The 46,741-nt window shown below is 47.5% G+C and carries 48 protein-coding genes, 1 tRNA gene and 1 pseudogene (1 of these 50 running past the window's edge); 32 read left to right on the top strand and 18 right to left on the bottom strand.

Annotation, left to right across the window (positions count from 1 at the left end):
• From J07HQW2_RS12390 to J07HQW2_RS20080, 5 genes and pseudogenes are all read left to right on the top strand, one after another.
• The coding region (locus J07HQW2_RS12390; RefSeq protein WP_021055881.1) for a TetR/AcrR family transcriptional regulator at positions 1-771 on the top strand (771 nt) is incomplete at its 5' end.
• Between the two features lie 139 nt (positions 772-910).
• Entirely contained in the window at positions 911-2,539 is a 1,629-nt protein-coding gene (locus J07HQW2_RS12385) for a COG1361 S-layer family protein (RefSeq protein ID WP_048075288.1), read from the top strand.
• A 4-nt stretch (positions 2,540-2,543) separates the two neighbouring features.
• A pseudogene (locus tag J07HQW2_RS20085) lies at positions 2,544-4,896 on the top strand (RND family transporter).
• A complete protein-coding gene (locus J07HQW2_RS18720; protein ID WP_021055877.1) occupies positions 4,889-5,167 on the top strand; it encodes a universal stress protein in 279 nt (92 codons plus the stop codon). The pseudogene J07HQW2_RS20085 and the gene J07HQW2_RS18720 overlap by 8 nt, the downstream one beginning before the upstream one ends.
• 28 nt (positions 5,168-5,195) lie before the next feature.
• Entirely contained in the window at positions 5,196-5,378 is a 183-nt protein-coding gene (locus J07HQW2_RS20080) for a universal stress protein (protein WP_021055876.1), read from the top strand.
• Positions 5,379-5,592: 214 nt separating this feature from the next.
• On the opposite strand, the gene J07HQW2_RS12370 is transcribed toward J07HQW2_RS20080, so the two are convergent.
• Complete coding sequence (locus J07HQW2_RS12370; RefSeq protein ID WP_021055875.1) at positions 5,593-6,942, bottom strand: alkaline phosphatase family protein; 1,350 nt, start codon at positions 6,940-6,942, stop codon at positions 5,593-5,595.
• 786 nt (positions 6,943-7,728) lie between these two features.
• On the opposite strand from J07HQW2_RS12370, the gene J07HQW2_RS12365 reads away from it, so the two are divergent.
• The 4 genes from J07HQW2_RS12365 to J07HQW2_RS12350 all read left to right on the top strand — a co-directional run bounded on the left by J07HQW2_RS12365 (position 7,729) and on the right by J07HQW2_RS12350 (position 11,406).
• On the top strand, positions 7,729-8,256 hold the full coding sequence (locus J07HQW2_RS12365; protein ID WP_021055873.1) for an SHOCT domain-containing protein: 528 nt from the start codon (positions 7,729-7,731) through the stop codon (positions 8,254-8,256).
• A 227-nt stretch (positions 8,257-8,483) separates the two neighbouring features.
• Positions 8,484-8,966, top strand: a complete 483-nt coding sequence (locus tag J07HQW2_RS12360; RefSeq protein ID WP_021055872.1) for a DUF5788 family protein — start codon at positions 8,484-8,486, stop codon at positions 8,964-8,966.
• Positions 8,966-10,735: a DNA polymerase/3'-5' exonuclease PolX gene (gene polX, locus J07HQW2_RS12355; protein ID WP_021055871.1), complete on the top strand. Its 1,770-nt coding sequence runs from the start codon at positions 8,966-8,968 to the stop codon at positions 10,733-10,735. The genes J07HQW2_RS12360 and polX overlap by 1 nt, the downstream gene beginning before the upstream one ends.
• A gap of 128 nt (positions 10,736-10,863) precedes the next feature.
• Entirely contained in the window at positions 10,864-11,406 is a 543-nt protein-coding gene (locus J07HQW2_RS12350) for a Mut7-C RNAse domain-containing protein (protein ID WP_021055870.1), read from the top strand.
• Between the two features lie 17 nt (positions 11,407-11,423).
• On the opposite strand, the gene J07HQW2_RS12345 is transcribed toward J07HQW2_RS12350, so the two are convergent.
• Positions 11,424-12,365, bottom strand: a complete 942-nt coding sequence (locus tag J07HQW2_RS12345) for a cell division protein CdpA domain-containing protein (protein ID WP_021055869.1) — start codon at positions 12,363-12,365, stop codon at positions 11,424-11,426.
• Positions 12,366-12,567: 202 nt separating this feature from the next.
• On the opposite strand from J07HQW2_RS12345, the gene J07HQW2_RS12340 reads away from it, so the two are divergent.
• Positions 12,568-12,945 carry a DUF5789 family protein gene (locus tag J07HQW2_RS12340; RefSeq protein ID WP_021055868.1) on the top strand — a complete coding sequence of 126 codons (378 nt, stop codon included), beginning with the start codon at positions 12,568-12,570 and terminating at the stop codon, positions 12,943-12,945.
• A 246-nt stretch (positions 12,946-13,191) separates the two neighbouring features.
• Entirely contained in the window at positions 13,192-13,854 is a 663-nt protein-coding gene (locus tag J07HQW2_RS12335) for a CPBP family glutamic-type intramembrane protease (protein WP_394324647.1), read from the top strand.
• A gap of 205 nt (positions 13,855-14,059) precedes the next feature.
• On the opposite strand, the gene J07HQW2_RS19625 is transcribed toward J07HQW2_RS12335, so the two are convergent.
• The 3 genes from J07HQW2_RS19625 to J07HQW2_RS12325 form a co-directional block, all read right to left on the bottom strand.
• The gene (locus J07HQW2_RS19625) at positions 14,060-14,239 is read right to left on the bottom strand and encodes a zinc ribbon domain-containing protein (protein WP_343122483.1); all 180 of its coding nucleotides are present in this window, start codon (positions 14,237-14,239) and stop codon (positions 14,060-14,062) included.
• A gap of 242 nt (positions 14,240-14,481) precedes the next feature.
• Positions 14,482-15,750 (bottom strand): Nre family DNA repair protein, encoded by a 1,269-nt coding sequence (locus J07HQW2_RS12330; RefSeq protein ID WP_021055866.1) that lies wholly within the window; start codon positions 15,748-15,750, stop codon positions 14,482-14,484.
• Between the two features lie 196 nt (positions 15,751-15,946).
• Positions 15,947-16,936 carry a transcription initiation factor IIB gene (locus J07HQW2_RS12325; protein ID WP_021055865.1) on the bottom strand — a complete coding sequence of 330 codons (990 nt, stop codon included), beginning with the start codon at positions 16,934-16,936 and terminating at the stop codon, positions 15,947-15,949.
• A 215-nt stretch (positions 16,937-17,151) separates the two neighbouring features.
• On the opposite strand from J07HQW2_RS12325, the gene rnhA reads away from it, so the two are divergent.
• Positions 17,152-17,748 (top strand): ribonuclease HI, encoded by a 597-nt coding sequence (rnhA, locus tag J07HQW2_RS12320; RefSeq protein WP_021055864.1) that lies wholly within the window; start codon positions 17,152-17,154, stop codon positions 17,746-17,748.
• On the top strand, positions 17,741-18,352 hold the full coding sequence (locus J07HQW2_RS12315) for a DUF7108 domain-containing protein (RefSeq protein ID WP_303704119.1): 612 nt from the start codon (positions 17,741-17,743) through the stop codon (positions 18,350-18,352). Before rnhA ends, J07HQW2_RS12315 begins: the two co-directional genes overlap by 8 nt.
• A gap of 44 nt (positions 18,353-18,396) precedes the next feature.
• Here J07HQW2_RS12315 and J07HQW2_RS12310 read toward each other — a convergent pair whose 3' ends face one another.
• Complete coding sequence (locus tag J07HQW2_RS12310) at positions 18,397-18,756, bottom strand: PadR family transcriptional regulator (protein WP_021055862.1); 360 nt, start codon at positions 18,754-18,756, stop codon at positions 18,397-18,399.
• Positions 18,757-18,899: 143 nt separating this feature from the next.
• Between J07HQW2_RS12310 and J07HQW2_RS12305 the strand changes: the two genes are divergently transcribed.
• The 4 genes from J07HQW2_RS12305 (at position 18,900) to J07HQW2_RS12290 (ending at position 22,632) form a co-directional block, all read left to right on the top strand.
• Positions 18,900-19,433 carry an inorganic diphosphatase gene (locus J07HQW2_RS12305; protein WP_021055861.1) on the top strand — a complete coding sequence of 178 codons (534 nt, stop codon included), beginning with the start codon at positions 18,900-18,902 and terminating at the stop codon, positions 19,431-19,433.
• Positions 19,434-19,880: 447 nt separating this feature from the next.
• Positions 19,881-20,822, top strand: a complete 942-nt coding sequence (locus J07HQW2_RS12300; protein WP_021055859.1) for a rhomboid family intramembrane serine protease — start codon at positions 19,881-19,883, stop codon at positions 20,820-20,822.
• Positions 20,823-20,845: 23 nt separating this feature from the next.
• Complete coding sequence (locus tag J07HQW2_RS12295; protein ID WP_021055858.1) at positions 20,846-21,700, top strand: endonuclease V; 855 nt, start codon at positions 20,846-20,848, stop codon at positions 21,698-21,700.
• A gap of 74 nt (positions 21,701-21,774) precedes the next feature.
• A complete protein-coding gene (locus J07HQW2_RS12290) occupies positions 21,775-22,632 on the top strand; it encodes an SDR family oxidoreductase (protein WP_021055857.1) in 858 nt (285 codons plus the stop codon).
• 171 nt (positions 22,633-22,803) lie between these two features.
• Here J07HQW2_RS12290 and J07HQW2_RS12285 read toward each other — a convergent pair whose 3' ends face one another.
• Together J07HQW2_RS12285 and J07HQW2_RS12280 are read right to left on the bottom strand one after the other, a co-directional pair.
• Positions 22,804-24,048, bottom strand: coding sequence for an ArsA family ATPase (locus J07HQW2_RS12285; RefSeq protein WP_048075287.1), 1,245 nt, complete (start codon positions 24,046-24,048; stop codon positions 22,804-22,806).
• A gap of 82 nt (positions 24,049-24,130) precedes the next feature.
• On the bottom strand, positions 24,131-25,252 hold the full coding sequence (locus tag J07HQW2_RS12280; RefSeq protein WP_048075669.1) for a pyridoxal phosphate-dependent aminotransferase: 1,122 nt from the start codon (positions 25,250-25,252) through the stop codon (positions 24,131-24,133).
• Between the two features lie 232 nt (positions 25,253-25,484).
• Between J07HQW2_RS12280 and J07HQW2_RS12275 the strand changes: the two genes are divergently transcribed.
• Both J07HQW2_RS12275 and J07HQW2_RS12270 read left to right on the top strand, forming a co-directional pair.
• The gene (locus tag J07HQW2_RS12275) at positions 25,485-26,003 is read left to right on the top strand and encodes a CinA family protein (RefSeq protein WP_048075286.1); all 519 of its coding nucleotides are present in this window, start codon (positions 25,485-25,487) and stop codon (positions 26,001-26,003) included.
• 671 nt (positions 26,004-26,674) lie between these two features.
• Positions 26,675-27,295, top strand: coding sequence for a metal-dependent hydrolase (locus J07HQW2_RS12270; protein WP_021055853.1), 621 nt, complete (start codon positions 26,675-26,677; stop codon positions 27,293-27,295).
• 219 nt (positions 27,296-27,514) lie between these two features.
• Here J07HQW2_RS12270 and J07HQW2_RS12265 read toward each other — a convergent pair whose 3' ends face one another.
• From J07HQW2_RS12265 to J07HQW2_RS12245, 5 genes are all read right to left on the bottom strand, one after another.
• A complete protein-coding gene (locus J07HQW2_RS12265; protein ID WP_021055852.1) occupies positions 27,515-28,321 on the bottom strand; it encodes a PHP-associated domain-containing protein in 807 nt (268 codons plus the stop codon).
• Between the two features lie 316 nt (positions 28,322-28,637).
• Positions 28,638-29,090, bottom strand: a complete 453-nt coding sequence (locus J07HQW2_RS12260) for a transcription elongation factor Spt5 (protein ID WP_021055851.1) — start codon at positions 29,088-29,090, stop codon at positions 28,638-28,640.
• A 1-nt stretch (position 29,091) separates the two neighbouring features.
• On the bottom strand, positions 29,092-29,265 hold the full coding sequence (locus J07HQW2_RS12255; RefSeq protein ID WP_021055850.1) for a protein translocase SEC61 complex subunit gamma: 174 nt from the start codon (positions 29,263-29,265) through the stop codon (positions 29,092-29,094).
• A gap of 192 nt (positions 29,266-29,457) precedes the next feature.
• On the bottom strand, positions 29,458-30,789 hold the full coding sequence (ftsZ, locus tag J07HQW2_RS12250) for a cell division protein FtsZ (protein ID WP_021055849.1): 1,332 nt from the start codon (positions 30,787-30,789) through the stop codon (positions 29,458-29,460).
• A gap of 255 nt (positions 30,790-31,044) precedes the next feature.
• Positions 31,045-32,562 carry a D-aminoacyl-tRNA deacylase gene (locus J07HQW2_RS12245; protein ID WP_021055848.1) on the bottom strand — a complete coding sequence of 506 codons (1,518 nt, stop codon included), beginning with the start codon at positions 32,560-32,562 and terminating at the stop codon, positions 31,045-31,047.
• Positions 32,563-32,788: 226 nt separating this feature from the next.
• Here J07HQW2_RS12245 and J07HQW2_RS12240 point away from each other — a divergent pair, with 226 nt between their 5' ends.
• From J07HQW2_RS12240 to J07HQW2_RS12225, 4 genes are all read left to right on the top strand, one after another.
• Positions 32,789-33,607 carry a shikimate dehydrogenase gene (locus tag J07HQW2_RS12240; RefSeq protein ID WP_021055847.1) on the top strand — a complete coding sequence of 273 codons (819 nt, stop codon included), beginning with the start codon at positions 32,789-32,791 and terminating at the stop codon, positions 33,605-33,607.
• A 341-nt stretch (positions 33,608-33,948) separates the two neighbouring features.
• Complete coding sequence (locus tag J07HQW2_RS12235) at positions 33,949-34,803, top strand: helix-hairpin-helix domain-containing protein (protein ID WP_021055846.1); 855 nt, start codon at positions 33,949-33,951, stop codon at positions 34,801-34,803.
• Positions 34,764-35,723: an aminotransferase class IV gene (locus J07HQW2_RS12230; protein WP_021055845.1), complete on the top strand. Its 960-nt coding sequence runs from the start codon at positions 34,764-34,766 to the stop codon at positions 35,721-35,723. Before J07HQW2_RS12235 ends, J07HQW2_RS12230 begins: the two co-directional genes overlap by 40 nt.
• Positions 35,724-35,794: 71 nt before the next feature.
• Complete coding sequence (locus tag J07HQW2_RS12225; RefSeq protein ID WP_021055844.1) at positions 35,795-36,205, top strand: Rieske (2Fe-2S) protein; 411 nt, start codon at positions 35,795-35,797, stop codon at positions 36,203-36,205.
• 88 nt (positions 36,206-36,293) lie between these two features.
• Here J07HQW2_RS12225 and J07HQW2_RS12220 read toward each other — a convergent pair.
• From J07HQW2_RS12220 to J07HQW2_RS12210, 3 genes are all read right to left on the bottom strand, one after another.
• Positions 36,294-36,368: transfer RNA gene (locus J07HQW2_RS12220), tRNA-Met, on the bottom strand.
• A gap of 69 nt (positions 36,369-36,437) precedes the next feature.
• Positions 36,438-36,893 carry a GtrA family protein gene (locus J07HQW2_RS12215; protein WP_021055843.1) on the bottom strand — a complete coding sequence of 152 codons (456 nt, stop codon included), beginning with the start codon at positions 36,891-36,893 and terminating at the stop codon, positions 36,438-36,440.
• A 2-nt stretch (positions 36,894-36,895) separates the two neighbouring features.
• Positions 36,896-37,951, bottom strand: coding sequence for a glycosyltransferase family protein (locus J07HQW2_RS12210; RefSeq protein ID WP_048075284.1), 1,056 nt, complete (start codon positions 37,949-37,951; stop codon positions 36,896-36,898).
• 351 nt (positions 37,952-38,302) lie between these two features.
• Between J07HQW2_RS12210 and J07HQW2_RS12205 the strand changes: the two genes are divergently transcribed.
• Positions 38,303-40,792, top strand: a complete 2,490-nt coding sequence (locus tag J07HQW2_RS12205; RefSeq protein WP_021055841.1) for a DUF2298 domain-containing protein — start codon at positions 38,303-38,305, stop codon at positions 40,790-40,792.
• A 4-nt stretch (positions 40,793-40,796) separates the two neighbouring features.
• On the opposite strand, the gene J07HQW2_RS12200 is transcribed toward J07HQW2_RS12205, so the two are convergent.
• Positions 40,797-41,054, bottom strand: a complete 258-nt coding sequence (locus tag J07HQW2_RS12200; RefSeq protein WP_021055840.1) for an HAH_0734 family protein — start codon at positions 41,052-41,054, stop codon at positions 40,797-40,799.
• A gap of 119 nt (positions 41,055-41,173) precedes the next feature.
• Between J07HQW2_RS12200 and J07HQW2_RS12195 the strand changes: the two genes are divergently transcribed.
• The 6 genes from J07HQW2_RS12195 (at position 41,174) to J07HQW2_RS12170 (ending at position 44,283) form a co-directional block, all read left to right on the top strand.
• Complete coding sequence (locus J07HQW2_RS12195; protein ID WP_021049973.1) at positions 41,174-41,455, top strand: 50S ribosomal protein L44e; 282 nt, start codon at positions 41,174-41,176, stop codon at positions 41,453-41,455.
• Positions 41,456-41,458: 3 nt separating this feature from the next.
• Positions 41,459-41,686 carry a 30S ribosomal protein S27e gene (locus J07HQW2_RS12190; RefSeq protein ID WP_021055839.1) on the top strand — a complete coding sequence of 76 codons (228 nt, stop codon included), beginning with the start codon at positions 41,459-41,461 and terminating at the stop codon, positions 41,684-41,686.
• Positions 41,687-41,781: 95 nt separating this feature from the next.
• Complete coding sequence (locus tag J07HQW2_RS12185; RefSeq protein WP_021055838.1) at positions 41,782-42,582, top strand: translation initiation factor IF-2 subunit alpha; 801 nt, start codon at positions 41,782-41,784, stop codon at positions 42,580-42,582.
• Between the two features lie 126 nt (positions 42,583-42,708).
• A complete protein-coding gene (locus J07HQW2_RS12180) occupies positions 42,709-42,891 on the top strand; it encodes an RNA-protein complex protein Nop10 (protein ID WP_021055837.1) in 183 nt (60 codons plus the stop codon).
• Between the two features lie 4 nt (positions 42,892-42,895).
• Positions 42,896-43,654, top strand: a complete 759-nt coding sequence (locus tag J07HQW2_RS12175; protein ID WP_048075283.1) for a proteasome assembly chaperone family protein — start codon at positions 42,896-42,898, stop codon at positions 43,652-43,654.
• A gap of 152 nt (positions 43,655-43,806) precedes the next feature.
• Positions 43,807-44,283, top strand: coding sequence for a hypothetical protein (locus tag J07HQW2_RS12170; protein WP_021055835.1), 477 nt, complete (start codon positions 43,807-43,809; stop codon positions 44,281-44,283).
• Between the two features lie 229 nt (positions 44,284-44,512).
• On the opposite strand, the gene J07HQW2_RS12165 is transcribed toward J07HQW2_RS12170, so the two are convergent.
• Entirely contained in the window at positions 44,513-45,457 is a 945-nt protein-coding gene (locus tag J07HQW2_RS12165) for a PhzF family phenazine biosynthesis protein (protein WP_021055834.1), read from the bottom strand.
• A 196-nt stretch (positions 45,458-45,653) separates the two neighbouring features.
• On the opposite strand from J07HQW2_RS12165, the gene J07HQW2_RS12160 reads away from it, so the two are divergent.
• On the top strand, positions 45,654-46,418 hold the full coding sequence (locus tag J07HQW2_RS12160; protein WP_021055833.1) for a phosphoribosyltransferase: 765 nt from the start codon (positions 45,654-45,656) through the stop codon (positions 46,416-46,418).
• Between the two features lie 12 nt (positions 46,419-46,430).
• Positions 46,431-46,741: the 5' portion of an AEC family transporter gene (locus J07HQW2_RS12155; RefSeq protein ID WP_021055832.1), read on the top strand. Its footprint extends 646 nt past the window's final position; 311 of the gene's 957 nt are visible here — the first part of the coding sequence; its start codon is at positions 46,431-46,433; the stop codon falls past the right edge of the window.

Here is a 46,741-nt window from a genome sequence, read left to right as displayed (position 1 = left end):
ATCACAATTCTGCCGAACGCGCCCGATGATACACGTACTGAAATCCTTCGGGCTGCTTTTAGCGTTCTTTGTGAGCGTGGGTACACCGGTGTGACAATCTCACGGATTGCTTCTCGGACAGATGTCGCCAAATCAGTCGTCTACTATCACTATGAGGACAAGGATGATGTTGTCCAAACACTACTTGATCAAGTGCTCGTCGAATTAATTTCAGAGTACTTTCATGATTCTGACGATGACCCCGCCCGTCGACTTGAGAAATTCTTTGGGTTTGTCTTCACAGTCGCCGGTGGAGATATCGACCCTAGTAGAACCGATATCAACAATACTACCACTGGCGGGCATACTGAGACTCACCGCGAAATAGAGAACAAAAACATCGATACAGATGTAGAGAACAGTGCAAGTGCGGACGAACGTACAAAATCAGATCCCTTGAGCACTGCTGAGAAAGGATTCAAACATTGTGTTGGAGCACACAGTCAGGCATACGTCGAACTGCGGGCACAGGCTACTCATGATCAGGTATTTCGAGAGACAATCAAGGCAAATGAGATACGATTCCGCAAAGAATTGCATGCATGCATTGACGCCGGTGTCGCAGCTGGGACGTTCGATATCGACAATATAAGCGATACCACAGAATTATTATTGACACTGATTGAGGGGGCTATTTTCCGGGGGGCAACGACCAGCGAGATCAATACCGATGCACTCGCAAACATCTTAGAACGGGAACTCGGGATTGTGGTGTATCAGAACAATTTATGAATAAAATCCTATATAACGACCGTTCGATAGGAACCTTCATACTCGCAGAGTTAATAAATAATCTGAATTCACAGAATAAACTAGTAGACATGGGTGGATGTCTACCACAACGCGACACTCATTATATTTGTAAAAACGAATGCGACAGAAGATACTGACATCGATTCTTGTACTGTTTATGATTACCGCTGGGTTTGCTGGACCAGTCGCCGCTGCAGAAGAGCTTGTTGTTGGGTCGCCGAATATAACCGTCAGTTCTGCTGATGTGCAATTTCGAGCGAGTGAATCAGCCACACTGAGCGTGACAGTGAATAATGACGGACAACTGACCGACGGTGGTCGGGTTGAATTCGAAAATGAGGTACAGACTGCACAAAGTGTCCGCATTGACATTGCTGAGGATCAAATTACTGCACCGATTGAGATTAATACAGGGACACAGACACTCGGCAGTCTCAATGATGGACAGAGCGAAACGGTTGATTTCGCATTAGACATTGGGCGGGCAACACCAGGAACATATCAGATTCCTGTTGAAGTTACATATAGCCATACCCGTGCAATTGCCTTTGGTCAGTTTGAGGATACCGACAGACAGAATCGCGAACGGACCATCACAGAAGAAATTACAATCCGAATTGAGGATCGTCCGGAATTCGATATGAGTGCGGATGAGACGAACGCTATCACCGCCGGTGACAACGGTCAAATCGGATTTAATCTGCAGAATATTGGAACGGAAACCGCAGGTGATGCGACGGTCCGACTGCAGACACAAACACCGGGTGTCTTTTTCGGTAAGCAAGCAAGTCAGTCAGTCGATACGTCAGTATTTGTCTCCGCGATTGAACCAGATGCAAATGAGCAGATAACCGTGCAGATGGGTGCTGGTCCTGATGTCGCTGCCGGGACATACACCGTAACCGCGATTGTAGAATTTGAGGATGAAAACGGGATTACAAAACAATCAGATCCACTGCAAGCTGGTATTACAGTACGTGAAGAGCGAACATTCGATCTTGAAGATGTCGAGTTGAGTGATTTCCGTGTTGATGAGCCAGAAGCCCAAATCGAGGCAACGATTGTCAATCGTGGACCAACAGCCGCAGAGAATGTTGTTGTTTCAGTCAGTGGGACAGAAACAATTGCTGTCACAAGTGCTGAATCCGCGGTTGGCGATCTGGGTGTCGGTGACACCGCTCCAGTTTCATTTACCCTGAACATTCCAGGTGAAGCAGAGCCTGGGTCAATCTCACTTCCATTTGCTGTTGAGTATGAAAATGAGGATGGCGATGTATTGCAGACATCGACACCAATTCGACAGTCAGTGACAATTCAATCAGAACAAGATCGATTTGAGGTCGTTGGAACCGAAACCGGTGTTACGCCAGGTGGCAGTGCAACGCTCGATGTCACGTTACGATACACGGGTAGTGAAACAGTCTCAGATGCGAACGCAAAGTTGTTCACTAATGATCCGCTCTCATCAGCCGATGATGGGGCGTTTCTTGGAACCGTCGAGCCAGGGACAACAACAACGGCGACATTTCGAGTGAGTTCATCAAGTGATGCTATTGCGAAAGAGTACGCATCAAGTGTCGAAGTTCGATACGACGAAGCCGATGGTGACACACGCTTTACAGGATCACTCCCGATTGGCGTGTCAGTCTCCGCGGGTGACTCCGGTGGGCTTCCATTGATGCCGATTGGTGCCGTTGCAGTGCTCGCTGTGCTTGGTGGCGGTGTCGTATTATATAGACGAGTATAAACAGATGAAACAATCACGTCGTTTCTTCTCTCGGATTGGACAGTTTGTACAGGCACATCCGGTTATTACACTACTACTTGCAGTTGCACTCATTGGTGTTGCGTTCGTTGGAGCGGGTCAAATTGAGAGTGTTACTGGTGACCGCGCATTTGTCGGATCGAATCCAACGCTTGATACGTACGACGACGAGTTTGATTATGGAAGCGTTGCGACACTTGTCCGCGGGGAGGTGACAGATCCAGCGACGATGCGGGCAATCGACCGGTATGATCAACGGATGAGTTCGGTCGAAGATGTCCAAACAGTCAATAGTCCTGCTGATCGGGTACGTGAAGAGTATGGGCGGATCCCTGACTCACAGGCAAAAATTGAGCGAGTTGTCGGGAGCCCTGATACTGCTGTAATCGGGATTGTTACTGATGCAGGAATGACTCAACAACAGTCACGACCAATCTATACAAAGGCAGTTGACCGCAAGCAGTTCGTGCAGTTCCCTGCTGGTGCGTCTGTGACTGTAACCGGATCCGCTGCATTTTCAACGCAGTTATCAGCACTCATCCAACAAAGCACACAACAATTGCTCGGACTTGCAGTTGGTCTGATGACCGTCGCGTTGTTCTTCCTCTTCCGTGGTGTTCGACTTCGATTACTGCCGATTGTTGCTGTATTTGTCGGTGTGATCTATACGTTTGGAGCAATCGGGTACGCAGGAGTTCCGAATTCGACGCTGACGAGTGCTGTATTCCCAATTCTGATTGGACTTGGGATTGATTACTCAGTGCAGTTCCATGAGCGATATGAGGAAGAATTAGAAACGCATTCTCCAAAGGAGGCACTCCCACTTGCACTCGGTGGTATTGGACCACCAGTATCGATCGCTGCGATTGCAGCAACGCTCGGATTTGGAGCGACGTGGATCTCCTCGGTCGGAACTCCTGCGTTTGTCTGGTTTGCACAGACGTCGATGTTCGGAATTGGGCTAACATTCCTATCGGGCATCATCGTCTTGCTTCCAATCTTAACGCTGTATGCCCGCTGGCGTGGTGACGGGGAGACATCAGATGAAGACGAAGACAGATGCAGATGTAGAGACGGAGGCAGAGATAGATACAGATACTACCGAAGGTGTAGACATCACGACATCAGCAGAGTCAAACACTGATGTAGATCTCGGTGACGTTGGGAGGTTGGGGCGCACATTAGGACAGACAACTCGCTTTGTAGCCTCACACCCGATTGCAGTCTTATTAATTGCTGTTGTGCTCCTTGGGGGTGGGTTAGCCGTTGGTGACGATCTGGAAACGCTTGCAGACTCTGAAGAGTTTATTCCACAGGACTTACCCGCATATGTCGATCTACAGCAGTTCCGGACAGTAACTGATGGTGGAAGTGCAGTGCAGTATGACATGCTTGTTACTGGGAGTGATATCCGTGATCCAGCGACGTTGCAATGGATGGAACGATATCGGCAAGTTGCCAGTGATAAACCGCTCATAGATGGCATGCAAACGCCGGCAACGCTGATCAAACAACACAATGGTGGTGAGATACCTGCAACGGAAGCGGGTGTTAAACGAGTATTAGATGATGTTCCAGCATCTGAACGAGCGAATTTCTATAGTGATGGATATGCTCATATCACCATCTTCGGTGAACGGAATATGAACACCGATGAGTTACTTGACTTCCTTGCGATTGCAGAATCCTCATCAGAGTTGACTCGACCACCGGCTGGATTGACTGCTGAACTCACTGGACAAGCAGCAGTGTCAACACCATCGATCGTTACCCAGATTGAAACCCGGAATGTTACAACAGGTCTTGGTGTTCTGTTTGTCTTTGGAGCCCTGCTGTTGTACTACCGGAATCTAATCCGTGCAATTGCGCCATTAGTGCCAATGTTATTCGTCATCGGATGGCAGAATCTCTACATGTCGGCACTGTCAATCCCAGTGTCTCCGCTTGGTGCATCGCTTGGTGCGATGAGTGTTGGAATCGGCGCGGAATACACTATCATTGTCATGGAGCGGTACTTCGAGGAACTTGGACAGTCAGGTGTGTCACGTCTTGATGCTATTGAAACGGCTGGAGCGCGCGTTGGAAAGGCAATCACTGTGTCTGGATTAACGACCGTCTTTGGCTTCTCAGCGCTTACATTGTCACCATTCCCGATTCTCGGAGACTTCGGATACCTCACTGTCGGCGTGATATTCCTAACACTCGTCGCAGCAATCTTGACGCTTCCACCGACACTCATCCTTCTGGGTCGAGTGTCTGACTTCGTCGAAAATACCGTTGCAAATCGTCGTGGGATTGCTATTCAGGGTGACCCAGATGAGGTGAAGGCTGATGACTGAATCTGACGCTGCCCTTTCAGTTGAGCACATACTCGTTCCAGTCGATGGGTCACCGCAATCAGAGAATGCTGTCGAATATGTCACGAGCATCTTTCCAACAACTGATGTGACTCTTTTGACTGTCATCGACCCTGTCAATGGGTTCGCGGCATATGATGGAACTACCGAAGGCAGTTGGAAGACGCAAGCAAAACAAGCAGCAGAATCACTGTTGGATACAAAGAAGACGATGCTTCAAGACGACACGAGCAAAATATCTGATACTGACTGATGAGGACTCAGAATCAAACACACAAACAGTGAGGACGATTACTGAATTTGGACAGCCAGTTGAGACAATTCAGGAAGCGGCGGACACATATGGCGTGGATCAGATTGTAATCGGAAGTCACGGGCGGGCAGGTCTTCAGCGAATTATCGTGGGTAGTGTTGCCGAAAACGTGATGCGCGGCGTTTCAATTCCGGTTACAATCGTTCGATAAAGCGGTCTATCCTGCCTTGTTTTCTAATTAATAGAAAGTCAGTATTTGTACTTACGTCCACGCTAACGTCTGTATTTTCGTCTACGCTTGTGTTTTTAATACTATTAAGCATCGAACCAGATCAGGTCACATCGGAGATCAGACATCACTGACTGATTGTCTGAATCGAGCAAATAAGATATCCGCAGTCAACTCAGTTAGACTTGCAATATAATTATTGTCGAAGGAGACTTGCGCCGTCAAATTCAGTACGTGAGTATTCGATATCCATCAACTCGAGAATCGTTGGGGCGATATCATAGATATCCGCATCCTGAATCTCAACCGCAGGGTCATCAACCAATAGTGTTGCATTGTCGAAGCTATGCATCCCATTCCGTGGGCCAGTATCAAAGACAGAGTCATGACCTGAGAACCCAGATTTCAGGTCAAATCCGTGATTGGGGACAACAACAAGATCAGGTGCAATATCGTCGTGATTCCCGCGGAATGCTTCCTCACGTTCGACAACGCGGTCAGCAACAGGATTACCGTCAGGTCCCTCAAGCGATTCTAGCATTGTCTTTAGTTCATCACGGGTATCCTCATATTCAGCTTCCGGAACACTACCATGTGCCTCTCTCTCTTCGAGGTTGATATAGAATCGACCGGGAATAAGTGAATATGCACGTGACTCAGAGGAAATATCCCCGAGTTCACTATGATCATCACCATCATATGAGAGCCACCCTTGCTCTTCCAGGAACGCATTACAATGGAGTTCATACTCAAGTGATGTGAATCCATGATCAGAGGCAACAACAAGTGTCACGTCATCCGGAAGTTGCTCACGGATCTGACCAACGTAATCATCAACAGCGCGATAAAACTCCATGAACAGTTCGCGATCCTCACGCTCCTCTTCGTAATCTTTGAATAAGAAGTGATTAACTCGGTCAGTCGTCATAAAGACGCCAAAGAAGAGATCCCAGTCATCTTGATCGATAATGTCAGTAAATGATTCAAATCGACGATCAATTGTCTCGTGAGCGTTCTCAATAAACGCAGTCTTGTCCTCGTCATGACCAAGTTTGGCGTCAACATCAATCCGATAATCCGCTGCAGCAAGATCATCGGCGAAGGACTCAGGATGGCTTGCTTTCTCAACACTTGGTGAGAGGAACCCAGAAACCATTCGTTGGATATTTCGTTGTGGTGGGAACGTGACGGGGACGTTCATGACGGTCGCCATCCGGTCAGCGTCGGTTACGCGGTCCCAGAGACGAGTCGCCTGTACATCTCGTCCCATTGGTACATACGTGTCGTCAGATCCAATCTCACGGTCTTGAAAGCCATAGACTCCTGTTTCACCAGGATTGACGCCAGTGGTCAATGACGGCCAACATGCCGAGGATTCTGGGGGAACGATACTATCGATTGCACCACCAGCTCCCTCTTCAGTGAGTGCAGCGAAAGTTGGAAACTCCTCTGGATTATCAGCGAGTAGACTAAATGGCACGCCGTCGATCCCGACGAACGCAACACGAGGATGATCTTCGCCTCGTAATCGGTCGAACAAGCCCATTATACTTTATATTTCCAGACTGGCGCATAAGAGCTTTTATCTTCGGGGGTGATACCGCCGTTGTCTCAGACAAGTCATCGTATCATTATTGTGATAGCACGGTCAAGATATCGAATCCTAATACTGTCGAAACCGGGATACTCTTGACACACATATTGAATCATTCAGATCGATATCAGAGAGTCGTATTTGTCTGTGTTTGAGACATGCCACGCTATTATCCATCGAATAGCGATCCACTCGCGGTATGAAAGGACTCATCATCTTTCACCAAGCAGGAAATCCCGCCGTTCACGGCGGGAGGAATGCGACATGCGACTTATATAACCGCCTGCGATAGCTGAGCTGACACGAACCCCCTGACCGTGGTATTTTTACTGTTTCAGTCTGTGTTAACTAGTAACGTGGGCTGTGCCTGCGTTAGCGAACCATGCTCGTCCGGCTCCCCGCCGGACGATCGCCGGGGTGAGAGCCGACCGCTGAAACCGGACGGCAATGACATGCTGGCGGATGGGAGTGCCGGTGACAGCACCACAGGGCACTCAGGGTCAAGGCAGGGAACCTGTCGTCCGAGACTCTGAGCGCAGTGCAGTGCAGTGCCCTGAAACCTCACCTCACGACAACGGGTTGGGGTTCCCGCAGTGCGGGAAGCCCCGCCGTTTACGGCGGGCGAGGATGTCACGTGCACGTGAATGCTGATAATGAATTCATGAACCACCCGTAGTATAAACATTGATTATCTATCATATCCTGACATTTTAGAAGTATCCATCAGATAAATCTACTATGAACAGCTCAGTCATCCAACGGCTTGGCTCCCTATCAGGTCAGCAGACGATTGCCCTGACAGTCGTTGGGGGAATCGTCAGTGGAACGCTACTGTTCATGACGGCCACATTATTTATTGAGCCACTAGTAGAGTTATTTCAAACCGGAGGTTCTCCTGTCGGTGCTGGACCACCACCAGAGGCAGATGCACCAGCAAACGCTGGTCCACACAGAGCGGCGGCTCATCGGGGACCGCATAGCAGTTTGTTACTTGCTATATCAGGGCTTATTGGCACTGTTGTTGTCGCCTCTTTGATGATGATATATCAGACGATGACATTCGCTACTGATGTAAACGCAGATGAAACGCAATCAGATGATGACCCCCTGATGACGCTTCGTAGGCGATATGCCTCCGGTGAAATTGATGATGATGAATTTAAACAACGCGTCAGTCAGATCAGTGGTATGGAGTTTTCATCTGTAGAGAGACACTCAGATGCAGATACAGATGCGAACGAACTATCAGATGAACTCAATACATAGACGTTGGATCAAAATACTAATTATTGACCGACTGCCGGAGAAATGATATTACGTCTGCGGGGGGATCCGTGGCATGCACACGAAAATAATCATGCAAACATCAGATACTGTCATCACCACACATACGAGGTGTTGGTGGTCACATATCGGTCAGTGATAAAATTACTTTTGTCGTTATTTTTGCAGGCGAAGGAGCGAAGTAGTCCCTCAACAGTATATTAAATAACGTGAGGGAGTTCGAACGAAAGCGGTTATTGGAGCGGGTCAACCGCGAGGCAGCGACCGTCGGCGTCGATATTCCTGATGCCGTCGAGGTACAAGGCGAGGAGGTCGAACTCCGTGATTTCGTCTTTGAAATTAATCGACGAGATACAATCCCATCCGGTGAACGCGACCGCGTCAACCGTGCAAAAAAGAATCTTCGTCGTGAGCGCCGTGAACGGCTTGATAAAATCGAGCAGGGTGAGGTTTCATACGAGCGGGGTGAAGAGCTTGCAGATAGTATTGTTGGCATTGATCGAGCATTGAATGCACTTGAACAACTTCGTACAGTTGATCTTGAATCAGAGACAGCAAAACAGACTGCCGCTGATCGGAAACGGTGGATGAATTTCCTTCAACAGGCACTCGGACACGAGGATAGTGGCGTCGGAGCGGGTCGTGGTCGCGGTCGAGGAAGTAGTAGTGGGACATATGGAGGGAGATCATAATGCGTCGAAATGATGAAATTGCACGTCGATTCGAAGAGTTCGCAGACCGACTTGAGGCTGATGGGGTTGAGTATAAACCAAGCGTGTACCGTCGTGCAGCGGAAAACATTCGCGAGTGCTCTGACCCGATTGAGGAACTTGCAGCGGAAGGGCAAGATGCAGTTGAATCAATCAATCGTGTCGGCGATGCAATCGCATCGAAAATAATCGAATACGTTGAAACGGGATCGATTGACGAACTTGATGAACTTCGTGATCGCCTTCCGGTCGAAATTGATGCACTTACTCGTGTCGATGGAGTTGGTCCAAAAACTGTTGGAACCCTGTATGAAGAGCTAGGGATTACAACACTTGATGAACTTGCTGCGGCAGCTAAGGCTGAGGAGATTCGTGATGTTAGCGGATTTGGTGCGAAAACAGAGACGAATATTCGCGAAAATGTTGCGTTTGCCCGACAGGCTGGCGAGCGTGAACGACTTGGAGATGTGCGTCCACTTGCTGATGAGGTTTTGACCTTTCTTCGTCGCCGGGAAACGGTAGATAACACCGAGGTCGCTGGGTCAATTCGACGATGGCGTGATACGATTGGGGATGTCGATGTGCTCGCTGCATCAACCGAGAGTGAGCGAGTTATTGAAACATTCACTGACTGGTCGGCGGCAACAGACGTGATTGAAGCCGGCGAGAATAAAGCAAGTCTCCGTGCTGAGGGTGTTCGGATTGATCTTCGGGTTGTTGACCCAGGGGAGTTCGGTGCTGCATTACAATATTTCACCGGAAGTCAAGACCACAATGTCGCGTTACGAAATCGGGCAATCGAACGCGATCTGAAAATGAACGAGTATGGAGTATTTGACGTGAGCGATGTTGATACCGATGCCGATGCAAACGAAACGAATAGTCAACGAATCGGCGATCGTGTCGCCGGCGAAACAGAGGAATCGATGTATGAGGCGCTTGGATTACCATGGATTCCCCCAGAGCTACGAGAAAACCGCGGTGAGATCGAAGCAGCAGCCGAGGGAACACTCTCGAAGCTATTTACAGTCGAAGACATGCGTGGCGACCTTCATACACATACAACCCGTTCTGACGGTCGTGCAAGCCGTGAGCAGATGGTCGATGCCGCCGTTGGTCAGGAATATGATTACTATGCTGTCACAGATCATGCAAGCGGTCCCGGGATGGTTGGTGGAATTGGACTTAGCGATGATGATCTACGCGAGCAACTAGGAACGGTTGAGACTGCAAATGAGACACGTGGAAATGAGATTGAGGTTCTTGCAGGGGTTGAGACGAATATTGATTCAGAAGGCGACCTATCAACAGGAGATGATATTCTTGCAGAACTCGATGTGGTTGTTGCATCCCCACACACCGCACTTGGACAAGAACGTGAAACGGCAACAGAACGTCTCATCCGAGCAGTGAATCATCAAAGCGTCGATGTGCTTGGACACCCAACTGGTCGACGCATCAATGAGCGTCCTGGATTAGATATCGATATTGAGCAGGTTGCAACGGCTGCTGCTGCGGCTGAGACCGCATTAGAGGTCAATGCAAATCCGACACGGCTTGACCTCCATGGAACGTTCATACAGGCGGCTCGTGATGCAGGTGCGACGATTGTGGTTAATACTGATGCGCATGCACCGGAGTCACTGGCATACGCTCGCTATGGTGTGCACACTGCCCGGCGTGGATGGTGTACACCGACAGATGTACTGAATAGCGTTGACCTCACGGAGCTTCGTTCATTCTTACATTGAAGATAATGATAGAAACTATCACTAAGCCGAGTTCCTGATACACTCGCCTCCACTATCCATTGAGTTGGTACACGGAATATGACAGGTTGTAAAAACTGTTAGAAGTCAAAAAGATCTATAATCGATTAATGACAGATACTGACTCATCAGTTACGATCGATCGATTCCTTCTCGACGCAATGCTTGGTTCTCTGTCCACATATCTTCGAATGTGTGGATATGACGCTGCATATGTCCGTGATGAACAAAATGAACAAAATGACTCAGACGAATCGGATCTAGATACGAGTAGTAATTCAGCTCATCCAACCGATGATGAAATTCTCGCACGGGCGACTGATGAGGAGCGTACTATTATTACTCGTGATACTGAACTTGCGAAGCGAGCAGATGACGCCATTTTATTAACTACTCGAGATGTCGAAGATCAACTAGGTGAATTTGCTGCTAGTGGGTATGATTTGGATTTGACTCTCAGGTCACGATCCGGTCGCTGTGGTGCATGTAATGGACGTGTCGAGGCTGTCTCATCAGATGCAGTAGTCCCCGAGTATGCACCCGACCCGGACAAAAGAGACTGCTGGCAGTGTCTGAGATGTGAACAGATATTCTGGAAGGGAAGCCACTGGGAGGATGTCGCAGCGACGCTTGAGCACGTGCGGACAGAATAAGAATAAAGAGCAATCTATTAATCGATGCGAGAGACCCATTCCTCGCAGGGTACCATATCGTCCATCAATTCATCATGGGCAGCACAGTATGGCTCGATGCCAGAATCAGTCTTGACATATTCAAAATGGGCACAGTTTCCACAATATTGATCACCAAGACTTGCATCGACATCCGTTGATTGCCATGTATTCTTTTCATTTTCTGGGTGTGTTCGTGTCGATGAATTTCGTGGTGTTGGTGATGGACGCTTTGTCCGAGGAGGTGATGACTCTGATTTACGCTCTGTGTCCGGGGACTGTGGAGAGGGTGATGATGCGCTTGCAGTTGTCGGATCAAACGGTGACGTAATCGATTCAGCCTCAGTTCCCCCATCAGAGGTTGGAGTTGCGTCTGTCTCATCACGAGAATTATTAAATAATCCAAACCCACCCGAAGCCGCGTCAGGGTGATTTCCAGCGGGCGGACCAGAGGTGCCTCCAAATGGGTCTGATTCAGCGTCTGCTGCACGGAGATTCGTCACACCAATGAAGAGACACCAAAAGGTAACCATCACACCGAATGAAAAGGTGACAACAGTAAGAAGTGTCAAATCCGGCTTGCCGGCTCCACAAACAGCACCGGACCATTGACACGGATATGCATGATCAAATAAGAAAACACCCATAAGTGAAATTCCTGTCCCAACAGCAGCAGCAGCTTTTGTAAGTCGTGCAGAGGGCAAAATAGAAAAAATACCGATTAATACAGCCGGAACACCAACGCCTGCAAGCACGCCGCCGAGTTGCCGCTTTGCTGTGAGCGCTGCTGGGTCGGTCCCATACAGAAGTTGCGTTGTCGTGACGCCAATTCCAGAGACGATGAGCATCGACCCCATAAGAAATAATGTAAGGCCGAATGTCAGTCGCCGGAGACTCGGACCCCCCGTACCGCTATTGTAGGCCTCCGCGAGACTGGTCATATGTGACATTGGAACAACGAACACAAAACCCTATGTCAGACAGCTGTCTGACAGGCGAATCTATAATCAACTCTTTATCATCATAAATACCAATTAAATTAGATTCACGATGGATAGATACATTACTAGTCTAACATTATCGAGCGTGTTCTGTTGATGATGTGTCGAAGAGATTATTGCATCGGATAGCAAACCGGCGTATATGGCAGACGAAGCGGAAGGCAACGGTGATGACGAACCCATCGTCGAGTTGGGAGAGAAAACACCAGTCGCAGGGCAACCGCTTGCGCGTGTTGCTGCCCGACTTACGTGGCCACATGAAGTAAGTCGGATTATTGATCAAGAGGGCGAAAGTATGATTCGAACTCCAACGGGTCCACGACAACTTGAGTCAGTCCTTATGGACGTTGATGATACATATATTGACTCACGACAGACGTTTGTCTCTGCCGTTGAGGATGTTATTGGCAACGGTCCTGTCGAGACTGAAAGTCATGATGCAAACGATAATCATGACGGCGAAAGCACAACCGACGCCGACACCGATGGCGATGCAGATCCGGAAGCTGAAGCTGTTTGATGATGTGAAACTGTTAAACTCGTGATATTGGAATAGCGTCCTATAAAAACATACTCTGTATTGTTGAATCTGAATAAGACGATATATTGAATTAATCTTGATTCAAATGTACTGTCGATATCGTATTGTATCGTATCATGTTATACCGCATCATGGCATCTATGATTTATGTGCAAACTAGACTAAATCAACCGCGTAAGAGTATGTACTGAGCGCGCTGTGTCGGTTCGCACTCAATTCTTCGACATCATCGATCAAGCTAGTTGGCTTCAGCGAACACTTCTCATCGGAGCAGCCTGTTCTATACTGTGGACAGTATGGACCGTGCCATCAACAGCGCTGACACAGCGCGTGTTTCGGGACGCTCTGTTATTCATATGTATTCCAGTCGCGCTTGCGATTACCCATGGTCGGAAACTTGGATATCGTATTGATCGCACGGCGATTCGCGATACAATCGTGCTCGCAGCGTTTGTCCTTCCATTTTATCTCGTTGGGTCATCACTCCCCAGTATTCGAGAATATTACCCAATGTGGTCGACCACACTCGCATTCGGGGCGTTTCTGCCACACGCAATCCAGCAACTTATTATCGTTATTGCCGCAGAGACATATTACCGCGGACTACTCTGTGTTGGTATCAGTGATGAAATTGGTCGGATAAGTATTTTTATTAGTCCTATTATTTATGCGTTTCATCACGTCGGGAAACCACCGATTGAGCTACTGCTATCCGGACCAACTGACGTTCTTTTTGGCGCTGTTGATTATCATGCACAGTCGCTACTTCCCTCAATCGTTGCTCACGGACTTGGGCTAGTACTACTCGATTGGCTTGTATTGCATGAACCGGTATTTCCGCCCGAGTTAGTAATGAAATCGCTTCGATGGATTCCCGTACCGCTGTGACTGCTGTGGAGAAAACAGATGGATATACATACACTGGTTGTCACAATAGCCCACGTCACATCAGATTGAGCTACCCAGCCGTGATCGGGTGAGATTCAGCGTGGACTCCCGTTCTGACCGAGACCTCGGCAGGTGAGTCAAGTCATACTCACCACTCACGCTCAGCGTCCCGCTGTGTAAGCGAACGCCCAAGGGTTCGCCTTCGTCACCCCCCGGGTTGGTTGCGACGAAGATACCGTAATCTGATGTTCTTGGCGGCGTTGGAGTCAGCGTGATTCTGGTAGCCGCACTTTTCACAGTTGAAGGCTTCATTCTCACGGTTGTCCGGGTGGGTGTGGGTGAACCCACACGTTGAACACCGCCGGAACGTGTTTTCTGGGTATATTATATACTATCTTGAGTTAATCTCGAAGTAAATGATTTGAGAGAGCAAGATTGTAGCAGCATAATCGCTGAGATAGGATATAGAGTCGAATGGGAACTGTACACTATTTCAGTTACATGTGCGTATTTTCGTTTTCCTGGTTAGATATTGATAAACTCAGGGGGAGGATTGCGATTTACACTTTTGTTACTTTCAGGCTATTTTGTCATATCTGTCGCATGCAGTAGCAGCGAGAACACATCTCAGTTAAATTTATCAAACGTTGCTTGTCGTCCAGCAGCAATTGTCGACGCGCGATGGAGACGCGTTGATGATATCGGTAAGTGTTCACAGATACCGTCGATTGCTTTATGCATCGTCTCTGATACTGCTGGGGTGTCATCAAATGTATCACGAACAGTTTCACGGACTTGCCAGACGCCGACTGGCGCCCAATAATCTGCTGAGATGTGTCGAAGAATGAGTGCTTTTGCCTGACGTCCTCGCGTGGCGAGATGTTCGAGCACACCAAGACGAGCAGCATGATATGCACCTGCGGTCTCTGAAACATACGTTGTCCGTCCATCACGACCCTCCCAGTCAGCCGTTATTGCGGTCCCCGCCTCTGGTTTTGGATTCCAGATGCTACCAGGAGCTTTCATTTCAACGAGTTCATACTCCCACTCACCAGGTGCGAGGACAATCCAGAATGCATTACCAAGAAATGACTCACGGTGTATTTCAACGCTGTTGATACTTTGATTCGTTTGGATCTGACCGCGTAGATAGCGTCCGACGACATCATCAACAGCAGTAATTGACCACCGGGTCGGGACAAGTCGACGCTGGTCAGTCTGTCCAAGTGCTCCAGCTGAGAGGATGGTATTGATATCATAAATATCAAAATCTCGACGGTAAAGATACGTAATTGCTCCTTCTGCGTTCCAGTCATCATCAGATAATGTTTTTTCGACCGCCCGCGGAACGTGGGGATTCTCAGCAAGCGTCGCGGACTCCGCTCGCGCTCTCGGTCCAACAGGCGTGGAAACGTCTGCCGGGTTCACATTAAAATCAATATCTGGACGATCGGTAAGCCCAATCTCGACATTGACAGGATGATCAGCGATTGCGATTTCACGTTGCGTCCCAAGAAATCCGTCTCCATCCCACGTGTCTGAAACGTTCGTAACCGAACGGGTGGTTGTTGAATTTAATAGTGATGCCCGCCGTTCGAAGACATCTGAAATTGAGATATCCTCGCTATACCATGCTTCTGATGTAATGAACTGGTTTACATCGGTATCATGACCAACTGGCGAAAGCACCCCTGTTGAGACATGCGGATAATTCGATGTTCCAACGAAAATAGATGGAGAAACCCCACCATACAGTGAATCGCCTTGGACGGTCGACTCAAATCGTTCCTGAAAGTCATCGAGGTGTTCAACAATATCATATGATTTATTTTTCGCGAGTCGGCGTCGCTCTGCTCGCTTACTTTCCTCAATGTTCATGTACTCGTCCAGTCGCATCAGTATTTAAACTATAATAGACAGCAGACAATATGAACGGTCCGGCTACGATCTTAGATCTGACTACAAATCGGAGTATGAGATCACTGAAATGCTGACTTATCGAAGTGAACTATCCTGACCTACTCACTCACGGCTCGTTGTCGTTCGTTCCTTGAAATAAAATACAGTATAAATAGCTGCTGAAGTACGAATGTTAGGTTGGAATTCCCATTGCTTCGATCTGCTCTTGATATCGATTACGAATTGTTACTTCAGTTACCTGAGCAACGTCAGCAACTTCTCGCTGTGTTTTTTTCTCATTGCAGAGTAACGAAGCCGAATAAATAGCCGCTGCGGCATAGCCTGTTGGTGACTTGCCTGAAAGAAGACCCTGCTCGGCTGTTGTTTCAATGATTTCATCTGCCTTCGATTGAACCTCCTTTGAGAGGTCGAGTTCCGAGCAGAATCGCGGAACATACTTTTTTGGATCAACTGGTCTCATCTCAAGACCAAGCTCTTGAGAAATATACCGGTATGTCCGTCCAATTTCTTTGCGCTCAACACGCGATACCTCTGAGATTTCTTCAAGTGATCGCGGAATCCCTTCTTTTCGACAAGCAGCATACAGCGCGGAGGTGGAAACGCCCTCGATTGAACGTCCTCGGATTAAATCCTCACTGAGTGCTCGCCGATAAATCACAGATGCAACCTCACGAACCGACCGTGGAACACCAAGTGCAGATGCCATTCGGTCGACCTCCGAAAGGGCAAACTGAAGATTACGTTCACCCGCATCTTTTGTCCGAATACGTTCTTGCCACTTACGTAATCGGTGCATCTGTGAGCGCTTTTCAGATGAGAGTGATCGACCATATGCGTCTTTATCTTTCCAGTCGATTGTTGTTGTCAATCCCTTATCATGCATTGTCTTTGTCGTCGGTGCACCGACGCGAGACTTTGACTGTCGTTCAGAGTGATTGAATGCCCGCCACTCGGGACCCCGATCAATCTGTTCTTCTTCAACTACAATACCCGTTGGTTCATGTATAATTTCCCCATCCCCTGTACGGACGAGATCTTTATCATCAACGTCATCAAGATCAATATCGTCAACGGCTGCGTCCGTCTCAGTATCCTCTTTTTGTTCGCCCTGCCATCGCGTTCGTTCACTATCTCGTTCCCGCTGGCGGGTGGACCGTGTCATCGCATTTTTATATTCGCTATCTTGAATTACTTAAATCCTCGGCAGGAACGGACGCATGCATATATGCTGATGTGTATCAATCGACTTACACTCAACACTGAGAGGATGAACAAGGGCACGTAGAGATAGTTGATGCATCAGATACTCACAGCTGTATGATGATTATGAGATGCTTAGACCGAACGGTTCTTTTCTGCGGTCAAAATAATATAGTTATGCCGAGTGTGGACTGTGATCCGGATGTAGCTCGTGAACGACTTATCGAGGCAGACATCACAATCACGGCTGGGAATACTGAATATGAACGCTGGCGCGCTGAGCGTGGTGCGGCGACAGCTGTTGCCTACGATGAAACGGTTGTCGTGCAGGGATCGCGTCCTGATGATCTACTTGGGTTGCTTCGAGCTGACAGTGGTGGTCGAGCACATGTTTATTTTGATGGAGCATGTCGGGGGAATCCAGGACCTGCAGCAATTGGGTGGGTTCTTGTGACGAGTGAAGGTATTATTGCTGACGGGAATGAGCAGATTGATGAAGCGACCAACAACCAAGCGGAGTATGCTGCACTAGAACATGCAGTTGAGATGGCTCGTGAGTATGGACTCGACGAAATTGATATCCGCGGAGATTCGCAGTTAATCATTCGTCAGGTGACTGGTGAATACGACACAAACGAGCCGACGCTACGCGAGTGCCGCGTGCGTGTTCGTGAATTATTACAAACATTCGACCGCTGGAGTATCGAACACGTTCCGCGAGACGTGAACAGTCGTGCTGATAAACTCGCAAATGAGGCGTTTGACCATGGATAATCACGAGCATAAGAGTGAAACTAAGCAGAAAGACGATGTAGAAACTGTAGATGAAGGTATGAGCGATGGAGCCGAAAAATCACTCCCACAGTCCGTTATTGACGAGGCCGAAAGGCTCACACGCCTCTGTGTTAATGCAACAGTCGATGCTGAGATAACCGTATATCGTGATCAGCGACAGTCGCTGCTTGATGAATACGGATACACCGCGCGAATCCGCGATGCGGATGATACACTGGTATTATACCCGCAGTCCTGGCTCACAGATGGCATTGCACAATTTAATCAAATTGATGACACCAATCGAGCGGTTGAGGTATCACTATCAGGACCAGCTGTCGAAGCAGATTGGGAGGACGTAGAAACGACTAATAAAACAATCATCGATACGATTCGGCAAGAACACGGGGAAGCACATGCAAAGAATATCAGAGCATTTGCTGATTTCATGGGAAATTACTATCTGAAGACTGTCACTGAGGCAACCAAGGATGAACGCAAAGAGTTTATCAACGAGTACTACACCCGAAATGCGTGGCCCTCAGAACAAGAAGAAGCAATTGTGTCTAAAAGTATCAAACTGCTCGACACTATTGAGGGGTAGGTGCCCGAAGCCTACCAGTGATTATTTTAGCCTGTTGTACAGACTTACAGTTCTTCTTCGACGAGATCGAGAAGTCGATTTGCCCGAGATTCATCCGTAACGAACTTCGAGAAGATCCATCCAAGACGGTCAAGAACAGCGTCATATCCGTCATCTGTGAGTTCATACTGATTTGTCCGTTTGTCAAGTTCGCTCTTTGTGACGAGACCAGACTCAACAAGATCATCAAGATTAGGATATAGTCGTCCATGATTTACTTCAGTCCCATAATATGACTCAAGATCTCGTTTTATTGCAAGCCCATACATTGGTTCTTCTGAAAGAATAACCAAGATGTTTTGTTGAAAAGCCGTAAGCTCACGTACAGATGAAGAGATATCTGTGATTGATTGTGCCTCTGACATACAAATAGATGAAGTAGTGTAAGTATTTAATCTTTTATACATTCGTACTATCAGAAAACATATCCATTAATTGCGGAGTATGTCAAAACAGTCTTCAGAGCGGATGCGAAAGGATTTTTTGTCTAATCAATAAGGTCACTTGTATGTCGAATCTTTGGACAGATCTGGAAACAGGACCGGATGCTCCCAACGTTGTTCATGCTGTTGTTGAATGTTTGAAAGGTGAACGAAATAAGTACGAATATGATAAAGATGTCCCAGGCGTTGTGCTCGATCGTGTATTACATTCAAATGTGCACTACCCCTCGGACTATGGGTTCCTTCCACAAACATACTATGATGATAATGATCCCTTCGACATTATGGTGCTCGTTGAGGATCAAACATTCCCTGGATGTGTTATTGAAGCACGCCCAGTGGCGCTGATGCGGATGGATGACGATGGTGAGAAGGATGATAAAGTCATTGCAGTCCCAACTGAGGATCCTCGATATGATCATGTTGAGGATCTTGACGACCTTACCGATCAGACAACGGCTGAAATTGCTGAATTCTTTGAGACATATAAGAATCTTGAATCGAATAAGCAGACTGAGACACTTGGGTGGGAAGATGCTGATGCAGCGAAGAATGCGATTGAACACGCAATGGAGCTGTATGAGGAGCAAGTCATTTAATTGATAATAGGCGACAGATACGTACACAACGTCGGATAGACATGTGAGTAATATGTGGTGGAGTCAATATGCAATATGCGCATGGGTAATCTTTTGACTACTGAGTAAGTAATGTATGATAATGAATGTTGAGAAGCCCGAATTCGGCGTTGCGCATCCCACCGTTATTCCTGGAGACTACCAAAATTCAAAGCTAATAGATACTGATTCAGATGCCAGCAAAGATACAGATAATCATACATCTGGGTTAGAAACGTCAACTCAATAATTGTATTACTCAATCAGATCAATCACATAGTCGCTTGAGTGGATCAGGTATTATTTGATGCAGTGACACGACGAATGTGCACCTGAGCATAGCCGTCAGATCATGAGATACCCGTCTAATATCTGGTCGCAATAGATCCAAGGGAACTGCTTTTAATTCCGCCGCAAGTAGTATTGATAATGGCTACCTGCGATGATTGCGGGAAGCACGAGAACCTCCCGTATCAGTGCCAACGATGCGGGAGCACGTTTTGTGCGGAACATCGGCTACCTGAAAATCATGACTGTCCAGGGCTCGGCGGCTGGGATGATCCTGCTGGCGTCTTCGATAGCGGATTCGATGATTCAGTAAACAATCCCGGTGGACAATCAGCCTCAAACAAAGTACTCAGCAAACTCGATGATATTGGTGGTCCGCTCGGGTACTTCCGTAAGAATATGAGCTATGTGTTCCTTGGATTGATGTGGATCACATTTGGACTTCAGTTCTTCATTTTTCCATTACTGGGAGCAGTTGTTGGCGGAAATATTGCCCCTGGTAGTTCACTGTGGGAGGCTATCTTTGTGCTCTCCCCGGACCATGTTGGATACGTTTGGACATGGTTCACCTCAATCTTCGCCCATGGCGGGTTTGGACATATCGTGTTCAACAGTATTGCATTATACTTCTTCGGTCCAGTTGTTGAGCGATATATTGATACGAAACGATTCACTGCACTGTTTATTGGTGCTGGGATTATCGCAGGACTTGCACAGATTGGGTCAACACTTCTCACGATAGGTCCAACAGGTGCCGGTGTGGTTGGTGCCTCAGGAGCGATTATGGGCGTTCTCGGAGTGTTGACAGTATTAAATCCGAAACTAAAGGTATATTTGTATTTCATCATTCCAATGCCACTGTGGGTTCTAACCTTCGGGTTTGCAGCGTTCAGTATTGTGGCTGGATTCGGTGCTGCAGGTGGCGGGATTGTTGGTGGAAATGTTGCTCACCTGGCACACCTTGCTGGGCTCCTGATTGGACTGGCATATGGGGTTCATATTCGTGACCGCGTTGGTGTTCCAAATTCATTACAACTTGGCGGTCGCGGCGGTCGTGGTGGCGGTCCTGGTCGGCGATTCTGATCGTGTAATTACTGTGATTTAGTATGAGGCCAACAGATTCAACACTCATTCCCGACCCACAAATGGGTAATGACGAGATGAAAGAGCTGCAGCGACGAATTGCTGACATCGCATGTTGGCAGGATGCATTGTCTATCGATACCAAGATGATCCGGTGGGAATCACCGGAGATCTCAGAAGATACAACACAGAAAACTACCGAATCCGAATCACCAGCTGATGAGGTATCCACTCAACAAACAGATGAGACATTACCACTTGTCGCTGGGATTGATCAGGCACTTCGCACAGACCATTCAGAAGTCATCAGTGCGATCGTTCTTACTCGAGGAGCAACGGTTGTTGACCGCGTTGCAGCGGTAACCGATCTCTCAATTCCATACATTCCTGGATTGCTATCCTTTCGTGAAGGAGGACCAATTCTTGCTGCATTTGAAGAACTATCAAAAAAGCCTGATATTGCCATGTTTGATGGAAGCGGTCGAATGCATTACCGACAGGCAGGACTTGCAACACATATTGGAGTAATGCTTGATATGCCGAGCATTGGCGTTGCTAAAAGCCTCCTTTGTGGCACACCAGCATCAGATACAGAACAACGGTCTGCAGGATGGCAGACACCTATCTATGCTGATGAAAGCGTTGAAGATGCCGATACAGAGACTGTAATCGGACATGCAATTCAAACACGACAATATGACTCGCGAAAAATAATCAATCCAGTTTATGTTAGTCCTGGTCACCGTGTTTCAGCTGCGACAGCAGCCAAGATTACTGAAGCACTCTGTGATGGATATAAACTCCCTGAACCAACGCGTCGAGCGGATGCATACGCTGATGAAATTAAGCGTGATTACGCTGAGTTCACTGAGACATAGAAGCAGAATATCGTTGGGGTATCTGCAGGCAAATCGCGTACAATTAACACTGCCTAGAATAGTTATATAACTACATGCAGCAGACAGTTCTTATTACTGGGTGTTCGTCTGGAATCGGACGAGCCGCAGCGAATATGTTTCTTGAAGCGGACTGGCGTGTCTATGCAACAGCTCGGAATCCTACTGATATTGAGACACTCGGCGACCGTGGCTGTCAGATTGCAACGCTTGATGTCACTGATGATGATGATATCGACCGTGTGGTTGATCGAATTGAAGAAGAGGCTGGGTCTATCTCATGTCTCGTGAATAACGCTGGATTTGGACAGTTTGGTCCGATCGAAGATATTCCTACATCACAGGTACATCGGCAATTTGATGTCAACGTGTATGGACCACATCGACTCATGAGGGCAGTACTCCCACAAATGCGTGAAAGTGAATCAGGCACTATTGTTAATGTCTCCAGTGTTGCTGGACAGATTTCATTCCCAACCGGTGGTGTTTATGCTGGATCAAAAGCCGCCTTAGAGGCGATGAGCGATGCGCTTCGGAATGAGATTGCACCGTATGATATTGATGTTGTAATTATTGAACCTGGACCGGTTGAAACGGAATTCGCTGATCGAGCCGCTCGTGAGATTCAAAATGAAACAGCAGAAGACGCGACAGATGATGATACTGCAGGAATCAATCGATCTGGCGCATATGAGTCATTATATGAATTACTTACCGATACTAAGATTGTTGGCGGTGGAGGAGTCGGTGCTGTATCAGCCGAACGTGTTGCTGAAGATATTCTTGATGCTGCATCATCAACCAGTCCGCAGGCACGCTATCAACCAGGAACTACAGCCCGAATTGGTGTGCTTGCACGATTTGTCCCGTCAGCATGGCGGGATGCACTGTACCAGAAGCTTCGCTCGCTATGAGTGCACATCTATGATATACAATCGATTCGTATCGTATCACTGCCCATTATAGTGAGCATGAGACTCACGCTCAATCCCAATCTAAAAAACACAGACCGTGGGACAATTTGGAGTACATTTGAATTTTTATTTGTATGATCGATAGAGCAACGTCAAAGTCATCATAAAAAATTAATTGAGACAAGCAGCGACAACACGGAGGGCATTCCATCCACGAACTTCCTCGGTAAGTAATGGGACCCGTTTTACATCCCGTCCACGAAACAGATCAGTCGCGCGTTGAATTGCTGTCTGTTGAACATCCCACCGTCGTTGACAGAACGCGCAGTCTGTTGGATTCGGTGAGACAACCCACTCTGAGTCAACATCTGCATTCACCTCAGTGACATCAACGAGGTCTTCCATCACTCGATTGATAATAAGGGTTTGAACAGGAATCTCATACCCCTCCAATCGACCAATAAGTCGTTCGGACTCAACAACGCTCATTTCTTCGGGAATCATTACAACACGAAAGTCAGTGCGTGTTGGGTCTCGCAGGACTGATCGAAGTCGCTCAATACGCTCACGGAGTTCATCTAAATCCATTTCTGTTTGCGCATCAGGTTCATCACCAAATCCAAACATCCCTTTGACGCTCCCCATCATCCCTGAAAATTGCTGTCGAAGCGACGCAATGCGACCGAGCATTGTATCCATCAATTCCGGGAGTTCAAGTAATCGAAGTGTGTGTCCAGTTGGTGCGGTATCGACAATAACTCGATCAAAGCGAGGGTCATCGAGATATGCAAGTAACTGCTGCATCGCTGCGGCTTCATCTGCACCAGGCATTGCCCCTGCACCGCTACCCGGACCCATAAGTCCACCTAGTATATCATCCATATCATCAAGATCACCAAACGGCGCTCCAGCCGCAGCGCCCATATCATCACCAAGACCAGTATCAAATCCGGATTCTGGTGAAGCGCTTCCACCACCACCGATATTGCCAGTGCCAGATACATCGGTACCGACGTCACCGGCGAATGGACCAGCAGCGACCGCATCTGGGTCGATTTCAGCCGCATACAGTGGGATGTCATCTCGAATCCGAGCAGGTTCGGGTGGGACGTCGGTGTCAAATGTATCAGATAATGAGTGTGCCGGGTCCGTTGAGACAACAAGCGTATCGGTTCCAGCGGTTGCAGAGGCTACTGCAGTTGCTGCAGCCATCGTTGTTTTGCCGACACCACCCTTGCCCCCATAGAGAACATACTCAGGGTCGTCGACACTGTCCGGAAGTGTTGTTGCATCATCAACAGTCTCAACATCGACTGTGTGGTCATGATCCGACCCACCTGTATCGCTATCGCTATCAGCCTCGGTCCTGTCGTCGTCGTCGACTACATCAACTGCGTCAACGTCGATACTCGACATATAAGACGCGACGAGACCCATGTTTGTGTACTTCTCGGTCGACGTAACAGGGTGTCAACTATCGAGTATAGACACTGCTCATTCAATTATCCTGAAAGAATGTAATGAGTCGATCCCCAGCGGTTGGAATCCGATCAGTGCACAATGAAAATCGAATCCAATCATCATATGCATCGCCGAATGCCTCACCGGGCATACCCGCAACACCTGCTTTATCAATTAGGTGCTCAACGTTCTTTAACGTGCCAGGGAAGTCTTCAAATCGTGCCATGACATAGAATGCACCTTCGGGTTCTGTGTATGCAGCCCCAACTGTTTCAAGCGCATCGGTGAATGCATCAATACGTTTGCGGATAGTATCGCGGACAGACGCGTAATACGATGGAGGCGTTTTTTCAAGTGCATCAGCAACAGCTCGCTGAGCCGGACGGCTTCCGGAGACGGTGACAAGCATATGCCGGGTCTGTGCGGCATCAACAAGCGTTGTGGGAAAGACTGCATATCCGACTCGAAAGCCCGTGATTGCCATTGATTTTGAAAACGCAGAGGTAACGATGATTTGGTCGGTATGCGATGAGAGCGTGAGCGCACTCTCAAAGTCACCGGTGAAATCAAAATGATCATATACCTCATCAACAATGACAAGTGCATCAATGTCAGCAGCGATAGCTGCCACATCACTGAGCGTTGTCAGATCATAAACAGCACCAGTTGGGTTATTTGGCGTGTTCAATACAATTGCTGCAGTATCGGGTGATGCAGCATCTCGGATTGCATCGATATTAAGATGACCATCCTCATGAACAGGAACATGTGTTGCTGTCGCATCAAGCATCGTTGCTCTCCCTGGATAATATGGATAAACCGGATCCGTTAACAGAAACTCAGGTGCAGTAGCATCTGAGCGTTCTACTGCTCGAGCCATTGCAAGATAATTTGCCTCACCAGCTCCGTGGGTGATAATGATATTGTCAGGATCGATGTTACGGCGAGCACCGATTCGTTCTCGAAGGTCAGTAAGTCCCTCACTTGGCGCATACTGGAAATCAGCCGCGTCTGAATCGGCATACTCATGAAGTCCCTCACGAAGTGCGTCTGGCGGCTCCCAATCAGGATTACCCGAAACCATATCAACAACATCGCGGTTCGCACCGCTTGCATACTGCATTACCTGGAAAAAAAGTGGTTCATCATGCGTATTCATATCTTGATCTGTATTAGTCATATTTACTTTTATATCTGAATTTATTACGGAATCTAAATTAATTGCTGTCCTCATATCGCTGTGTATCTTGAGAAATATATTTTCTCACACACTCAGACTGAACGACTCCACGCTGTCTGCCTATTTCTAAGAGAGGAGTTTCACGTTTTTGTTTGTCTCCCTGGATAATTCATCATGGGCGTTTTGGGTATCCTCCGCGTATCTGAATATGATGCGCGACTTTGCTACTGATCCACCGGTTGAGGTTCGTGTCGGTGAAGCACTTGAAGAATCGGAAGCGACCGTTGCTATCGCAGAATCTTGCACTGGTGGATTGATTGGATCATTGCTCACAGATATTCCAGGCGCGTCTGGGTACTTTGATCGTTCTGTTGTCACTTACTCGTATGACTCAAAACTGACTGCACTTGGTGTCTCGCGAGAAGCTCTTGATGAGCATGGTGCAGTGTCGGAGTCCGTTGCCAGTGAAATGGCTGCTGGTATTCGTGATACCGCTGGTGTTGATTGGGGTGTCGCAACAACTGGGATTGCTGGACCGACAGGAGAAACGGATACTGAACCGGTCGGTGCTGCGTATGTTGGTATTGCATATCAAGGTGAATGGGGTAGCAACGAGTCATATCGAAGCGTCGAACGGACCGTCTTTGATGGGCAGAGGACAGCAATCAAAGAGCAGATTGCCCGACGAGCACTTGAATTGCTACTTGAATCCATCCACGAACAAATCTGAACGCCTGAGCGTCAGAACACTCAGCTTAATCACAAAACCCATCAGATACATCTATTACACGGCGAAAATCAATGAGACGTGATTTGTATATCCCGATTAAAAAAATCGATGATCGCAGTCGCAATCGGATGCCCTATCCAACAATCAATAATACAGGGTTTCGACAGATAAACAAGGTGAGTGCCTTGGGGTCGGGGCTTTGATCTGACCCCGAGGTGAAGCCGATATGAACAGGTATGACGCTACATGATGTATAAACGTACAGTCAGAAATCTCACAGACGGATTCCCGACCTTCATCTACTGCTGGCTGCGGTAGTCCGGAACTGTGGCCCCTCTCAACATCCGCCACTGGCGGTGCGAGGGGGTTCCAACGGGTCATCATGGTCATGGTGGAGAGACAGTGACCGACTCCGACTCCCACACTCCCACACGCCCACACGGACGCTGCGGTGTGTTCGGGTTTACTTCCAGCCGATTCCTCACCGAAAAGGAAAAGCTCGGGAGGAATGAAATTCCCTTACTGGTGTAGGGCGGTCTACACAGGGAAGCCTCGGCTTGGGACTTGTCCCCAAGGTACTTCGCACACTTGTACCGATTAGTGCATGATTACAACACTGCTTTGAATGATAGACGGAATATTTGTACCAGTAGCCCGCAGATAGATGATTGATGAATAAAGACGGACATGTGCTGAATGCGGCACTTCTTGCTATTGGTCTTGGCGTTGTTCTAACAGTTGATGTCGCAGTTGGTGTCGAACGGCTCGTTATTTCGGGCGTCACTGCTGAGACATCGGCTGGTGGTGAAGAAATTCAGACACATATTGATTTTGCTGTTCAATTCGGCAAATCAGTCCTTACATTCTCAGTCCCAATCATTCTTGGAGCGTTGTTTCCAGACGTCGATACAGCATTCGGGCGTCACCGAAAAACGCTACATAATCTCCCCGTTCTGATGCTGTTTATGTCATTTCCACCGGTATTTGGAAATCTTCAGTTTGTATGGATTGGTGTTGCAACACATTATTTGCTTGATGTTGTCGGGTCAAAACGTGGAATTGCACTTTTTTACCCGCTCTCGGCGACTGAATATGATATACCAACAGGCGTTGCGACGAGCAGTCGCTGGACCACGGGCGTAACGCTCGCTGTGACTATTGGTGAACTCATTGTATTATTTATTATCCATACCTATATTATCGCCCTCGACTCTGCGCCGACTGTAATCAACGAGACCCTTATCGATACATCATTGTCTCAAGTGCTGTTGCTATGTCTGAATATCCTGTAACTCGGATAGCGATATACAATATACTGATATTCTCAAGAAGACAATACATAGTTGACTCTCTCAGTTCCTCTCACACCCGTGAGGATCGATAAAGTATTACACGAACACAGATTGGTACGAAATACAGCTCTATCATCCTAACTGCATGTGTGCGCTATTGCCCGGTCACCTTCAGCTGAGCAGTATGTATGTTTCTGACAGTAGTATCATCGTGTCGATTCAGTATTCGGCAACATCATCATACTGCCCATCATAAGCGATATGTCCTGGATGTGTTGGTTCCATTCCTGATAACAATAGTCGATCCAACTTCTTCCATGAGTTTTCATATATAAGATGAGCAAACTCAATAAGTTCATGAGCAGTATACATTAATCCGTGTTCATGATATACTCGGCGTGACACCCCTGATTTGAGTGCCTCTACGAGATCAGCCTCAGAGTCAATCACACAATCGAACGTCGTCCAGACACGACCAACGCTTCGTGGGAGATGTGCATATGAAGATCCAAACGGTTGATGATCGGTCTCATCAATAAGTGATATACCACGGGTGTTTGCCCACCCCGGTGATTTGAAATTGTACACTTCAATTGCATCGATTGCATCAGTATGTGTTTGAATATCTGACTCGCTAAGACTAACATTCATGAATTCTGGATGTGGAATAAGTGTAGCTGCATCTTGTCGCTCAAGAGCATCCAGCGCACCGGTAAGTGAAATAAAATCAGGGATAGGCTCATTAAGACCAACCCCGAGTATGTGACGGCGAGTGTGCCAACTCCCGGTGAAAATCTCTCGAGCAGGAATGACGAGGAGTTCTTCATCTGAAAACTGAGCTGCGCGTGAGCGGATATCATCGAATCGTGTAAAGTGTGGTGCGTACACGAGAATATCAATATCACGTGCCTTTGCACGGGCGACGACCTTATGAGACAACACTTTGACATGAAGGTCGATCCGTGTCGATGCGTCCGTCTCAGTCACGTGGCTTTCTCCGTGTGGTGTGAGCTTAGCAGTTATCATTCAGGATGATTAATATCAAATATAGTATATTCAGTATGGAATCTGATATACAACATGGTCATAACTGTATGTCTTTATTATGTGGATATCTGTCGTCGCTCAGTCTCATATGGCATTTTGATTGACAGTAGCGATACTGACAACAATAAAATTGAAATCCACGTAAGCTACTGCTATTGAGCTGCGTGTTGTATCTTATGCCGAGACGATTCATTCCAAAGAGGTTACGATCAGTTGCAGAAATACTACTGATAGTATTTTAATTAAATAATCTTGTGATTATGGATACTAACCGACGTCAAAGCCAGCAGTACCGTTATCGCTCGTCGCTGTCAAGAACGCGAATCTGGTCTCCACGGACAGTTACAGGAATTGGGACAGTTGCCTCATACAGTTCAACGGTCACCTGATCTTTCGTCTCATCAATTCGTTGGACTTGTGCTTTCTCGCCTTTGAATGGTCCAGCAATCAACTCAACAATATCACCCTCAGCAATTCCTTCGACATCCGGTGTCGGTGAGAGGAAATGCTCAACTTCTGCTATTGTTGACTTCCCGGCTTGACCACCACTTTTTACCAATCCTCGTGCATGTGGGATTTCTTCAAGGACTCGTGAGATGGCTGCATTTGAATCTGATTCGACCATCACATAACTTGTCAACGAATCCGGCGCTAACACGGCGTGTATGTCTGGGTCTTCGCGGGTTGCAATCATATCAGCAACCGTCCGTTCTTGACTTGCAGTCGTCTTTACAGCGAAAATTGACATCTTAAACACCTCCAGGTAGTAGCGTCATCACTGCAAAAATGAGGAATCCAAGAAATCCAACGAATACAATTCCCGCACCAGCAATGAGTCCAATCTGAGAGAATTCATTCCATGAAGGGGTGCTAGCGAGTTTTAGTACCCGTACATAACTGCTCATCTCAACTTTGACGTCCATTCTTACTAAACAAATATCTGACCGAGGGTTTTCTATCTTTCTACAAACGTCACTGAATACAATCACTCATTATAACCGTTCTATGGAGTATATTCTCGGCGTATACTAGAATCAGCTAATGAAACCACTGTATCAGATTAGGCAAACATAAACAGAGTCGACGCTGAACTCTACTCGCTTATATGTGGGTACTTAGTCGATGAAATTAACGTCCTCATCTGGAAATGGAACGTCAGTCTGGGCAGTTGTGTCGGGATTATCTGCATTTGTGTCTGGATTTGAATCTGCATCTGCATTGGCATCGACATTTTCAGGCGTGTTCACACGACCATTACCGTCAGTATCAATACGTACCCCCTCAGCACCAGATTGTGCATTCGGTTGTTTAGCAGTGTCAGACGCACCATATATCTGTGGTGATTCAACACCGGTGACAACAATCATTGTCCGCATTTCTCCATCAAGTTCTTCATCAACAGATGTCCCCCAAATGATTCGCGCATCGGGGTGGATCCTATCATGAATCTCTTCGACAACGCCTTCAGCCTCTTCAATGCTCATATCTGACCCACCGGTGACATTCACGAGTGCTGAGTTCGCGCTTGAAATATCAACATCAAGCAGCGGTGAACGGAGAGCGCTTTTGACTGATTCCTGTGCTTTTAGATCGGCATCGGATTCGCCAAGTCCAATCATCGCAACACCACCGCGTTGCATGACTGTTTTCACATCTGCGAAGTCGAGATTGACAAGTCCTGGCTTTGTAATGAGCTCTGTAATTCCTTTCACAGAACGCATTAGAACCTCATCAGAGACTTTGAACGCCTGTCGTACAGGAAGTTTTCCGACAGCATCCAAGAGCCGGTCATTCGGAACAACGATCACAGTATCAGCAACGTCACGAAGTCGCTCAAGACCTGCCTCGGCATTTGTCCGTCGCACCTCACCCTCAGCAGTGAATGGTGTTGTTACAATGGCAATCGTGAGAGCATTTGACTCACGAGCCGCTTTTGCAACGACCGGCGCTGAACCAGTGCCGGTGCCGCCTCCAAGACCAGCAGTAACAAAGACCATATCTGATCCCTCAATCGAATTGTAAATTTCCTCTTGAGATTCAATTGCTGCTTCTTCACCGACCTGTGGAAGTGATCCTGCACCACGACCTTGGGTTTTCTGTTCACCCATGAGGATCTTTGTATCCGATTCAATCTCAACAAGATGTTGAACATCAGTATTCGCAGCGACAAGGGTTGCTCCTTCGATTCCCTCTTGCTGCATCCGGTCAACGGTGTTTCCTCCGGCCCCCCCACAACCAACAACGGTGATATCGGTCTGGAGATCTTCAAGAACGTCTTGTAATTCCTCATCAGTCATCGTCCCGCTCTGTGAGAGCTCGTCATCGGTTGTACCCGCGTTAGTAGTCGATTCAGATTCGGGCTCGTCCATGACCGCAGCTCCGTCGACGGCATCCCCACCCCCTGTTTTTTCTGCTTCATCTATTGCGTCGTCGACGATAGAGTCCATAATATACCCATTCATACCGAACACAGGTTAATTATCTTTCCCCTTAGCGTCAGACAGACGGCTGACACTAATAGTCAAATTAGTAATAGTTTAATCGATTGGATATGTTAATCTGAGCTAGAGGGTGTCTATCACAAATAAATATGTTCAATGGTAGGTCGGAATATATATCGGAAAGATATGATATGGAATTATTATTATGCCCAACGGAGGTCATGAACTCCAAGGGATATATTTTAAGTAGACGATTGACAACTATGATAGAGCGGAAAAGATCGGAAATGTGACGATCTCTGTCGTATGGACTGCTTCGGGATTGATAGTTCGTCCTGCGACTGTCACCGATTCGCCAGCGGCAAGACGACCGAATGCTGGACCCTCAGGGATATCTAATGTTGCTGCCTTTGCGGGGTCAAAGACTTGACGTGTCCCGCGGAGTGTTCCATCGGTGCGCTCAACATGATCATATTTTGAGTTAAGAATATCTATCAGTTCATGAATAATCGATTCAACCGAGAGCCGATCAGTAATAATAACACGTCCAGTTGGTCTTGTGCCACTCTCTGTCGTTTCAAATGCGAGCGTGTGCTCAGAGAGAATCTGCGTTGTTGTCTCAGCATCGATCCCAGCGGTCGCCTCAATGAGTGCTGTCGGAAATGAGAGTACTGCTGCGTCTATATCAGCCCAATTTACTGTATCTAGCGTATTATTATCCTGATTTCCGGCACCCTCCGTAGCGGTATTACCACCGGTCTCAGTATTAGCTGACCCTTGCACTCGGCTCGTTTCATCTGTGTTTGTGTCCGTGTCTATATCCGTATCTATCTGAGTAATGACAAATTCATCAGATGTCGAAGGGTCATACTCCGTTGCAGAGGCACCGAGACGAAGTCCTGAGGCTATCGGGACGAGCGCACTCTCTACTGCGTCGACCAGTGGGGGAGAAACACCGGTAGTCTCACGAAGCCATGTTTCTTCAACAACGCGGATACCGGTTTTTTTAAGCACACTCGTAAGCTCTGGGCGGTCATCGGCGACGAGTGCAACATCTGCATCTGTTGCGGTTACCGCATGGTCGATGATATCACGGTTAGCTGCTGGTGTACCCATTGAATCAAGTGCCCAATCAGCACCGATATGACCGACAACCCAGTCTGTTTCCCGAATAATACGCTCAAATCGTGGTGCGTAGTGTCCACCACCAAATCCAATCACAGTCCGGTTGGAATTGATATCAGTTGACTCCTGGATATCGGAGAGTTCAAGAATAGCTTGTGCAACCGCACGTGCACCATCGGGATCATTCCATTCCGATTTATTACTTCCAAGCTCAACAAAAAGTGACGGTGCACCTACACTAGTCGGTCCGTGATGTGTACATTCAATCCCAACATTATATCTAGGTGGCGCATGCTGATCAAATGCTTCGGTCAACGTCCACTGTATCATTGGACAAGTTTGTGCGAACGAACCAGGTTCTCCACCATACTCTGCCGGACCAAAGTTACCGGTAAAGTGAGTGGTTAAGAGAGGTCCTGTGTCGCCACTGTGTCGTGAGAGAAATGCAATGACTTGTGGTGTTGTTGAGAATAGACTGGATGCATCCTCAAGATCAAGGTGCCACTCGTCAACGGTCCGCATCTCAAATTCATCATATTGTTTATACTCATTACCATTCGTATCACAGTGGGTTTCCCACTCAACGAGTTCATGAAGTTGGTTACTGATTGTAATAGAGGCGACATCAGCACGGCTCACCACAAGACCAATCACAGTATATATTCGACAACAATGGAGTAAAGTTCGTCGAATGAAAGCAAACTAAATCGATGAGCGAGTTATCAATTTAGACCAACGTTGATTCGCTGAATCACCCATTGTGTGTTGAGACCCACTCGGAATTATGTTAGGGTCAAGATTGGAGCGGACTAGCTTGGAGGTGAGCTGAAATATCGATACAGAAATTGTATTCATACTACCAGCGAAAAAAGAGTTAAGAATGGATGTATACGGATTAATCGGGAATCCAGTCGAACACTCACTGTCACCACCAATGCATGAGGCGGCATATGATGCACTAGGGATTGACGCGCGATACGTAACGTTTGAGCCGACAGAAGATACTCTTAAAACCGCGATCAACGGTGCTACTGCGCTTGATATCACCGGTCTTAATATCACGATTCCATTCAAACAGGATGTAGTTAGTTACGTCAATCCTGGTGATATTGCACGCGAAGTTGGTGCCGTGAATACAATCGAGTTTAATCGCGATGAAACACCACGCGGACACAACACTGATGTCGCAGGTGTCAAACGGGCATTTCAGCATCATGATATTACGATAGCTGGGTGTGATGCTGTCGTCGTTGGAGCTGGAGGCGCTGGGCGGGCTGCTGCGTTTGCGCTCGCTGATGCTGGTGCAGACGTCCATATCGCAAATCGAACTGTCGAGCGTGCTGAGACGGTTGCTGCAGATATTGGTGCGCAAGCAACTGCTGGCGGGCTTGATACACGTGATATGATTTCTGATGCAGATATACTGCTCAATGCAACGAGTGTCGGGATGGAACCAGAAAGTAACAAGACTCCGGTCCCACAGTCGTATTTACATGAAGAATTGGTCGTGCTTGATGCAGTGTATACACCGATTGAAACCCGATTACTTCGTGAAGCGGTCGCAGCAGGCGCAACAACAATTGATGGGGCATGGATGCTTCTGTATCAGGGTGTTGTTGCATTCGAGATCTGGACAGGACGGGATGCACCAGTTCAGAAGATGAACACTGCACTCAGAGCAGAACTTGAAGATATGTGAATATGAATTATTCCGCCTCACTCTTTGCTATATTTCTCAGTGCGGTGAAAGTTCCAGTAGAGGATTCATGATTCTGACTGGATTCATACCACAGTTGCATTCACTGAGAGTAGATGTTATGATTCAAACCCCAAATTAAAGCCTGATAAAATCAATACTTGCAAACCCCATAAGAAGGAATCCGACCTAAAAATACGGAATTCCCATCAGCAGAGGTATATCAACGGCTGAGTGAGGAGGGGACTACTTAATCTCAAGAGCGTACACCGGATTTTACGGCAATTATAATTTTCAATTATTTTAGATTTTATTTAAATAGATACCAAACATATATTCTACATATGAGTATATTTGGATCAATCCTATCCGCAATTCGATCAGTAACTGGCGACAGTGATCCCGACAAGCAGTCAACAGCAGAACCGTCATCACGTGGAACAGTCTCAGTCGAATATGATCCAGCGGATGAAGAGGCAGATTCGACTCTCAACTCTGGGTCTGACTCCGGGATAGACTCACACGAGGAGTCTGTATCGACGTCCGCATCTGGTGATGAAATCATTCCAGAGCCTCAATATGACACTGACTCAGAGTCAGAATCTGAATCAGACCTGAACCCAGATCCATCGACTGAGGCAACAATCAAAGGGGCTGAACTCGATGGTAAGTCACAGACTACCGATGACACTGGGGATACCGATGAAAATCCTGTATCAACGGATACCGATGCATCAGCATCGACAGGGTCACTCATTGAAGATGCGACTGGGAAAGAGCCTGCAGAGGCAGTGGAGACAGCCAATGGTGATGAAAATATAAACCACTCAGACACCGAAGTAGATCAGGAAACGCCGGCTGATACGGTTGGAACCGAAACCGACGCATCGGCATCAACAGCATCACTCATTAATGAAGCAACCGGGAAAGAGCCCGCAGAAGCGGTTGTATCAGCCGAAGCGACTGAACAGGAGAACGATAGTGAAGCTGCGGATGCTGGCAGTAATGTCCAGCAATCAGTGCAGAGTATAACCGGGATCGGTTCGACGTATGCAGAAAGACTCTCACAAGCTGGTGTTGACTCAGTTGCAGATCTTGTTGCCTCGGAACCTACGACACTCGCTGAGACAGCTGATATCGCTGAGACTCGCATTACACGATGGATCGATCAAGTAAACACGGACGGAGAAACGGAGTGAGTCGCGATAGCTCTGGGTCTGATTCTCCAACATACGCACACGTCAACGATGAGCTCGTTCCAATGGCAGATGCCACAGTAAGCATCCGTGATCGGGGGTTTATGTATGGCGATGGTGTCTTCGAGACACTTCGAGCGTATGGTGGTGAGATATTCCGGTGGGACGCACACGCTGACCGACTCGCAGACTCCGCAACAGCAATTAAACTTGATCATGGACTCTCACGAACAACACTCAAGAACCGAATCGATGAAACGCTCGCTGCAAACGGTCTTGATGAGGCGTATGTCAAGCTCTCAATCACACGAGGAGCACAGCCGGGCAAATTAAATCCCGACCCAGTCACTGACCCGACAGTTGTCGTCCAAACCAGTCCATTGTCTCGTGGAGGTGTTAACAGCGACCCAGTATGGGACGGTCCGGCAACGTTACAAACAGTAAAGACACGGCGGATTTCAGACCGTGCGCTTCCTTCACATGCAAAGACGCACAATTATCTCAACGGAATCCTTGCACGAGCAGAATTACGTGTGAGTGACGCCGACGAGGCGGTGATGCTTGATACAGATGGACAACTTGCAGAGGGTGCAACTGGTAATATCTTTTTTATCGACGGAAACGGGCTTTGCACACCGGCTCTTGATGGGTCAGTGCTTCCAGGGATTACTCGATCAACTGTCCTTGAGATTGCTGCTGAGGAAGAAATCCCAGTCAATGAGGGTACGTTTGATATTGATGATTTACGAGAGGCTGAGGAAGCGTTTGTCACAAACACAACGTGGGAAATTCGACCAGTTGACACCGTTGATGGGATTGATATCGGTAGCGGACCACTCACTTCATTACTCCAGCAATCTTTTCAAAAACGCGTCGAGGAACAGTACTACAGTACGGCTGACGAAATGGCAAACAAGAATTGAAAACCTATTAGCTAAAACTCACGTGATTGGTACCGCCAAGTTTGAATTCAATCATATCTTATAGGCGATAGATGGATAATTCATGTCGAATTGCTGCGAGTGATAATATATCGGAAGATGAGACACTCGTGTTTACTGCTTCGGCAGGATTTGACACGACAGAGGGAATTCTGACACGTCTTTCCGATGATACAATTGTTGCGTACACGAACTACTGTCCACATTGGCGTGATGTCCGGCTTGATTCAGGATCAGGGGCACTGATTCGTGATGAAACAGTTGTCTGTCAGAAACACGGAGCAACATTTGAGAAATCGAGCGGACACTGTGATTTTGGACCGTGTGAGGGAGCTGTGTTAGATACCTTTGAAATAACAGTCACCGATGGAGACGTTTATCTCACGGATGATGCATGGGACGAGGCTGAGCAGGGGCTTTCCGGGGACCGTGACCTCTCTTCAGGAAGTCAGATTGGGTTCTGATACTCAATTGACGGAAAGACATCCTCTGTGTAACATCCATGTATCAATCACAGATGCGGACAGAATGGATATAGAATGTTGAAAAAAATAGCGGGAGGTAGATTTGAACTACCGATCTCCGGGTTATGAGCCCGGCGGAATCTCCTGGCTATCCCATCCCGCTAATTAAAAAAAGTTCAGCTATCCTGTTAAGGATTGTGTTTCGGCTGTTGTGTGGTAGTTTGCCCTCGATCTATGATTGTATAACACGCCATGTAAGCAGACTTTCTGCAATATAATTTAATCCGAGTGAACTTGCAATCGCGATTGGAATCGGAATGAGTTGCCAAATGTCAAATCCAGCGATGATTATCGTAATTTCAAGCTGTCGAAGCGCACGAACAATAACAAATTGAACGGCTAAGCCACCACTTCTAACAAGATTTGAGCGGATAAACCGACTGATTGTTGGAAGAACTCCCGGGGAACCAATATCTGCGAAGGTCCATCGTTCATTTACCGCAAACATGACGATGATCGCAATCTCTGCTCCGACAAGTTTGGCATACTCATCAAGTAAATCAAAGATGACGATGAGCGCTGTGGTCGTCATGATATCGAAGACCGCCCCAAGGGCACCGACAGAAACAAATTTGCCGAACCGAATGCGAGAAAAAAGCGCATCGACGATACCGCGACTCCAGTCCATTCTTACCCTGCCTCAATCGAATTTTGATCATTTGTGTCGATATTAACATTCACATCCACCTCAGGATTTATTTTCACAGCAGTTGCTGTTTCACTCAATCTGGTTGGCTCAGATGTGGCAACTGAGTCAATGACCGGTTGCGATGATGTTTCGATTGATGCAAGAAGTTGGTGAACTGGATTATGAGCGAGGACTCGTGTACGATGTCGGGCTGTAACAAGCGCACGACCAAGTCGAAGTGCTGTCCGCAAGGGTGAAACAGTGGATCCAGGCTGATCTTTCCAGCAGACGGGAACCTCAGCAATATGATAACCAAGCCCGCTGCTGATTGCAAGCAACTCGATGTCCCAAGCAAATCCAGTGGCATATATGTGCGAACGAACTGCCTGCCATGCATCTGTCGTTATCGCCTTTGCACCGCATTGATAATCGTATAGTTGCTCATCAAGAAACCGACGGGCAAGCCATGCGAAACCATCGCCAAGATATCTTCGACCAAGTGTCTGATGTGCGGCAACGTCAGCCGATGGATGCCGCCGTGAGCCCGCCGCAACATCGGCGTCATCGTTAATAATAGCTCCTAAAACAGTCTCAAAAGATGACGCCGGTGTGCTGCCATCTGCATCCACAAATGCGAGTACGTCAATAGTTGAGGCGGGAGGCGATGTTGTCATATTGATTGTCACATTTGTGCTTTCACCGGACCCCGAGTCAATATCCATCCTCTCGCTCATATCGCTACTGTTCGTAATTGTGGTTGTTGTTGAACTCGCCGTTGTATTTGTGCACGCACATAGCCGTTCGAATCCAGCAGTAATTGCTGCCCCTTTGCCTCGACGGGTGTCAGCAATTGCAATTTCAACAGATGCAGTAAATATCACATTCGAAAGTCGTGAATAAAGTTGATTGAGTAATGATGAAGATGGATCATCAAGCTCAATCCGGAGGACGGCTGGTGATGGTGTCACCTGTGAATCGAGCTGTTGAAGATATGAGGTGAGACGTTCGGGATCAGGCTGATAAGCCGGGATGACAATCCCGATAGAGCGAGTCATCATGTGCAATATCCCCGGTGATGTAAAAAAGAACCCGTTCTCCAAACGAAAGCAGAATAAAAGACAATAATCACTCAAACTGGCTATCAAAATTAAATATAGTAATCGAAATTATGAGTGTGGACAGGAGAGATTTTAGCTGGAAAGGCGATCGTCAATGAGTTAGGATGTGTTGGTCTCCCCGTATCAGATGAAATATGAATGCCAAAGATAGATAGAAACACAAAAATGCAATACTGTTTGACATCTGACGACTGATTGAGTATACGTTAGGCGAAGGTGTTGATTAGGACAAATGATATTCAAGATAACATCAATCACTGATATGCAACCACACTATCCATCCCACAGCTGATGGAGTATTTCATCATTGCACGATGGCTCATCGTCTATGCGGTATTATTCGTTTTGGGACTCCCGATTGCTGCTCGATTGTTCCCAGCGACGAGGAGTCGCGGCGCTGGACTCGCAATTCCGATAGCATTGTTACTGATAAGTCTTCCAGCATACTGGATTGGTCAGCTCCCTGGCGGATGGGGACTCCCAGCACTGGTTGCTGGCATTGTACTGCTTAGCATACTTGCCGGACTTGCTGCAATTGACCTAACCGAATTTCGCAAACGACGGGCACAGATGCAGATACAATTTATTCAAACACTACATCCGAATCGGTGGGCTGTCTATGATACTGTACTCGTTTTCATACTCTCATTTGCATTTATCATCCTCATTCGAGCGTTTGATCCAGCTGTAATTCCAGTTGGTGGCGAGAAGTTCCTTGATTTTGGATTATTGAAGACGCTATCACGGTCATCATCGCTTCCGCCGAGTGACTTCTGGTTCGCTGGGGAACCAGTGAAATATTATTATGGTGGTCATTTGACGACGACACTTCTTGCATGGCTAACTGAGACACCGCCTCGGTTCGCATATAACATTGCACTTGCAGGATACTACGCAACAGTTGTGACAGCCGCCTTCGAAATTAGTGGCACAATCGCGGAAACAAACGGGCATGCACGTCGAGTCGCCGGGACGGCAGGGGCTTTTTTCGTTGGAATTGCCGGAAACTTGCTGACGCCCGCTCGAGTTGTGGTTGCTGCACTGCCACAGTCATTAGAACAGCAGGTTGTAGGGGTCATCGCACAACAGACAGATGATTCAATACAGAATATTGATACTGCATTACAGTCGTTCAGCTATTGGGATGCCTCTCGCATTATTGATGGAACAATAAATGAATTTCCACTTTTTGCATGGCTAAACGGCGATTTACATGCCCATATGCTGAGTACACAAACACTCTTACTTGCGGTTGGGCTTGGATACGCGTATTATCGAACACCGGAGTCTCAACGACGGCGGAGACAAGCACTCGTGTTCGGAGCTATACCACTCACTGCCGCATGGCAGGCAGTCCAGAATACATGGAGTTTTCCGAGTGTCATTGCAGTTGGTGGTCTCGCTATTCTTATCACACCCGCTCAGCCAGTAACACTATTCCCTTGGTATCAAAAACTACGGAGAGGCATAGTCGAAATAACGGATACAGCGGTTAATTCTTACGTCGGTCAAATATACCAGGAGAGCACTCGAATTGGGTGGACTATTGGAATTACGATCGTTAGTGGTGGTATCGCAGCAGGGTTTGCAGCACCGTTTCTTTTTGATACAGCAGCCGGGAGTGGACAGCGTTCTATTGAGCTTCTTGAACCGGCGATGCGAAGCAGCATCGCAGGACTGTTTCTTGTCCACGGTGCATTTGTCGTCGGAATCGGTGGATATCTCTATACACGAATAGTCGATGAGGTAGCTACTGATTCTCGGAGTAGAACACGTGTATTCGCTGGTGTGATTCTGGCAGTGGTAGTGTTCACTGGGCTTATTTGGTTACTAGAGTTGCCAGTGGTAATTATTACACTGCCGGTGCTCATTGCGGCGTGGATTGGTGCGCGGGTAACGCGGACAGTTGGATACGAAGCAGTGTTGATAATTGGTGGTGCAGGGTTGATCACGCTGGTTGAGATCATCTATCTTAACGAGCAAGCCGGTCCGGGTCGTATGAACACAGTATTTAAAACATATGCACAGGTGTGGGTACTGTGGGCAACAGCGATGGGCGTTGCAATCCCAGGGTTGCGTCAGCGAAATACAGTATTGTCAAACTCATCAACGTCAACGGTAGAGCAATCATCAGCCAAATCAGACATATCGGCAGCGACAACACAGACAGATTCGCCGATATCACGTTCGATCAATTCACTAAGATCATTAAATCGGATTATAATTAGCATCGTAATTGCGTGTCTTATTATCAGCACAAGTATGTATGGGATGCTTGCAGTCGGGGGGCACATCGCTGCGGGTCCACCGCCAGGTGGACCAACGCTTGATGCAACTGAATTCGTTGATCGGGCACATCCAAGTGAAGCAGAGGCAATTAATTGGGTTGATACCCGTCGCGGACAGCCAATATTACTGGAAGCGCCTGGAACAACGCGATATCATGATGACTCGCGATCACGAGCAACATATAGTTGGAATGCCAACCCAGCTGCAAGCCTCACGGGTGTACCAACTGTCGCCGGGTGGAGTCATGAAGTTGGATACCGTGGACGGGCTGTTTACCGCGATCGTGTCGCCGATGTCGACTCAATGTATACCGCAAACGCATCCACTCGGATTGCACTATTCAATAAATACAATATTACCTATATTTGGGTCGGACCGAGCGAACACGCCCGGTATGATGATATATCGTTCACAATGAATTGTGTGTCTGTCGCACATCGCTCGGGGAATGTCACTATTTATGCTGTTGACCAATCAGAGATTTCGTCTTGACGTGTCATGTGTCTGGTTCAGAAAGTACAGTAATCGCTTCTGCATCAACAGCAACGACATCAAGAAAGTGTGGGACGTATTGTCGCTTCTCAAACGTCTCGCGTTCGTCCTCAGTGCCGACAGTGCACCACAGTTGTGGTCTACTAGGTCCATGATAATCCCCTTGTTTATCAATCGCAAAACAAACAACTTCCTCACCGTCAACTTTGAGTTCTGCCCCGCGGTGAATACCCAGATTTCCCCGAATAATGAGTTTCTTCATATTCTCTCGTTAGCAAACTCAGGGCTTAACGGCTTCGGAGATAATCCAATCGCACCGGCTCAGAGCGAACCAAACGGGTTTTAACTGGTGATAGCATTCTAAAGATAAGGTAGATACTTATGGAAATGCCACGCCGATTCAACACATATTGTCCACATTGTGATACTCATCATGAACATGAAGTTGAGAAGGTTCGAACAGGTCGTTCGACTGGTATGAAATGGAATGCACGACAGACGCGTCGTGGAAAATCAACAATTGGAAATGCCGGAAAGTTCTCAAAGGTTCCTGGTGGCGATAAACCAACAAAAAAGACACATTTGAAATATATCTGCTCAGACTGTGGAAAAGCGCATATGAGAGAAGGATGGCGTGCTGGTCGTCTACGATTTCAGGAGTAAGCAATGGCAGGAAATTTCTATCAACTGCAGTGTCCAGACTGCAACAATGAGCAAGTTATCTTTGGAAAGGCATCAACCGTTGTCAACTGTGCCGTGTGTGGGACAACGCTCGCAACACCGACAGGTGGTGACGCCGAATTCAATGGCGAAGTGATTGAGACCGTTGAACGGCGCTCGGCTGAAAACGCAATTGCGCGTGTAGATGATGGCGCCGCTGACGCAGATTCATAATTTTTCTTAAACCGTATCCAATCAAGTAAACGGTTGTAACGGAAGATAGACACGAAAACGAATACAAATAAACGCCTAGACATCTATATTTAGATATGAAGTATACTGGATGGCCTGAGTCTGGGGAACTTGTCGTCGGGGAAGTCGATGAGATTGCAGATTTCGGTGTCTTTGTTGATCTTGAAGAGTATGCGGACAAACGTGGGCTCTGTCATATTAGCGAAGTCGCAAGCGGATGGATCAAAAATGTCCGTGATCATGTACGTGAAGGGCAGACGGTCGTTGCAAAAGTACTTGAGGTTGATGAGAGTGCACAACAGATTGATCTCTCTGTAAAAGATGTCAATGATCATCAGCGTAAAGAAACAATCCAGGAGTGGAAAAACGAGCAAAAAGCCGATAACTGGATGGAAATTGCGTTCGGTGAGGATATCGATGATGAACGATACACTGCTGTTGCAAACGCGTTGCTTGCTGAATTTGAAAGTCTATATACAAGCTTCGAGCAGGCAGCGATCCACGGAACTGAAGCATTAGACGGCGTTGAACTCGATAATGAGGAGATTGCTGCAATTGTTGAGACTGCACGTCAAAATGTCTCTGTTCCGTACGTGACAGTCACTGGCTACGTTGATCTTGAATGTCCAGTTGGTAATGGAGTTGATGAGGTGCAATCTGCACTTCAAGCTGCAGAGGGTGACTCACAGACCGTTGGCGATGAGATTGACCTAGACGTTACTTATGTTGGGGCGCCAGAATACCGAATTCGCGTTGAAGCTCCGGATTATAAGACAGCGGAGGGTGCGCTTGAGGAGGCTGCTGGTCGCGCACAGACTGCACTTACCGATGGTGGAACTACAGAATATCATCGTGAACGACGCTCTGATGAGGAGTAGATAACGTACCCTAGCCGTAAGGGATACCTAGCTGAAGTACCCTGGATATATATTTTTTAAACTGCATCCAATGACCATAGGTAACATACATACTGATTATTCAGTATCATAAGGAGAGTATAATAGATGAAATCTGATATTAACGTATGCACACGTTGGAAAGAAAATCACGAACAACCGGTGTATACGCTCGCTGATAACTGTCCGAGATGTGACGCATCAACAGAAAATACTGCACCAGCGCCATTTGACCCAACAGACGCACATGGTGAGTACCGACGCGCTCTTAAACAGCGCGTCCGCCAGTGAGGACATGGAGGATATTGAGATTGAGACAGTCGGGGACGCAATGCTTCGCGACCCAGTGCTTGTCGAGGGGTTACCAGGCGTGGGTCATGTTGGGAAACTCGCTGTTGAACATCTGATTGAAGAGTTTGACTCAGAGGAACTCACCCGAGTGTACGCTGATGAATTTCCACCGCAGGTAACCGTTGATGATAATGGTATCACAGAATTAGCTCATGCATCGTTCTATGCTGTGTCCGCCGATGGACAGGACCTTCTTATTCTGACGGGAGATCATCAAGCGCAATCGCATGGTGGTCATTATCATCTTACTGATACCTTCTTAGATATTGCTGAAGATATGGGTGTTAAGTCGGTATATGCACTTGGAGGTGTCCCGACGGGTGAACTCGTTGAAGAGCCGGACGTGCTCGGAGCGGTTGCCACTGACGCTGGAATTGACCCGTTGGATGACGCTGGTGTTGAGTTTCGTGAGGGTGAACCAGCAGGCGGTATTATTGGTGTTAGCGGGTTATTACTCGGGTTAGGTGAGCGACGTGGACTATCAGCAGCATGCTTGATGGGCGAGACAAGTGGGTACTTAGTTGACCCAACAAGCGCACAAGCTGTCTTGGAGGTACTCGAAACCGTTGTTGGATTTGAAGTTGGATATGAGTCTCTTGAAGAGCGCGCGGAGGAGATGAAAGAGGTCGTCGAAAAGATACAACAAATGCAAGGACAGCAACAGGGAATGCCGGCTGATGATGACCTTCGCTACATTGGATAGTCAGTTTCCTGAACCCGACTGTCGATTCGTGACGATTTGCCAGTAATAATTAATATTGTCGCGTCACGAACTGATATATACTATACTTTATTGCTACGGACAGAAGACTAGCGGGCAGTATATTTGCTCTGATACCATGAACTCGTGTGAAGATGGAGTCAAATCAGCTTCGAGAGGCGTTTATCCGCTCAGATGCGTCACCGTCAGGTAAGTGGTGGATTGATATCCCAGTAGGACTCTCAGTTGGCGATGATGATACATATGCAACTGCTGATGCCGTCTGTCTCACCTCACGGTCACAGGAGCTACCAGAAGTATACCCAGATCACACTGGAACAGCATACGCATTTAATCGAGATGATGAGCGTGTTGGTGTTAATAAATCCGATATGTTCGATGCATTGCGCGAGCGCGACCATTTTGCCGAGGAGACAGTCATGATTGTTGGCTTTGAATCAGGAACATCATCTATCGGGACTGTTGGTGAACTGCTTGCCTATCGTGAGTTGCTTTCCGCAGATTGGGATTGGACGATTGATGAAGTGTTGCTGGTAAGCGATACAGATAGTGATCACGTTAGTTATGTGTGTGGTGAACTTTCGATTCGGGCAATGCGAGTAACTGAGTGATTATTCAAATAGATCCAATCGGCGGGGCTTCTTTATAGCCGTAAGCACACGGACACACCGGAGAATTGCTAACATCGCAGTAGGAGTTGATTACGCTGCGCCGTCTTGTAGTTCAACAGCAGGTCTGTGGATGCCAGCCGCGAGCACCCCATGAGATGACATATCGATCATGACATTCCGGTGTTCGAGACTCCCATGTACTCATATCGAGAGAGAGCTAAACGAGTAGTTACGGTTCAAGAATATCAGTATCCTCTATCTCCGGAATTGTGATTGTTCCATCAAGTGTGATAACAGCATGACCACCGACACGGACACGGCGTTGAGTCGGCGGGGTATCGGACCCATCTTCTTGCTGTTCGGATTGAAGTAACTGTGTGCGGATATATCCTGGACGGTCACAGAAGTGTCCCTGCTCACACCGTATGGTTGACGGAAATGCATCAAATGCATTGAATGTATCAAGATATGCTGTACACGCACCGGCAGCGGTCCCAGTGACAGGATCCTCGGTAATACCAAGCGTTGGAACAAACGCACGAGCATGGAGTGTTGATCCTGATTCAAGTGTATCGAAACTGAATATGTATACGCCAGCAGCGTCATACGACCTTGCAAGTGTATCAATAGCCGCAGCGTCCGGGTTCACATTACTAATATGCTCGAGGAAATTGACCGGAATCATAATAAATGGGAGACCGGTCGAAGCAACAGCGATTGGAAGATCATCGCCGATATCACGGAGCGCGGCGTCATCAATGCCAAGTGCATCAGCAGCATCATTGTACCCAAGAGGAATCGGATTAACAGTTGGTGATTGCTGTACCATCCAAACGGTCCCATCATCATCAATTGTAATTTCGATCACGCCGACATTTGTCTCAATAGTGTGTGTGCCAGCAGCAATTTCGTCGGTCGAATCGAGATATGCATGTGCAGCGATTGTGGCATGACCACAGAGGTCTACTTCTGATGTGGGTGAGAAATATCGAAGCTGCCTCTCAGCAACTGCTGATTCGGTGATAAATGCAGTCTCACTGGCACTAAGCTCAGCCGCAATTGCCTGCTGTTGAGTATCACTCAGCCCGTCGGCATCTGGAATGACCCCAGCAGGATTGCCCGCATGTGAGTCGGTGCTAAATGCATCAACAAGAAGCGCACGACATGAATCCATTCTAATTAGTAGTCAAATTGAATGGTCAAAAAACGCAGTGTTCGAGATAGTCAATTGAACTACCCAGACCTACTCGCTCACTTCACTGTGTTCCATTCGCTGCTTGAGGACGAAGACCCAGCCTGTAAGCATTACATCGGATCAAATTTGTCGAGAAATCCGTTATCAATATACACGAGACCGTCCACGTGCCGATATGAGCAACCTGCCAGATCAATTCAACTGCACAATTACAAATTGGGGGTACATCTATGATCTATGTCGTGACGTGAGTGACCAAATCCGGGCTGATGCATTTGACCCTGATGTCGTTGTTGCACTTGCTCGCGGAGGGTGGTTTGCTGGACGATGTCTCTGTGATTTTCTTGGGCTTGATGATTTGACGAGTTTGAAAATGGAACATTATGTTGGAACTGCACAGACGACAGACAAACCAGAGATTAGATATCCAATGCCTGAAGGAAGTGTTGCAGGGAAAGATGTACTTATTATTGATGACATCGCTGATACGGGTGGGTCGATTGAGCGGGCACATGAGTACGTTAACAATCGAGACCCCGACAATGTGCGAACAGCCACATTACAGCTACTCCAGACAAGTTCATTTGAGCCGGATTTTATTGGCGAGCAACTTGATACGTGGACGTGGATTGTATATCCGTGGAACTTTATCGAAGATATGACTGATCTCCTTGCTGGCGTCATGAAAAAGACCGATGCAGAGACATTCACAATCCCAGACCTTCGGGAAGGACTCAAAGAGTATCATTCGGTCGAGCGAATCGGAATGGAGATTGCACAGCCTGATCGAATGAGGGAAGTCCTTGACGAGATGCAACGTCGTGGATATGTCGAAGCAGTTGGGAAAACTAAAACTAGCGCAGACGGATCAATAGACGAGAATACTGCGCTGTCACAGCCGACTTGGCGAATGCTTGAAACCGATGAGGTTGGAGTATGACCAGCAGCTAACGTGGTTTCACTTATTTCTGTCTTCGCAACGGCAATTTTACCAATCGTCAGTGTTGGGGGTGTTGGATACTTGCTTGGACGGTGGCGATCAATCGATACAGCCGCACTTAATACTGTTATTGTTTACATTCTTGCACCTGCACTTGTTTTCTACAGCCTTGCAACAACAACGCTAGCTCAATCAACACTTCTTCGAACAGGTGTTGCGGTTATTGTCTACCACCTTCTTGTAATAGGTGTCGCTGCCGGAATCGGACGGACACTCAATAAGAGCGAAACAGCAGTTGCAGCACTCATGCTAATAGCTGCGTT

Source organism: Haloquadratum walsbyi J07HQW2 (assembly GCF_000415985.1).
Taxonomy (GTDB): domain Archaea; phylum Halobacteriota; class Halobacteria; order Halobacteriales; family Haloferacaceae; genus Haloquadratum; species Haloquadratum walsbyi_B.
Note: the sequence above shows the minus strand (reverse complement) of the source record. Positions and strands in the feature narration are given on the sequence as shown.

Excerpts from the sequence above, each read along its gene's own strand:
- J07HQW2_RS12385 (WP_048075288.1), top strand. The coding sequence starts at position 911 with ATGCGACAGAAGATACTGACATCGATTCTTGTACTGTTTATGATTACC.
- J07HQW2_RS18720 (WP_021055877.1), top strand. The coding sequence starts at position 4,889 with ATGACTGAATCTGACGCTGCCCTTTCAGTTGAGCACATACTCGTTCCA.
- J07HQW2_RS12370 (WP_021055875.1), bottom strand. The coding sequence starts at position 6,942 with ATGGGCTTGTTCGACCGATTACGAGGCGAAGATCATCCTCGTGTTGCG.
- J07HQW2_RS12365 (WP_021055873.1), top strand. The coding sequence starts at position 7,729 with ATGAACAGCTCAGTCATCCAACGGCTTGGCTCCCTATCAGGTCAGCAG.
- polX (WP_021055871.1), top strand. The coding sequence starts at position 8,966 with ATGCGTCGAAATGATGAAATTGCACGTCGATTCGAAGAGTTCGCAGAC.
- J07HQW2_RS12350 (WP_021055870.1), top strand. The coding sequence starts at position 10,864 with ATGACAGATACTGACTCATCAGTTACGATCGATCGATTCCTTCTCGAC.
- J07HQW2_RS12345 (WP_021055869.1), bottom strand. The coding sequence starts at position 12,365 with ATGACCAGTCTCGCGGAGGCCTACAATAGCGGTACGGGGGGTCCGAGT.
- J07HQW2_RS12340 (WP_021055868.1), top strand. The coding sequence starts at position 12,568 with ATGGCAGACGAAGCGGAAGGCAACGGTGATGACGAACCCATCGTCGAG.
- J07HQW2_RS12330 (WP_021055866.1), bottom strand. The coding sequence starts at position 15,750 with ATGCGACTGGACGAGTACATGAACATTGAGGAAAGTAAGCGAGCAGAG.
- J07HQW2_RS12325 (WP_021055865.1), bottom strand. The coding sequence starts at position 16,936 with ATGACACGGTCCACCCGCCAGCGGGAACGAGATAGTGAACGAACGCGA.
- rnhA (WP_021055864.1), top strand. The coding sequence starts at position 17,152 with ATGCCGAGTGTGGACTGTGATCCGGATGTAGCTCGTGAACGACTTATC.
- J07HQW2_RS12315 (WP_303704119.1), top strand. The coding sequence starts at position 17,741 with ATGGATAATCACGAGCATAAGAGTGAAACTAAGCAGAAAGACGATGTA.
- J07HQW2_RS12310 (WP_021055862.1), bottom strand. The coding sequence starts at position 18,756 with ATGTCAGAGGCACAATCAATCACAGATATCTCTTCATCTGTACGTGAG.
- J07HQW2_RS12305 (WP_021055861.1), top strand. The coding sequence starts at position 18,900 with ATGTCGAATCTTTGGACAGATCTGGAAACAGGACCGGATGCTCCCAAC.
- J07HQW2_RS12300 (WP_021055859.1), top strand. The coding sequence starts at position 19,881 with ATGGCTACCTGCGATGATTGCGGGAAGCACGAGAACCTCCCGTATCAG.
- J07HQW2_RS12295 (WP_021055858.1), top strand. The coding sequence starts at position 20,846 with ATGAGGCCAACAGATTCAACACTCATTCCCGACCCACAAATGGGTAAT.
- J07HQW2_RS12290 (WP_021055857.1), top strand. The coding sequence starts at position 21,775 with ATGCAGCAGACAGTTCTTATTACTGGGTGTTCGTCTGGAATCGGACGA.
- J07HQW2_RS12285 (WP_048075287.1), bottom strand. The coding sequence starts at position 24,048 with ATGTCGAGTATCGACGTTGACGCAGTTGATGTAGTCGACGACGACGAC.
- J07HQW2_RS12280 (WP_048075669.1), bottom strand. The coding sequence starts at position 25,252 with ATGAATACGCATGATGAACCACTTTTTTTCCAGGTAATGCAGTATGCA.
- J07HQW2_RS12275 (WP_048075286.1), top strand. The coding sequence starts at position 25,485 with ATGCGCGACTTTGCTACTGATCCACCGGTTGAGGTTCGTGTCGGTGAA.
- J07HQW2_RS12270 (WP_021055853.1), top strand. The coding sequence starts at position 26,675 with ATGAATAAAGACGGACATGTGCTGAATGCGGCACTTCTTGCTATTGGT.
- J07HQW2_RS12265 (WP_021055852.1), bottom strand. The coding sequence starts at position 28,321 with ATGATAACTGCTAAGCTCACACCACACGGAGAAAGCCACGTGACTGAG.
- J07HQW2_RS12260 (WP_021055851.1), bottom strand. The coding sequence starts at position 29,090 with ATGTCAATTTTCGCTGTAAAGACGACTGCAAGTCAAGAACGGACGGTT.
- J07HQW2_RS12255 (WP_021055850.1), bottom strand. The coding sequence starts at position 29,265 with ATGGACGTCAAAGTTGAGATGAGCAGTTATGTACGGGTACTAAAACTC.
- ftsZ (WP_021055849.1), bottom strand. The coding sequence starts at position 30,789 with ATGGACTCTATCGTCGACGACGCAATAGATGAAGCAGAAAAAACAGGG.
- J07HQW2_RS12240 (WP_021055847.1), top strand. The coding sequence starts at position 32,789 with ATGGATGTATACGGATTAATCGGGAATCCAGTCGAACACTCACTGTCA.
- J07HQW2_RS12235 (WP_021055846.1), top strand. The coding sequence starts at position 33,949 with ATGAGTATATTTGGATCAATCCTATCCGCAATTCGATCAGTAACTGGC.
- J07HQW2_RS12230 (WP_021055845.1), top strand. The coding sequence starts at position 34,764 with ATGGATCGATCAAGTAAACACGGACGGAGAAACGGAGTGAGTCGCGAT.
- J07HQW2_RS12225 (WP_021055844.1), top strand. The coding sequence starts at position 35,795 with ATGGATAATTCATGTCGAATTGCTGCGAGTGATAATATATCGGAAGAT.
- J07HQW2_RS12215 (WP_021055843.1), bottom strand. The coding sequence starts at position 36,893 with ATGGACTGGAGTCGCGGTATCGTCGATGCGCTTTTTTCTCGCATTCGG.
- J07HQW2_RS12210 (WP_048075284.1), bottom strand. The coding sequence starts at position 37,951 with ATGATGACTCGCTCTATCGGGATTGTCATCCCGGCTTATCAGCCTGAT.
- J07HQW2_RS12205 (WP_021055841.1), top strand. The coding sequence starts at position 38,303 with ATGGAGTATTTCATCATTGCACGATGGCTCATCGTCTATGCGGTATTA.
- J07HQW2_RS12200 (WP_021055840.1), bottom strand. The coding sequence starts at position 41,054 with ATGAAGAAACTCATTATTCGGGGAAATCTGGGTATTCACCGCGGGGCA.
- J07HQW2_RS12195 (WP_021049973.1), top strand. The coding sequence starts at position 41,174 with ATGGAAATGCCACGCCGATTCAACACATATTGTCCACATTGTGATACT.
- J07HQW2_RS12190 (WP_021055839.1), top strand. The coding sequence starts at position 41,459 with ATGGCAGGAAATTTCTATCAACTGCAGTGTCCAGACTGCAACAATGAG.
- J07HQW2_RS12185 (WP_021055838.1), top strand. The coding sequence starts at position 41,782 with ATGAAGTATACTGGATGGCCTGAGTCTGGGGAACTTGTCGTCGGGGAA.
- J07HQW2_RS12180 (WP_021055837.1), top strand. The coding sequence starts at position 42,709 with ATGAAATCTGATATTAACGTATGCACACGTTGGAAAGAAAATCACGAA.
- J07HQW2_RS12175 (WP_048075283.1), top strand. The coding sequence starts at position 42,896 with ATGGAGGATATTGAGATTGAGACAGTCGGGGACGCAATGCTTCGCGAC.
- J07HQW2_RS12170 (WP_021055835.1), top strand. The coding sequence starts at position 43,807 with ATGGAGTCAAATCAGCTTCGAGAGGCGTTTATCCGCTCAGATGCGTCA.
- J07HQW2_RS12165 (WP_021055834.1), bottom strand. The coding sequence starts at position 45,457 with ATGGATTCATGTCGTGCGCTTCTTGTTGATGCATTTAGCACCGACTCA.
- J07HQW2_RS12160 (WP_021055833.1), top strand. The coding sequence starts at position 45,654 with ATGAGCAACCTGCCAGATCAATTCAACTGCACAATTACAAATTGGGGG.